46 protein-coding genes, 1 tRNA gene and 1 pseudogene are annotated in these 53,505 nt (G+C 72.5%); 9 read left to right on the top strand and 39 right to left on the bottom strand.

Features of this window, described 5'->3' with window-relative positions; genetic code table 11:
• Positions 1 to 151: 151 nt before the first annotated feature.
• The 30 genes from ACZ38L_RS05965 to ACZ38L_RS05820 form a co-directional block, all read right to left on the bottom strand.
• Positions 152 to 2,545 carry an ATP-binding protein gene (locus ACZ38L_RS05965; RefSeq protein ID WP_465689624.1) on the bottom strand — a complete coding sequence of 798 codons (2,394 nt, stop codon included), beginning with the start codon at positions 2,543 to 2,545 and terminating at the stop codon, positions 152 to 154.
• A gap of 241 nt (positions 2,546 to 2,786) precedes the next feature.
• On the bottom strand, positions 2,787 to 3,173 hold the full coding sequence (locus ACZ38L_RS05960; protein ID WP_465689707.1) for an STAS domain-containing protein: 387 nt from the start codon (positions 3,171 to 3,173) through the stop codon (positions 2,787 to 2,789).
• Between the two features lie 266 nt (positions 3,174 to 3,439).
• On the bottom strand, positions 3,440 to 4,312 hold the full coding sequence (locus ACZ38L_RS05955) for a 3-hydroxyacyl-CoA dehydrogenase family protein (RefSeq protein ID WP_396557564.1): 873 nt from the start codon (positions 4,310 to 4,312) through the stop codon (positions 3,440 to 3,442).
• Between the two features lie 184 nt (positions 4,313 to 4,496).
• Complete coding sequence (locus ACZ38L_RS05950) at positions 4,497 to 5,069, bottom strand: cob(I)yrinic acid a,c-diamide adenosyltransferase (protein ID WP_396557566.1); 573 nt, start codon at positions 5,067 to 5,069, stop codon at positions 4,497 to 4,499.
• 29 nt (positions 5,070 to 5,098) lie between these two features.
• A complete protein-coding gene (locus ACZ38L_RS05945; RefSeq protein ID WP_465689705.1) occupies positions 5,099 to 5,407 on the bottom strand; it encodes a Uma2 family endonuclease in 309 nt (102 codons plus the stop codon).
• A gap of 155 nt (positions 5,408 to 5,562) precedes the next feature.
• Positions 5,563 to 6,063, bottom strand: a complete 501-nt coding sequence (locus tag ACZ38L_RS05940; protein WP_465689621.1) for a DUF2550 domain-containing protein — start codon at positions 6,061 to 6,063, stop codon at positions 5,563 to 5,565.
• Between the two features lie 174 nt (positions 6,064 to 6,237).
• Positions 6,238 to 6,618: a F0F1 ATP synthase subunit epsilon gene (locus tag ACZ38L_RS05935; protein WP_396557569.1), complete on the bottom strand. Its 381-nt coding sequence runs from the start codon at positions 6,616 to 6,618 to the stop codon at positions 6,238 to 6,240.
• A gap of 201 nt (positions 6,619 to 6,819) precedes the next feature.
• Positions 6,820 to 8,265, bottom strand: a complete 1,446-nt coding sequence (atpD, locus tag ACZ38L_RS05930; protein WP_465689619.1) for a F0F1 ATP synthase subunit beta — start codon at positions 8,263 to 8,265, stop codon at positions 6,820 to 6,822.
• A gap of 2 nt (positions 8,266 to 8,267) precedes the next feature.
• Positions 8,268 to 9,182 (bottom strand): F0F1 ATP synthase subunit gamma, encoded by a 915-nt coding sequence (locus ACZ38L_RS05925; RefSeq protein ID WP_465689617.1) that lies wholly within the window; start codon positions 9,180 to 9,182, stop codon positions 8,268 to 8,270.
• Between the two features lie 32 nt (positions 9,183 to 9,214).
• Positions 9,215 to 10,789: a F0F1 ATP synthase subunit alpha gene (gene atpA / locus ACZ38L_RS05920; protein WP_465689615.1), complete on the bottom strand. Its 1,575-nt coding sequence runs from the start codon at positions 10,787 to 10,789 to the stop codon at positions 9,215 to 9,217.
• Positions 10,790 to 11,065: 276 nt separating this feature from the next.
• Positions 11,066 to 11,881, bottom strand: a complete 816-nt coding sequence (locus ACZ38L_RS05915; RefSeq protein ID WP_396557576.1) for a F0F1 ATP synthase subunit delta — start codon at positions 11,879 to 11,881, stop codon at positions 11,066 to 11,068.
• Entirely contained in the window at positions 11,878 to 12,429 is a 552-nt protein-coding gene (locus ACZ38L_RS05910) for a F0F1 ATP synthase subunit B (RefSeq protein WP_396557577.1), read from the bottom strand. Before ACZ38L_RS05910 ends, ACZ38L_RS05915 begins: the two co-directional genes overlap by 4 nt.
• Before the next feature lie 34 nt (positions 12,430 to 12,463).
• Positions 12,464 to 12,694 (bottom strand): ATP synthase F0 subunit C, encoded by a 231-nt coding sequence (atpE, locus tag ACZ38L_RS05905; RefSeq protein WP_396557579.1) that lies wholly within the window; start codon positions 12,692 to 12,694, stop codon positions 12,464 to 12,466.
• A gap of 90 nt (positions 12,695 to 12,784) precedes the next feature.
• Complete coding sequence (atpB, locus tag ACZ38L_RS05900; RefSeq protein WP_396557581.1) at positions 12,785 to 13,600, bottom strand: F0F1 ATP synthase subunit A; 816 nt, start codon at positions 13,598 to 13,600, stop codon at positions 12,785 to 12,787.
• Between the two features lie 300 nt (positions 13,601 to 13,900).
• Entirely contained in the window at positions 13,901 to 14,344 is a 444-nt protein-coding gene (locus ACZ38L_RS05895) for a hypothetical protein (protein ID WP_465689612.1), read from the bottom strand.
• Positions 14,345 to 14,666: 322 nt separating this feature from the next.
• Positions 14,667 to 16,010, bottom strand: coding sequence for an MraY family glycosyltransferase (locus ACZ38L_RS05890; RefSeq protein ID WP_465689610.1), 1,344 nt, complete (start codon positions 16,008 to 16,010; stop codon positions 14,667 to 14,669).
• A gap of 132 nt (positions 16,011 to 16,142) precedes the next feature.
• Positions 16,143 to 17,411 (bottom strand): serine hydroxymethyltransferase, encoded by a 1,269-nt coding sequence (locus tag ACZ38L_RS05885; RefSeq protein WP_465689608.1) that lies wholly within the window; start codon positions 17,409 to 17,411, stop codon positions 16,143 to 16,145.
• A gap of 38 nt (positions 17,412 to 17,449) precedes the next feature.
• A complete protein-coding gene (locus ACZ38L_RS05880; RefSeq protein ID WP_465689703.1) occupies positions 17,450 to 18,118 on the bottom strand; it encodes an arsenate reductase/protein-tyrosine-phosphatase family protein in 669 nt (222 codons plus the stop codon).
• Between the two features lie 47 nt (positions 18,119 to 18,165).
• Positions 18,166 to 18,813, bottom strand: coding sequence for an L-threonylcarbamoyladenylate synthase (locus tag ACZ38L_RS05875; protein ID WP_465689606.1), 648 nt, complete (start codon positions 18,811 to 18,813; stop codon positions 18,166 to 18,168).
• A gap of 31 nt (positions 18,814 to 18,844) precedes the next feature.
• Positions 18,845 to 19,711, bottom strand: a complete 867-nt coding sequence (gene prmC / locus ACZ38L_RS05870; RefSeq protein ID WP_465689603.1) for a peptide chain release factor N(5)-glutamine methyltransferase — start codon at positions 19,709 to 19,711, stop codon at positions 18,845 to 18,847.
• A gap of 22 nt (positions 19,712 to 19,733) precedes the next feature.
• The gene (gene prfA, locus ACZ38L_RS05865) at positions 19,734 to 20,810 is read right to left on the bottom strand and encodes a peptide chain release factor 1 (RefSeq protein ID WP_465689601.1); all 1,077 of its coding nucleotides are present in this window, start codon (positions 20,808 to 20,810) and stop codon (positions 19,734 to 19,736) included.
• Positions 20,811 to 20,921: 111 nt separating this feature from the next.
• A complete protein-coding gene (gene rpmE, locus ACZ38L_RS05860; RefSeq protein WP_145904411.1) occupies positions 20,922 to 21,143 on the bottom strand; it encodes a 50S ribosomal protein L31 in 222 nt (73 codons plus the stop codon).
• Between the two features lie 144 nt (positions 21,144 to 21,287).
• Complete coding sequence (locus ACZ38L_RS05855) at positions 21,288 to 22,436, bottom strand: LCP family protein (RefSeq protein ID WP_465689599.1); 1,149 nt, start codon at positions 22,434 to 22,436, stop codon at positions 21,288 to 21,290.
• A 165-nt stretch (positions 22,437 to 22,601) separates the two neighbouring features.
• Positions 22,602 to 24,644, bottom strand: a complete 2,043-nt coding sequence (gene rho / locus ACZ38L_RS05850; RefSeq protein ID WP_465689597.1) for a transcription termination factor Rho — start codon at positions 24,642 to 24,644, stop codon at positions 22,602 to 22,604.
• 617 nt (positions 24,645 to 25,261) lie between these two features.
• Positions 25,262 to 26,179 (bottom strand): homoserine kinase, encoded by a 918-nt coding sequence (gene thrB, locus ACZ38L_RS05845; protein ID WP_465689595.1) that lies wholly within the window; start codon positions 26,177 to 26,179, stop codon positions 25,262 to 25,264.
• Between the two features lie 328 nt (positions 26,180 to 26,507).
• Complete coding sequence (gene thrC / locus ACZ38L_RS05840; RefSeq protein ID WP_465689593.1) at positions 26,508 to 27,596, bottom strand: threonine synthase; 1,089 nt, start codon at positions 27,594 to 27,596, stop codon at positions 26,508 to 26,510.
• 6 nt (positions 27,597 to 27,602) lie between these two features.
• The gene (locus ACZ38L_RS05835; protein WP_465689590.1) at positions 27,603 to 28,895 is read right to left on the bottom strand and encodes a homoserine dehydrogenase; all 1,293 of its coding nucleotides are present in this window, start codon (positions 28,893 to 28,895) and stop codon (positions 27,603 to 27,605) included.
• A gap of 132 nt (positions 28,896 to 29,027) precedes the next feature.
• Entirely contained in the window at positions 29,028 to 30,419 is a 1,392-nt protein-coding gene (lysA, locus tag ACZ38L_RS05830; protein WP_465689588.1) for a diaminopimelate decarboxylase, read from the bottom strand.
• Between the two features lie 82 nt (positions 30,420 to 30,501).
• The gene (argS, locus tag ACZ38L_RS05825) at positions 30,502 to 32,163 is read right to left on the bottom strand and encodes an arginine--tRNA ligase (protein WP_465689586.1); all 1,662 of its coding nucleotides are present in this window, start codon (positions 32,161 to 32,163) and stop codon (positions 30,502 to 30,504) included.
• Positions 32,164 to 32,274: 111 nt separating this feature from the next.
• Entirely contained in the window at positions 32,275 to 32,703 is a 429-nt protein-coding gene (locus ACZ38L_RS05820) for a response regulator (protein WP_465689701.1), read from the bottom strand.
• A 166-nt stretch (positions 32,704 to 32,869) separates the two neighbouring features.
• Here ACZ38L_RS05820 and ACZ38L_RS05815 point away from each other — a divergent pair.
• Positions 32,870 to 32,941, top strand: a tRNA-Arg gene (locus ACZ38L_RS05815).
• 68 nt (positions 32,942 to 33,009) lie between these two features.
• Entirely contained in the window at positions 33,010 to 33,519 is a 510-nt protein-coding gene (locus ACZ38L_RS05810) for a hypothetical protein (RefSeq protein WP_465689584.1), read from the top strand.
• 123 nt (positions 33,520 to 33,642) lie between these two features.
• Here ACZ38L_RS05810 and ACZ38L_RS05805 read toward each other — a convergent pair whose 3' ends face one another.
• The 3 genes from ACZ38L_RS05805 to ACZ38L_RS05795 all read right to left on the bottom strand — a co-directional run bounded on the left by ACZ38L_RS05805 (position 33,643) and on the right by ACZ38L_RS05795 (position 38,466).
• Positions 33,643 to 34,638 (bottom strand): trypsin-like serine peptidase, encoded by a 996-nt coding sequence (locus ACZ38L_RS05805; protein ID WP_465689582.1) that lies wholly within the window; start codon positions 34,636 to 34,638, stop codon positions 33,643 to 33,645.
• 295 nt (positions 34,639 to 34,933) lie between these two features.
• Positions 34,934 to 36,475, bottom strand: a complete 1,542-nt coding sequence (locus ACZ38L_RS05800) for an MFS transporter (protein WP_465689580.1) — start codon at positions 36,473 to 36,475, stop codon at positions 34,934 to 34,936.
• 245 nt (positions 36,476 to 36,720) lie between these two features.
• Positions 36,721 to 38,466 (bottom strand): DUF885 domain-containing protein, encoded by a 1,746-nt coding sequence (locus ACZ38L_RS05795; protein ID WP_465689578.1) that lies wholly within the window; start codon positions 38,464 to 38,466, stop codon positions 36,721 to 36,723.
• A 174-nt stretch (positions 38,467 to 38,640) separates the two neighbouring features.
• On the opposite strand from ACZ38L_RS05795, the gene ACZ38L_RS05790 reads away from it, so the two are divergent.
• Positions 38,641 to 39,432, top strand: a complete 792-nt coding sequence (locus tag ACZ38L_RS05790) for a TetR/AcrR family transcriptional regulator (protein ID WP_465689576.1) — start codon at positions 38,641 to 38,643, stop codon at positions 39,430 to 39,432.
• A 48-nt stretch (positions 39,433 to 39,480) separates the two neighbouring features.
• On the opposite strand, the gene ACZ38L_RS05785 is transcribed toward ACZ38L_RS05790, so the two are convergent.
• The 3 genes and pseudogenes from ACZ38L_RS05785 to ACZ38L_RS05775 form a co-directional block, all read right to left on the bottom strand.
• Positions 39,481 to 40,347, bottom strand: coding sequence for a fumarylacetoacetate hydrolase family protein (locus tag ACZ38L_RS05785; RefSeq protein ID WP_465689574.1), 867 nt, complete (start codon positions 40,345 to 40,347; stop codon positions 39,481 to 39,483).
• Between the two features lie 155 nt (positions 40,348 to 40,502).
• Positions 40,503 to 41,717, bottom strand: a complete 1,215-nt coding sequence (locus tag ACZ38L_RS05780) for a serine/threonine-protein kinase (RefSeq protein WP_465689572.1) — start codon at positions 41,715 to 41,717, stop codon at positions 40,503 to 40,505.
• Positions 41,718 to 41,950: 233 nt separating this feature from the next.
• Positions 41,951 to 42,181 (bottom strand): annotated as a pseudogene (locus ACZ38L_RS05775) (hypothetical protein); the annotation flags it as partial.
• A gap of 221 nt (positions 42,182 to 42,402) precedes the next feature.
• Between ACZ38L_RS05775 and ACZ38L_RS05770 the strand changes: the two are divergent.
• From ACZ38L_RS05770 to ACZ38L_RS05760, 3 genes are read left to right on the top strand one after another with little or no spacing between them, the layout of a single operon-like run.
• A complete protein-coding gene (locus tag ACZ38L_RS05770) occupies positions 42,403 to 43,881 on the top strand; it encodes an FAD/NAD(P)-binding protein (protein WP_465689570.1) in 1,479 nt (492 codons plus the stop codon).
• The gene (locus ACZ38L_RS05765) at positions 43,782 to 44,195 is read left to right on the top strand and encodes a hypothetical protein (protein WP_465689568.1); all 414 of its coding nucleotides are present in this window, start codon (positions 43,782 to 43,784) and stop codon (positions 44,193 to 44,195) included. Before ACZ38L_RS05770 ends, ACZ38L_RS05765 begins: the two co-directional genes overlap by 100 nt.
• A 20-nt stretch (positions 44,196 to 44,215) precedes the next feature.
• Entirely contained in the window at positions 44,216 to 46,519 is a 2,304-nt protein-coding gene (locus ACZ38L_RS05760) for an FdhF/YdeP family oxidoreductase (protein WP_465689566.1), read from the top strand.
• A 33-nt stretch (positions 46,520 to 46,552) separates the two neighbouring features.
• Here the strand turns inward: ACZ38L_RS05760 and ACZ38L_RS05755 are convergent, their stop codons facing one another.
• Complete coding sequence (locus tag ACZ38L_RS05755) at positions 46,553 to 48,067, bottom strand: C40 family peptidase (RefSeq protein ID WP_465689564.1); 1,515 nt, start codon at positions 48,065 to 48,067, stop codon at positions 46,553 to 46,555.
• A gap of 365 nt (positions 48,068 to 48,432) precedes the next feature.
• Here ACZ38L_RS05755 and ACZ38L_RS05750 point away from each other — a divergent pair, with 365 nt between their 5' ends.
• Together ACZ38L_RS05750 and ACZ38L_RS05745 are read left to right on the top strand one after the other, a co-directional pair.
• On the top strand, positions 48,433 to 49,605 hold the full coding sequence (locus ACZ38L_RS05750) for an inorganic phosphate transporter (protein WP_465689562.1): 1,173 nt from the start codon (positions 48,433 to 48,435) through the stop codon (positions 49,603 to 49,605).
• A 14-nt stretch (positions 49,606 to 49,619) separates the two neighbouring features.
• Positions 49,620 to 49,856, top strand: a complete 237-nt coding sequence (locus ACZ38L_RS05745; RefSeq protein ID WP_465689560.1) for a hypothetical protein — start codon at positions 49,620 to 49,622, stop codon at positions 49,854 to 49,856.
• A 62-nt stretch (positions 49,857 to 49,918) separates the two neighbouring features.
• Here the strand turns inward: ACZ38L_RS05745 and ACZ38L_RS05740 are convergent, their stop codons facing one another.
• Positions 49,919 to 51,472, bottom strand: a complete 1,554-nt coding sequence (locus tag ACZ38L_RS05740; RefSeq protein ID WP_465689699.1) for an MDR family MFS transporter — start codon at positions 51,470 to 51,472, stop codon at positions 49,919 to 49,921.
• A gap of 166 nt (positions 51,473 to 51,638) precedes the next feature.
• Positions 51,639 to 52,223, bottom strand: a complete 585-nt coding sequence (locus ACZ38L_RS05735; protein WP_465689558.1) for a MarR family winged helix-turn-helix transcriptional regulator — start codon at positions 52,221 to 52,223, stop codon at positions 51,639 to 51,641.
• A 222-nt stretch (positions 52,224 to 52,445) separates the two neighbouring features.
• On the opposite strand from ACZ38L_RS05735, the gene ACZ38L_RS05730 reads away from it, so the two are divergent.
• Positions 52,446 to 53,505, top strand: a 1,060-nt coding sequence (locus ACZ38L_RS05730) for an ABC-2 transporter permease (RefSeq protein WP_465689556.1), incomplete at its 3' end; no start/stop codon positions are given.

Genomic DNA, 53,505 nt, shown 5'->3' with positions numbered 1-53,505 from the left:
GGTGGGGGGGGTGGAAAGAGAGAGAACTCCGAGAAGACGAGAAAAGCAGCGGGAGACTTGCAGGAGCTGGGGGGAAACGAGCCCCCCCGGCCCCCCCCCCCCCCCCCCGGGGCCGTCGCGCTGCCGGAGGACGTCACCCCGGCGCCGCCCGCTACTCCAGCTTCGGCGGCGGTCCGCTCGACCCACCGGCCGACGGCGACGACGACAGCGACGGCGACACCTGCGACGGCGAGGGCGTCGGCGGCTTCGTCGGCGGCGGCGGCGAGGCCGGAGGCGGCGAAGGCGGGTTGCTCGATGCCGAGGTGCTCGGCGCCGGCGTCGACGGGCCCGGCGCCGACGGCGTCGCCGGCCCTCCCGTCGCCCCGCCGCTCGCCCCCGGCGTCGCCGACGGGCTGCCCGTCCGCCCTGCGCCCGGCACCCGGGTCGGGGCCGCCGTGGCCCCCGCCGACGCGCCGACCGCCATCGTGGGGTCGGTCACCGGCCCCGCCCCGCCCGCGCCGTCCGTCGCCGTGGCGCTCGCCGAGTCGGTGGGCGTCGCGGAGGCCGTGCTCGGCGCGGTGGCCCCGGCGTCCCCGCCGAGCGTCAGCCCACCCGAGGTCCCGGCACCGCCCGACGGCACGCTCCGGACTCCCCCGCCGGTCCCGCCGGACCCACCGGTCCCCGCCACCGCCGCTATCCCGACCGCCGTGCCGAGCACGCCGATCGCCAGCAGCCCCGCCCCCGCCGCCAGCAGGTGCTGCCGCGACCACCCGCGCAGCACCCGCACCGGCACCTTCGCGGACTGGAGGGAACGTTCCGCCAGCGCCCGGATGACCGGCCGTCGGCTCGCCGGCAGCCCGGCCTCCGGAGCCGCCGGCGGCCGCTCCTCGTCCGCCAGCAGGTTGAGCAGCCGCCGGGTGGCGGCCACCCCGCGCGCCTCGCCCAGCGCCCCGCGCAGCGCGGTGGCCGCCTCCAGCGCGGCCCGCGCCTCCTCGCGCCGCCCCTGCACCACCCGCAGCACGCCCAACTCGTGCTGGAACCAGGCCTCGTCGCGGCTCTGCCCGTCCTCCCGGGCGACCGCCAGCCCCAGCTCCAGGACCTCCTGCCAGGCCCCCCAACGCAGTGCCAGCGCGAACGCCGGAGCGGCCGACCGGGCCAGGCGCAGCATCGCGCCGGTCCGGCCGGCCGCCCGGTCGGCGTGCAGCGCGCCGATCACGACCTCCGCCTCGGCGGCTATCTGCTCGGTGCTGACCGAGCCGTGGCCGACCCACCAGGAGAAGTGCCGGGCCGCCCCGGCCGGCGCGGCGGCGGGCGTCGCGGACGTGCCGTCGGGTGCCTCGCGCTCCGCCCACCCGGCGGTCAGCAGTTCGGTGGCGCCCACGGTGAGCCGGTGGTGCCCGCCGATCGGCTCGGCCAGGCCGCGGTCGGCGAGTTCGCGCAGCGCGCTCTCGCCCTGGTCCACCTCGATCAGCGCGGGCAGGTGCGGTGCGGTCGGGCACTCCCCGCCGAAGGCCAGCGCGAGCCGCAGGACGGCCTGCGCGGGCTCGCCCAGCCCCTGGGCCAGCTGGATCGCCGGCGCGGCGCTCTCGGCCACGGAGGGCAGCGGCAGGGTGGCCCGCAGCTCAGCCTCCCGGACCGCCGGGTCGGCCGGTCCGTCTCCGTCGTCCTCGCCCTCTCCCGCCCCGCCGAAGACGCCCCGCCGGTCCTCCTCCGCCGCGACCAGCGCGTCCACCGCCAGGTCGCGCTGCCGCAGCAGTGCCGCCGCCTGGACGAAGCGCAGTGGCAGGCCCTCCGACTCGAACCAGAGATCGACCGCCCAGGACCGCTCGGCCTCGTCCAGCACCCGTCCGGCCAGCCGGGCGGTGAGCGCCAGGCAGGCGGCCCGGGAGAGCCCGCCGACCAGGTAGTCCTCCAGCCGCGACCCGGTGGGCAGCACCCCGCCGGAGCCCGCCGCGACCGAGACCAGGAAGGCGCACTCCGGCGCGGCGGCCAGCAACTCCTCCAGCTCGGCGCCGTCCGACCCGAGTTCGTCGATCAGCACGATCGCGCCCACCGGCGCCAGCAGGGTGCGCAGCTGGTCGCGGTCCGGGCGGAAGCCGGGCGCCCGGTGGGTCGCCGCGAAGAGGTCCTGGAGCAGGTCGTCGGCGGTCCGCCGGTGCCCGCAGAGCTGGACCACGCCGTCCGGCGCCAGCTCCCCCGCACCTTCGGCGACGGCGGCCAGCAGCGCGCTGCGCCCGGAGCCCTGCTCGCCGACCAGGCGGATCGAGCGGCCCTCGGCGAGCATCCCGAGCAGTTGGGCGACCTCCGCCTCGCGGTCCAGCAGCGGCAGGTCGGCCGCGTCGGCGCCGAGCGCCAGCGGGCCGACGGCGGCCCGGTTGCCGGGGCGCGCGCCGGGACGCTGGGCGTTCGGCTGCCGGCGCTGCGGCGCGGGCCAGTGCTCGGGCGGGCAGAGCTGGACGTCCGAGCCGTCCGGCCCGCCGACGGTCACCAGGTACCGTCCGGAGACCAGTTGACCCGCCCGCACGCGCAGGCTCTCCTGCCCGAAGTCCCCGGATGGCTGTCCCAACGTCGCGCTCTCCGCCCCTGCCGTGCCGGACGGCCGGGCGCCGCCGGCTGGTTCACCGACCGGCCGCCCGGTTCGCGTACCGGCGGCCGACGGACCGCCGGTCATCGCGGGCGGCGCGGCAGCCCCAACGGGCGCTTCTGCCGCCACCCGCGCGGCGCCGGACGGTCCCCTCTGAGCGCAGACTTTCCCACACTCGCGGTGTGCCGCGCAGCACGGACCCCCCGGCCGGCGATCCGGTGACTCAGGGCAACGGAGCGGCCACCGACTGCACGCCGGGCAGCGGCCCGCTCAGGGTGGCGCCGAGCGGCTCGATGACCGTGCCCTCCACCGCCAGGATCCGGTGCAGCCGGGTCGCCACCAGCAGCCGCTGCAGCTGCGGCGGGACGTCCCGCAGGACCAGCCGGCGGCCGAGCCGGCCGGCCCGCCGGTGCGTCCCCATGATCACGCCCAGCCCGGTGGCGTCCCAGGACTCCAGGCCGGAGAGGTCCAGCACCAGGTCACCGGCCCCGGAGTCGACCGCCTGGTGCAGCCGAGCCCGGGCATCGGCGGCGGTCCGGACGTCCAGCCGGCCCTCGACCGCGAGGCCGGCGTGGCCGTCGGCCGGGTCGCCGGCCGTCCGGATCTCCAAGATGCGCACGCTGTCCTCCTCCGCAGGCCGTCAGGACCGGAAACCGTCAGGGCCTTCGGGCCCAGGGGACGACACCCCCACCATCTGACGCCGGACCAGCGGCCCGGGTTGCTGATCCCCGCCGGATCTGAAGCGACTTCACTCGTCCGAGGGAATATACGCAGTGGTCTGCTGGTCACACGCTCGATTACCGCGCAAATCACCCATCTGCGGCAGCGTCGTGAGCAAACTCACCCGGGCCGGCCGGTCCCCGTGGCGCGGTCCGGTCAGCCCTGGTAGCCGTAGAAGCCGCGACCGCTCTTGCGACCCAGGTCGCCGGCGGTAACCATGCGGGCCATGATCTCCGGCGCGGCGAACTTCTCGTCCTGGGTCTCGTCGTAGATGTTCCGCGCGGCGTGCAGCAGGATGTCGACGCCGGTCAGGTCGGCGGTCTGCAGCGGGCCCATCGGGTGGCCGAAGCCCAGCCGGCAGGCGGTGTCGATGTCCTCGGCGCTGGCCACCCCGGTCTCGTACAGCTTGGCGGCCTCCACCACCAGGGCGGTGATCAGCCGGGTGGTGACGAAGCCGGCCACGTCGCGGTTGACCACGACCACCTCCTTGCCCACCCCCTCGGCGAAGGCCCGGGCGGTGGCCAGCGTCTCGTCGCTGGTCTTGTAGCCGCGCACCAGCTCGACCAGGCGCATCAGCGGCACCGGGGAGAAGAAGTGCACACCGACCACGGCCTCCGGCCGCTCGGTGACCGCGGCGATCCGGGTGATCGGGATGGCCGAGGTGTTGCTGCCCAGCACGGCGCCGTCCTTGGCGAGCTTGTCCAGCTCGCGGAAGACGCCCTCCTTGACCTCCAGCTGCTCGAAGACCGCCTCGATCACCAGGTCGGCCTCGGCGACCGCGCCCAGGTCGGTGGTGGTGGTGATCCGGGCCAGCGCCTCGGTGGCCTGGTCGGCCGTCATCCGACCCTTGCTCACGAACTTCTCGTACGAGGCCTTGATGCCGTCCAGACCGCGCTGCAGTGCCTGCTCGGTGACGTCCCGCAGGACCACCGGGTGGCCGGCCTGGGCGGACACCTGGGCGATGCCCGCGCCCATGAGGCCGGCACCGATGACGGCGATCTGCTGGGACTGAGTGGGTACCTTGCTCATGGCTGCTCTCCCGGGCTTCCCGATACCTGCGTCTGGCATCCTGAGGACGGCTCAGGGGGTCTCCCAGGAGCCGCTCCGCTCACCGCTCGGACTGTAGTGCCCCGGCCCCGGCCGTGGGGAGATCGCCGGGTGTGATCTGTGTCGGAACAGGACGCTGAGCGCCCGTCAGCTCCGTGCCTCCCGGCTACCGGTTCTCGCCCGGCACCCAGAGCACGTCACCGCGCTCCTTGTTGGCCGCCCGGGCCAGGATGAACAGCAGGTCGGAGAGCCGGTTGAGATACCTCGCGGTCAGCGGGTTGACGGTGTCCCCGTGCACCTCGATCGCCGCCCAGGTGGACCGCTCGGCCCGGCGCACCACCGTGCAGGCCAGGTGCAGGTAGGCGGCCCCCGGGGTGCCGCCCGGCAGGATGAAGCTGCGCAGCTTCTCCAGGTCGGCCAGGTAGCGGTCGCAGTCGGCCTCCAGCCGGTCGACGTAGCTCTGCTCGACCCGCAGCGGCGGGTACTTCGGGTTCTCCGTCACCGGCGTGGCCAGGTCCGCGCCGACGTCGAACAGGTCGTTCTGGATCCGCGTCAGTACCGCGACCACGTCCTCGGCCAGCCCCCCGGCCGCGATGGCCACCCCCAGCGCGGCGTTGGCCTCGTTGCTGTCGGCGTACGCGATCAGCCGCGGGTCGGTCTTGCTGGTCCGGCTCATGTCACCGAGCGCGGTCGTGCCGTCATCCCCGGTACGGGTGTAGATGCGTGTGAGATTGACCATGCCCGAAGCCTACTCAGGCCTCCCGGGGCTCACCCGTGATCGAGACGTCGATCACAAGGCCCTTGGCGGGACCCTCGGGGATGGTGACCTCCGCTCCGTAGGGGGACCCGGGTCTCGGCCCGGTAGATGGCCCGGGCGGGATCCGGGGCGCTGAGGACGGTGACGTGACCGCCGTCGTCGTGGTCGTCGATGATCACGTAGACGGGGACGCCGGCCGACGCATAGGCGCGACGCTTGCGCGCCCGGTCACGCTTGCGGTCGTCGTACCCCGGCGAGACCACCTCGGCGACCAGTGAGGCCCCGGTGGCATCGGCACCCCAGCCGTCGGGATCCGGGATCTCACCGAGCTCCTCCGGCCCGACGAAGACCTCCGGGATGTAGAGCTTGCCCTCCGGGCGGGGGGACCCCCAACCCGCGGAGTCTCGTCGCTACGCGACGTTGACCCTCCCCCACCCTCCGGGCGGGGGGACCCCCAACCCGCGGAGTCTCGTCGCTACGCGACGTTGACCCGCTGCCCGGGCGGGGCGGCCTCCAGCCAGGCCAGGAAGCCGGTCAGCGCGTCGTCGCTCATCGCCAGCTCCAGCGGGGCGCCGTTGTGCAGGCAGCGCAGCACCACCGAGCCGGAGAGCAGAGCCAGCTCCTCCTGCCCCTCGGGGTAGCGGCGGCCGAGCACCTCGATCTCCCGACGCGGCAGCACCTTGCGCGGCCGCGGGGCGTACGAGAAGACCCGGAACCACTCGATGTGGTCACCGCTGTAGCGCCCGATACCAAAAACCCACCCCTTGCCGTCGGTCGCGGGGACCGGGGCGGAGGTGGGCTGTCCGTTCTCGTCGAGGTCGGGCTCGGTCGAGGCGTCGGCCGGCATTTTGAGCCGGTAGCTGCAGTCGAACGTGCCGCCGACCCGCTGGATCACCCGGCGGCGTACCGCGAACGCCACCAGGCCGACCACCCCCACGGCCACGACCGCCGCGCACACCACAAGGGCGAGGACCATGCTCACCGACCTCCTCGCTGACTCGCCGACGCGCGCCCGCGTCCCCGCTGTCCCCGTTGCCGGTCATCCTGTCGGACAACCGGATCGTCCCTACCAACTGATACAACGGTCCCGGGGTCACGCTAGGCGTCCCCGGGACCGTCGGCCGGCCCGGTACCGGGCCGCAAAGCTCTCTCAGGCGGCCTTGCGGCGGCCTGCCGCGACGAGGCGGACCTCGGCGCGGCGCTCGGCGTGCGCGTCGTCCTCGCTCTTCGCGAGCTCCAGCGCGCGCTCCGCGCGGTTCACATCGATCTCGTCCGCCAGCTCGGCGATCTCCGCGAGCAGAGACAGCTTGTTGTTGGAGAACGAGATGAAGCCACCGTGCACGGCCGCGATGACGGTGCCGCCATCGGTCGTGCGGATGGTGACCGGGCCGGACTCCAGCACGCTCAGCACCGGCGTGTGGCCCGGCATGATGCCGGTGTCACCGGAGGCGGTGCGCGCGACGACGATGGTGGCCGCACCGGACCACACCTTGCGGTCGGCTGCGACCAGCTCGACGTGCAGCTCAGCCAACGTGGGCTCCTAGGCTCTTGCAACCCCCGATTACTCGGGAGTTTCGGTAAGAATAACGGGCCCGCGCCCCTGTCATGAAACGGGGAGCGCGGAGATGACCGGAATCACAGCCGCTGAGCCACGAGGGGTGGCCCCCAGGGTTCGGGGACCACCCCTCATGGTCGGTCAGCCGTCAGCCGGCCCGGGCACCGGAACCGGCGCTTACTTCTTGGCCAGCTCGGCGGCGTTCTTCTCGAGGTCCTCGATGCCACCGCACATGAAGAAGGCCTGCTCCGGAACGGAGTCGTACTTGCCGTCCGCGATGCGGTTGAAGGCCTCGATGGTCTCCGCCAGCGGCACGGTCGAACCCTCGACACCGGTGAACTGCTTCGCCACGTAGGTGTTCTGCGAGAGGAAGCGCTCGATCCGACGGGCGCGGTGGACGGTGATCTTGTCCTCCTCGCTGAGCTCGTCGATACCGAGGATCGCGATGATGTCCTGGAGGTCCTTGTACTTCTGCAGGATCCCCTTGACCCGCATGGCCGTGTCGTAGTGATCCTGCGCGATGTAGCGCGGGTCCAGGATGCGGGACGTGGAGTCCAGCGGGTCGACGGCCGGGTAGATGCCCTTCTCCGAGATCGGGCGCGACAGCACGGTGGTCGCGTCCAGGTGGGCGAAGGTGGTGGCCGGGGCCGGGTCGGTCAGGTCGTCCGCGGGGACGTAGATCGCCTGCATCGAGGTGATCGAGTGACCGCGGGTCGAGGTGATGCGCTCCTGCAGGAGGCCCATCTCGTCGGCCAGGTTCGGCTGGTAACCCACCGCGGAGGGCATCCGGCCGAGCAGGGTCGACACCTCGGAACCGGCCTGGGTGAACCGGAAGATGTTGTCGATGAAGAGCAGCACGTCCTGGCTCTGCACGTCGCGGAAGTACTCCGCCATGGTCAGCGCGGACAGCGCGACCCGCAGACGGGTGCCCGGCGGCTCGTCCATCTGGCCGAAGACCAGCGCGGTCTTGTCCAGGACGTTGGAGTCGATCATCTCCTGGATCAGGTCGTTGCCCTCACGGGTACGCTCCCCGACGCCGGCGAAGACCGAGACACCACCGAAGTTGGCGGCGACGCGGTAGATCATCTCCTGGATGAGGACGGTCTTGCCGACACCGGCGCCACCGAACAGGCCGATCTTCCCACCGCGGACGTACGGGGTGAGCAGGTCGATGACCTTGATGCCGGTCTCGAACATCTCGGTCTTGGACTCGAGCTCGGAGAAGTTCGGGGCCTTGCGGTGGATCGGCCAGCGCTCGGTCACCTGGGCGTTGAACTCCGCCTGGTCGACGTTGAGCACGTCGCCCAGCGCGTTGAACACCTTGCCCTTGGTGATGTCACCGACCGGGACGGAGATCGCCGCGCCGGTGTCGACGACGGTCGCACCGCGGACCAGGCCGTCGGTCGGCTGCATCGAGATGCCGCGGACCAGGCCGTCGCCGAGGTGCTGGGCGACCTCCAGGGTCAGGGTCTTCTTGCCCGAGCCGTCGGGGTTCTCGACCTCGACGTGCAGGGCGTTGAACATGTCCGGAATCGCGTCGACGGGGAACTCCACGTCGACGACCGGGCCGATGACCCGCGCGACGCGGCCCGTCGCCGTGGTCGGCTCAACAGTGGTGGTCATTCTCATTCGCTCCCCGCGCTAGCGTCGGCCAGCGCGTTGGCGCCACCGACGATCTCGCTGATTTCCTGGGTGATCTCGGCCTGACGGGCCGAGTTGGCAAGCCGCGTCAGCGACTTGATGAGCTCGCCGGCATTGTCGGTCGCGCTCTTCATCGCACGCCGGCGGGCGGCGTGCTCGGAGGCGGCCGCCTGCAGCAGCGCGTTGTAGATCCGGCTCTCGACGTACCGCGGCAGCAGCGCGTCCAGGACGCCCTCCGCCGACGGCTCGAAGTCGTACAGCGGGAAGATCTCCGACTTGGCCGGCTTCTCGTCGCTCAGCTGGACCTCGTCCAGCTTGAGCGGCAGCAGCCGGGCGTCCACGGCGGTCTGGGTCAGCATCGAGACGAACTTGGTCGAGACCAGGTACAGCTCGTCCACCCCGCCGGTCTCGGCGGTGAACGCCTCGATCAGCGTGCTGCCCACCGTCTTGGCGTCAGCGTAGGTCGGCTTGTCCGAGAAGCCCGTCCACGAGTCCGCGACCTCGAGGTTGCGGAACCCGTAGTACTGGACACCCTTACGGCCGGTGATGTAGGTGACGACCTCCTTGCCCTCGCCGCGCAGGCGCTCGGTGAGCGCCTGCGCCTGCTTGATGGCGTTGGTGGAGTAGCCACCGGCCAGCCCGCGGTCCGCGGTGACCAGCAGCACCGCGGCGCGCTTGGCGGCCGGGTTCTCCGTGGTCAGCGGGTGCTTGGCGTTCGACCGGGTGGCGACCGCGGTCACCGCCCGGGTCAGCTCGTCGGCGTACGGAGTGGAGGCGGCCACCGCGCGCTGCGCCTTGACGATGCGCGCCGCGGAGATCATCTCCATCGCCTTGGTGATCTTCTTCGTCGCGGTGACAGAGCGGATCCGGCGCTTGTAGACCCGAAGCTGTGCTCCCATGGGTCGTTACGTCCTTTCCCTCGTTACCGGACTCAGGCCTGCTCGCCGAGGAGCTTGCCGTCGGCGGTGGTGAAGCCCAGCTTGAAGGCGTCGATCGCCTCGGTCAGCGCGTCGATCGTGCCGTCCTCCAGCTTGGCGGTCTCGACGATCGCGGCCAGCAGGTCCTTCTTCTCGATGCGCAGGTGGTCCAGGAACTCGCGCTCGAAACGACGGATGTCGGCGACCGGGACGTCGTCCAGCTTGCCGGTGGTGCCGGCCCAGATGGAGACGACCTGCTCCTCGACCGGGAACGGCTGGTACTGGCCCTGCTTCAGCAGCTCGACCATGCGGGCGCCGCGCTCCAGCTGGGCCTTCGAGGCCGAGTCCAGGTCGGAACCGAAGGCGGCGAACGCCTCCAGCTCGCGGTACTGGGCCAGGTCCAGGCGGAGCCGGCCGGCGACCGACTTCATGGCCTTGATCTGGGCCGAGCCACCGACGCGGGAGACCGAGATGCCGACGTTCACGGCCGGGCGGATGCCGGCGTTGAACAGGTCGGACTCCAGGAAGCACTGGCCGTCGGTGATCGAGATGACGTTGGTCGGGATGTACGCCGAGACGTCGTTGGCCTTGGTCTCGATGATCGGCAGACCGGTCATCGAGCCGGCACCCAGCTCGTCGGAGAGCTTGGCGCAGCGCTCCAGCAGGCGGGAGTGCAGGTAGAAAACGTCACCCGGGTAGGCCTCGCGGCCCGGCGGGCGGCGCAGCAGCAGGGAGACGGAACGGTAGGCCTCGGCCTGCTTCGACAGGTCGTCGAAGACGATCAGGACGTGCTTGCCGTCGTACATCCACTCCTGGCCGATGGCCGAACCGGTGTACGGGGCGAGGTACTTGAAGCCGGCCGGGTCGGAGGCGGGAGCGGCCACGATGGTGGTGTACTCCAGCGCGCCGGCCTCCTCCAGGGCGCCACGGACGGACGCGATGGTCGAGCCCTTCTGGCCGACGGCGACGTAGATGCAGCGGACCTGCTTCTTCGGGTCGCCGGAGCGCCAGTTGTCGCGCTGGTTGATGATCGTGTCGATCGCCACCGCGGTCTTGCCGGTCTGGCGGTCGCCGATGATCAGCTGGCGCTGACCGCGGCCGATCGGGGTCATCGCGTCGATGGCCTTGATGCCGGTCTGCATCGGCTCGTGGACCGACTTGCGGACCATGACGCCGGGGGCCTGCAGCTCCAGGGCGCGACGGCCGGTGGAGGCGATGTCGCCCAGGCCGTCGATCGGGTTGCCCAGCGGGTCCACCACGCGGCCGAGGTAACCGTCACCCACCGGCACGGAGAGGACCTCGCCGGTGCGACGCACCGTCTGACCCTCCTCGACGCCGCCGAACTCACCGAGGACGACGACACCGATCTCGCGGGTGTCGAGGTTCAGCGCGAGGCCGAGCGTGCCGTCCTCGAACTTCAGCAGCTCGTTGGCCATGACCGAGGGCAGGCCCTCGACATGGGCGATACCGTCCGCCGCGTCAGTGACCGTGCCGACCTCTTCACGCGAGGCGGCGTCCGGCTGGTACGACTGGACGAAGTCGGCCAGCGCGTCCCGGATCTCCTCCGGCCGGATCGTAAGCTCCGCCATCAGGCTTCCCTGCTCTCCTAGGTTGCGATCCTCGGCCCGCCCGTGGAGGGCCGCAAGTTTCGTGGCTTACGCTCGCCGGTGGAATCACCGGGCCCGTCCGCACCCCGGGGGTGCGGCCGGTTCCCGGGGGTTTCCCCCGAGGGAACGCTGCCGATCCTCGGCCGGTGCTGTTGGACCGGCCGTTCGTATGTGCCGGCTGCCCCGTGGGTGGGACCGGCGCCCGACCGAGGGTCGGATGTACTGCGTCGGTACTGCGTCTGGTTGTGCCGCGGGGGCTCAGCCTTCGAGGGCCTGCCGAGCGCCTTCGAGGCGGCTCGACACCGTGCCGTCGATGATCTCGTCACCGATCTGCACCCGGACACCGCCGACGACCGTGGGGTCGACGTCGATGTTCAGGAGCACCGCCCGGCCGTACAGCCGGCCGAGCGCGCCCGCGAGGCGCTCCCGCTGGCCGTCGCTGAGCGGAACCGCGGTGGTGACCAGGGCCACCACACGGTCACGGCGGTCGGCGGCGAGCTTGGAGTAGGACTCCAGGCCCTGCTCCAGGCTACGGCCACGCGGGTGCACGACCAGAGCGGTGACCAGCCGGACGGTGCCGGGCAGGGCCCGGCCGCCGAGCAGCTTGGCGACCAGCGCGGTCTTCGCGGCGGCGGTGGCCTTGGGCTCGGTCAGCGCGGCGCGCAGCTCGTGGGAGCCGCTCACCACCCGGCCGAACCGGAAGAGCTCGTCCTCCAGGTCGTCCAGTCGACCGACCTTGTCGGCCGCGATGACCTCGGCGTACGCGGCCAGCCGCTCGGTCGCGTCGACCAGGTCGCGCGAGCCCGACCAGCGGGAGCGGACCAGACCGGACACCAGGTCCACGGTCTCACCGGAGACCTGGCCACCCAGCAGCGACGAGACCAGGCCGGCCTTGTCCGCGCCGGAACGGGACGGGTCGGTGAGCACCCGGCGCAGCGAGACCTCGCGGTCCAGCAGCGCGGTGACGGCGCTGAGCTCCTCGGCGACCTTGGCCGAGTCCACCGCGGTGTTGTCGGTCAGGCTGTCGAGGTTCTCCCGGCCGGCGGCCAGGGCCTCACGGCTGGCGCCGATCACTTGGCGACCGCCGCGCTCGCGGAGGCCTTGGCCTCGAGGTCGTCCAGGAAGCGGTCGATGACGCCGCTCTGCCGGGCGTGGTCCTCCAGGGACTCACCCACGATGCGGGAGGCCAGCTGCGAGGCGAGTGAACCCACGTCCTGGCGCAGGGCGGCGGTCGCCTGCTTCTTGTCGGCCTCGATCTGGGCGTGGCCGGCCGCGATGATGGCCTCGCGCTGGCGCTGGCCCTCCTCGCGCATCTCGCTGATCAGGGCAGCGCCCTGCTCGCGGGCGTGCTCGGTGATCCGAGCGGCCTCGTGACGCGCCTCGGCGAGCTCGGCACGGTACTTCTCCAGCAGGGACTGCGCCTCGGCCTGGGCGGCCTCGGCGCGCTCCATGCCGCCCTCGATCTGGTCCCGGCGCTCCGCCAGCACCTTCTCGATGCTGGGAAGAAGCTTCTTGCCGAGCAGACCGAAGACGATGAAGAAGCAGACCAGGCCGATGATCAGCTCGGGCGTCTTGGGCAGGAGGGGGTTCATCGGCCCCTCCGCCACAAACTGCGTGAGCATATCTGGACCTTCCGTCCGGTGGTACTACGGCGGATTACTTGGTGCCGAACACGAACGGCATGACGATGCCGATGAGCGCGAGCGCCTCGGTCAGCGCGAAGCCGATGAACATGTTGGAGCGGATCAGGCCGGCGGCCTCGGGCTGACGGGCCATGGCCTGAACGCCGTTGCCGAAGATGAGACCGACGCCGATGCCGGGGCCGATCGCGGCGAGGCCGTAACCGACGGAGGCGATGGAGCCACTGACCGCAGCGAGGTTCGACATCTCAGATTGTCCTTTGCAGGGTGGTGAACCGGTGGTGGTTGGCCACCGGACGTACGGGAGGGAGGAGAGTGGCTGAGGGCTACAGCGGACTCAGTGCGCTTCCTCAAGCGCACCGGCGATGTAGCTGCTGGCCAGCATCACGAAGATGTAGGCCTGCAGGAACTGGACCAGCAGCTCGAACGCGGTCAGACCCAGGGTCACCACGAAGGAGGTGCCGGCGTACAGCGCACCGATGCTCGGGGTCAGCAGGTACCAGGACGCGATGGAGAACATCACGATCAGCAGGTGGCCGGCGAACATGTTGGCGAAGGCTCGGACCGCGAGGGTGAACGGGCGCACGAAGATGTTCGAGAAGAACTCGATCGGGACCAGGATGAACATGACCCAGCCGGGGATGCCCGACGGCCAGCAGAGGTTCTTCAGACCGCCGACGAAGCCGTGCTTCTTGAAGGTCAGCGTCATGTAGGTGATCCAGACCACGGCCGCCAGGCCCGCCGGGAAGGCGATCACCGAGGTCACCGGGAACTGGGCCAGCGGGATCACCGACATGATGTTCATGATCCACACGAAGAAGAACATCGAGACCAGCATCGGGACGTACTTCTCGCCCTTTTTGCCGATCGTGTCGAGGACGATCGCCCGCTTGACGAAGTCGTAGCCGATCTCACCGACGAGCTGCAGCTTGCCGGGCAGCACCTTCGGCTTGGCGAACGCGACCCAGAAGAACCCGATCACCAGCACGGCGGCGATGATCGACAGCAGCATCGGCTTGTTGAAGTCGAAGCTCCCGATCGAGAAGATCGGCTTGAACTGGAACTCGTCGAGACCCGGCGCCGGGAAGCCGCAGCCAGAGAACAGATGGCAGCCCCCGGAGGCAAGCTGCACAGTGAGCTGGTCAGCACTCACCACGGACTCCTTCGTCGTGACGCATGGTTACGGCAACCTCGGTGTGTCGGCGCGGCCTGCGGCCACGGTGCGGCACTGGAACATGTTGGGTTTCTCGGTGACCCGGCGCGGCGGCGGGTGGCGCCGCCGCGGGATCTTCGAAGACTGCGCGAGTGCGGGGGGCGATCTTTCCGTGCGGCATCCGCGCGCCGCTCGGCGGGACCTGGCCGCTTCCCGTACTCCGTTGTTGCGACGGACGATAGCAGCCTGTCAGGACCGCATAAACACCGCCCCCCTCGCGAGAGGGACAGCAGGCGTCGGTCACTGTTGACGCTCCGAGTGCGACGTCCGGTCGGCGGCCCTGTCCTCGGAGTTCGTCTGTACGTAGAACGTCTTGGCCTTGAGCGCGCCCCGCACCTGACCAGCGGTCCAGATCAACGCGCAGCCGAGCAGGGTGAAGCCGAAGGCCTTGGTGTCGAAGAGCGTGGTGTTCTTGAAGATCGCCAGCACGATGGCCACCAGCAGGATCTGGGTCGTGTACACCAGCAGCCCTGCGGCCATCATCATCTGCGGGTTGTTCCTGGTCAGCCGGTCGAGGGCGAGCTGCCCGAAGCTGAAGAACGCCATCACCAGCAGGGTCGCGACCAGCGCGCCGATCAACCCCTTGCTCCCCACCACCACGGTCGAGATCGCAAGGGCAACGACTCCGGCGACCGCAGTGGGGATTGCGGCGCCGCGGATGATCCGGGCGTCGTGGGACGGCATGTCGGCAACTCCGGCGGCATGTCGAGGACGGGGGAAAGCTCTGCGGGAACGGGTGGCGCACGGTGCGGGAACACCGGACCGAGCGGGCGCCGGGAGATCGGCCGGCTGACGGCCGCGGCTCCTCGGAGACGACCCTCGGGGACGGAGGTCTTTCACCACTGGGTCTTTCGGCGCGTTCTCGGTACTCGTGAACGGTATCACAAACTATTTGATGAGAGCTTTACCATGAACGTGTGGCTCCTGTCACACTGACGGCCGAGCAGTGCCGCCGCACGGGTGAAGCCAATCGGAGTAAGTGAGCTGACGCCCCGACGGCTCGCGGTCACCCCGTCCGCTGGTCCCCCGCGGCGGAGGCGCCGGTGCCCAGCCGACCGAGCAGCTCCTGGTCCTTGGCGGACAGCTCGGCCATCGCCGGCGGCTCCTCGGTGACCACCTCGGCGACCGTCTTCGCGGCGACCGTCCCGGCCTCGGCCGGGGTCGCCTCGGCGACCTTGCCACCCCGTCGGTACCGCGGCGGCACGAAGGCCTGCACGGCGTTCGGCGCCTTCGGCCGGAACCGCGGGGTCAGCAGCACCACGATGCCGACCAGGCAGAGGCCGGCGCAGGCCAGCACCACCGTGCGACCGGTGTTGGTGAACGAGAAGGCCACCGTGCCGAAGGCGATCAGCGCGGCCCAGAAGTACATCACCAGCACGGCCCGGCTGTGCGAGTGGCCGACCTCCAGCAGCCGGTGGTGCAGGTGCTGCTTGTCGGCGGCGAACGGCGAACGGCCGGCCCAGGTGCGTCGGACCACGGCCAGCAGCAGGTCGGCCAGCGGCAGCGCGATCACGGTCAGCGGGAGCAGCAGCGGGATGTAGATCGGCACCAAGGCGTGCACCGCGGCGGTCTGCGAACCGGCCTGCGCGGTGATCAGGTCGGGGTCCACCCGGCCGGTGACCGAGATCGCGGCCACCGCGAGCATCAGGCCGAGCATCATCGAGCCGGAGTCGCCCATGAAGATCCGGGCCGGGTGCAGGTTGTGCGGCAGGAAGCCCAGGCACATGCCGATCAGAAGCGCGCTGAACAGCACGGCGGGCGCCGCCTCGCTGATCCCGTAGCCGTACCAGAGCCGGTAGGAGTACACGAAGAAGGCGATCCCGGCGATGCAGACCATGCCGCCCGCCAGGCCGTCCAGGCCGTCGATGAAGTTGACCGCGTTGACCATGACGACCACCAGCGCGACCGAGATGATCATGCCCTGGGTGGGAGTCAACGCGACCGGGCCGACGCCGGGGACCGGGATCGAGATGACCGTGATGCCCTGGTAGACCATCACACCGGCGGCGATCATCTGGCCGCCGAGCTTGACCAGCGCGTCAACGCCCCACTTGTCGTCCAGCACGCCGAGCACCCACATGATGCCGACGCCGGAGAGCAGGGCCTTGATGTCCGAGGAGTCGTCGCTGAAGACCTTGCCCAGGTTGGTCAGGTGCGCGGCCACCAGCAGGCCGGCGCAGAGCCCGCCGAACATGGCGATGCCGCCGAGCCGCGGGGTCGGCTCGGCGTGCACGTCACGGGCGCGGACCGGCGGCATGGCACCGGCGATGATGGCGAACTTCCGCACCGGAGCGGTCAGCAGGTAGGTGACCGCGGCCGTGCAGAAGAGCACGAGCAGGTACTCACGCACCGCTGACCTCCTTCCACTCGCGCCGACGGTTGAGTACGGAAGTTACTCCCGCACTGGTCCGGGGTTCGGGGTGCGTCGCCACGGCACACACCTTATTGAGTCGGACGCCCGCCGCGCGCACCGCGGTTCGCCCTAACGCCCGTCGCCGGCCCCGAACCTCCGGGCGAGTTCACGCACCCGGGGGACCACCCGGTCCACCGGTGTCCCGCCGAGCAGCTCCGCGATCAGCCCGCCCACCTCGGCCAGCTCCCGCGCGCCCATCCCCAGCGCGGCGGCCGCGCCGGTGCCCAGCCGGATCCCGGAGGTTTCCGCGGCCGACGCTGAATCGTACGGCAGTGCGCACTTTCCGAGCAGCAGTCCGGCCGCGGCGCAGCGCCGCTCGGCCTCCGCGCCGGTCACCCCCAGCGGGCCGACCTCGGCGGTCACCAGGTGGGTGTCGGTGCCGCCGGTGACCGGCCGGGCACCGGCCTCGGCGAGCGCCGCCGCGAGGGCGCGCGCGCCGTCGACCGCGCGCCGGGTGTACGCGCCGAACTCCGGCGTGCCCGCCTGCGCGAACGCGACCGCCTTGGCCGCCACCTCGTTCATCGCCGCACCGCCCTGGATGAACGGGAACACCGCGCGGTCCACCCGCTCGGCCAGCTCCCCGGTGCAGAGCAGCAGCCCGCCGCGCGGCCCGCGCAGCAGCTTGTGGGTCGCGGCCACCACCACGTCCGCGTGCGGCACCGGCGAAGGCGCCACCCCGCCGGCCACCAGGCCGATGGTCTGCGCCGCCGAGGCGATCAGATAGGCGTCCACCTCGTCGGCGATCTCCCGGAACGCGGCCCAGTCCTGGTGCCGCGGGTAGGAGATCGAGCCGGCCACGATGGCCTTCGGGCGGTGCACGTGGGCCAGTTCGCGGACCTGGTCCAGGTCGACCAGACCGTCCTCCTCGCGCACCCCGTAGCCCACGAACTGGAACCACCGGCCGGAGAAGTTCGCCCGCGAGCCGCAGGACAGGTGCCCGCCGTGCTCCAGCGAGAGCGCGAGCACCACGTCGCCCGGCCGCAGCAGCGCCGCGTAGGCCGCCAGCATCGCCGAAGTGCCGGAGCGGGGTTGGACGTTGGCGTGTTCCGCGGCGAACAGCCGGCGGGCCCGCTCGACCGCCAGCAGCTCGGTGGCGTCGGCCAGGGCGCAGCCGGTGTGGTGCCGGTGGCCGGGGTAACCCTCGGCGTACTTGTCCACCAGCGGGCCGCTCAGCGCGGCCAGCACGGCCTCGGTGGCCAGGTTCTCGCCGGCCAGCAGCTGCAGGCTGGTCGCGCGCCGCTCGGCCTCCGCCGAGAGCAGGTCGGCCAGCTCGGGATCGGCCGCCCGGAGCGCCTGCGAGGGCTCCCAGCGGACCTGCACGGCATCGGTGACGGTCATGGCGACGCTCCCGGGCGGTCAGGGCGGTGGGAACCAGCCTAGGACCGCGCGCCGCAGCCGTCCTGGCGGCGCTCGGCCGGTACGCCCGTCAGGGCGGTCAGCACCGGATCGAGCGCGTGGAATATCTCCTCGCCGCAGTCGCGGAACATCCCGATCGGCGCGCCGTACGGGTCGTCCACCTCGTCGGCCTCCGGGGTCGCCGCGAGCAGCCAACCGCGCAGCGAGGCGGCCGCCCTGACCAGCACCCGGGCCCGCTCGGTCAGCTCGGCGCCGTCCCGCGGGTCGGGCAGGGTGGCCGGGTCTATCGAGCGCACCAGGCGGGTGAACTCCTTGAGCGTGAAGGTGCGCAGTCCCGCCGCGTGGCCCATCGAGATCACCTGGGCCCGGTGGTCCAGGGTCGCGGTGAGCACCAGGTCGGCCTCGACCACGTGCTCGTCCAGCAGCTCGCGGCCCGCGAAGTTGCCGCTGTCCACGCCGTACTCGCCGAGCACGGTGGCCGCGTGCGCCTCCATCGGCGCGCCCTCGTGACCCCAGGTGCCGGCGCTCTCCACCACGATCCGGGCGGCCGAGCCGCCGTTCAGCCGGGCGTCCAGCTCATGCCGGGTCAGCCGCTCGGCGATCGGCGATCGGCACACGTTGCCGGTACAGACGAAGAGGATCCGGAAGACGTCGGCCGGGCGCGGCGCCACCGTGAGGTAGGGGGCCAGCCCGCCGAGCACCCGGTCGTCCGGGAGTCCGGGATGGAGTCCGGCCGTCAACTGCCGACCTCCAGGTCGGGGACGACCTCCCTCAGCTGCTCGACGCCGACCGCGCCGGCCCGCAGCAGGACCGGCACCTTGCCGGTGACGTCGACGATGCTGGAGGACTGGCCGTGCTCGGCCCGGCCGCCGTTCAGGTAGACCGCCACCGCGTCGCCCAGCTGGTACTCGGCGTCCTCGCAGGTCGCCGGGGACGGGCCACCGGTCTTGTTGGCGCTGGAGACGGCCAGCGGGCCGGTGGTGTTCAGCAGTTCGATGGCGACCGGGTGCAGCGGCATCCGGACCGCGACGGTGCCCCGGGTCTCGCCCAGGTCCCAGCGCAGCGAGGGCTGGTGGCGCGCCACCAGGGTCAGGCCGCCCGGCCAGAACGCGTCGACCAGTTCCCAGGCCTGCTCGGAGAAGTCGGTCACCAGGCCGTGCAGGGTGGTCGGCGAACCGACCAGCACCGGGGAGGGCATGTTGCGGCCACGGCCCTTGGCGGCCAGCAGGGCGGCCACCGCCTCGGCGTTGAAGGCGTCCGCGCCGACCCCGTAGACGGTGTCGGTCGGCAGCACGACCAGCTCGCCGCGGCGGATCGCCGAGGCGGCCTCGCGCAGCCCGGTCACGCGGTCGCCGGCGTCGGCGCAGTCGTAGCGGCGGCTCATCGGTGCGGTCCCCTTCCGGAACGGTTCATGTCTAGAGCTGGATCTTGCGGGCGGTGGTGAAGCGCGGACGTCCGTTCAGGTCGCGGTGGTCGGCGGTGTCCGTCCAGCCGCCCTCCTCGTTGAAGATCCACGGCACCTGGCCGCCCTGGGTGTCCGCGTGCTCGACCACCACCGCGCCGCCGGGCCGCAGCAGCCGGGCGGCGACCCGCTCGATGCCGCGGATCGTCTCCAGCCCGTCCTCGCCGGAGAAGAGCGACATCTGCGGGTCGTGGTCGCGCGCCTCGGGCGCCACGTACTCCCACTCGGTGAGCGGGATGTACGGCGGGTTGCTGATCACCAGGTCGAAGCGGCCGTCCCAGGAACGGTCGTCCACGAACGCCCGGGTGGCGTCGCCGGCGTGCAGGGTGACCCGGTCCCGGTCCCCGCTCGCCTCGATGTTGCGCCGGGTGTACTTCAGCGCGCCCTCGTCCAGCTCGAAGGCGTGCACGATGCTGCGCGGCAGCTCCTGGGCGAGGGCCAGCGCGATGGCGCCGGAGCCGGAGCAGAGGTCGACCACCAGCGGCTCGGCGACGTCCATCTCGCGCACCGCCTCTATCGCCCACTCGACCACGGTCTCGGTCTCCGGCCGGGGCACGAAGACGCCCGGGCCGACCTCCAGCTCCAGGTAACGGAAGAAGGCCCGCCCGGTGATGTGCTGCAGCGGCTCGCGCGCCTCCCGGCGCGACACGGCCTCCCAGTACCGGGCGTCGAAGTCGGCGTCCTTCACGGTGTGCAGCTGGCTGCGCTTGACGTGGTGGATGTGTGCGGCGAGCTCCTCCGCGTCGAAGCGCGGCGACGGCACGCCGGCCGCGGCCAACCGCTGGGTGGCCTGAGCCACCTCGGCGAGCAGCAGGTTCATCCGTACGTACCCCTCTGCAGAGTTACTGCTCTTGTGCGGCGGCGAGCTTCGCCGCGGCGTCGGCGTCCACCGCCGACTGGATCAGCGCGGTCAGGTCGCCGTCCAGCACCTGGTCCAGGTTGTACGCCTTGAAGCCCGTGCGGTGGTCCGAGATGCGGTTCTCGGGGAAGTTGTACGTCCGGATCCGCTCCGAGCGGTCGACCGTACGGACCTGGCTGCGCCGGGCGTCCGAGGCCTCCCGCTCGGCCTCCTCCTGCGCGGCGGCCAGCAGCCGCGAACGCAGGATGCGCATCGCCTGCTCCTTGTTCTGCAGCTGGCTCTTCTCGTTCTGGCAGGAGGCCACGATACCGGTCGGCAGGTGGGTGATCCGGACCGCGGAGTCGGTGGTGTTGACCGACTGGCCGCCCGGGCCGGACGAGCGGTACACGTCGATCCGCAGGTCGTTGGAGTGGACCTCGACCTCGACCTCCTCGGCCTCCGGGGTGACCAGCACGCCGGCGGCGGAGGTGTGGATCCGGCCCTGCGACTCGGTGGCGGGGACCCGCTGCACCCGGTGCACGCCGCCCTCGTACTTCAACCGGGCCCAGACGCCCTGGCCGGGCTCGGTGAGGCCCCTGGTCTTCACGGCCACCGAGACGTCCTTGTAGCCGCCCAGATCCGACTCGTTGGAGTCGATGATCTCGGTCTTCCAGCCGGCCCGCTCCGCGTAACGCAGGTACATCCGCAGCAGGTCGCCGGCGAACAGCGCGGACTCCTCGCCGCCCTCGCCCGCCTTGACCTCCAGGATGACGTCCTTGTCGTCGTTGGGGTCGCGCGGGACCAGCAGCAGCCGCAGCTCCTCGGTCAGCTCCGCCTGGCGGGTCTCGGAGGCCTTCACCTCGGCCAGGAACTCGGAGTCCTCGGCGGCCAGCTCGCGGGCCGTCTCGATGTCCTCACCGGCCTGCCGCCAGGCCCGGTAGGTGGCGGTGATCGGAGTCAGCTCGGCGTACCGCTTGGCCAGCTTGCGCGCGTTCGCCTGGTCCGCGTGCACGGACGGGTCGGCCAGCCGCTCCTCGAGGGCGGCGTGCTCGACGAGGAGCTCTTCGACTGCCTCGAACATGGCGGGGCCTACTTCCGGTGAGATCGGTTTCCAGGTGGTGAGACGCGAACGGCGCCGGCCCAGGTGCCCCCGCGATGTGCGGGGGCACCGGAGACCGGCGCCGCGGGAGCGCTAGGCCTTCGCGCTGTGCTGCTTGCCGAAGCGAGCCTCGAAGCGGGCCACGCGGCCACCGGTGTCGAGGATCTTCTGCTTGCCGGTGTAGAAGGGGTGGCACTGCGAGCACACCTCGGCGCGGATCACGCCGGAGGGCTCGGTGGAGCGAGTGGTGAACTCGTTGCCACAGGTGCAGGTCACACTGGTGACCACGTACGTGGGGTGGACGTCGCGCTTCAAGGGATTCTCCTAGGTATCGGGAGGGCACCGGGTCGGCGGAGGGAATCCGCACGTGAACCGGGACCGACGGACCAGTGTGCCAGCACGGTCCGCTTCTTCCCAAACCGGGGCCCGGGTGGATTTGTTCCGCACGCCCACGACGCGCTAGGGCGCGACCCCGGCGGGCGCCCCGGGCGGGGTCACGGGCGGAGTCACGGGCCGCGGCGCGGTGGACGCCCCGGACGGCGTCGCGTCGGCCGGGTTGCTCGGCTGGTCGCCGACGATCGCCGGCGGCACCGGCCGGTCGGCCCGCAGCGCGGCCCAGAGCCGGTCGGCCGACGGCAGCTGCGGCACCAGCCGGTCGGGGTCGTCGGGGGCCGTCACGACCGGCATGGTGACCATGGTGAGCCGGTCGGTGCCGATCCCCTTCAGCTCGTCACCCAGCCCGGTCAGCGCGCTCACCGAGGCCAGCCGGGAGTCGGTGGTGATGCTCCTGGTCAACGTGGTCCCCACGGTCCAGAGCCGGGCCGGGTTGGCGAACAGCCCGACCGACTCGACCTGCGTGATGACCGAGCGGACCAGCTCCTTCTGCAGCTCTATCCGGCCCAGGTCGCCACCGTCCCCGACGCCGTGCCGGGTGCGCGCGAAGGCCAGCGCCTGGGTGCCGTCGAGGTGGGTGGTGCCGGCCTTGAGGTCGAGCCCGCTGTCCTGGTCGTGGATGTCCGCCGTGGTCGTGACGGTCACCCCGCCGATCGCGTTGATGAAGTTCGCGAACCCGCTGAAGTCGATCTCCAGGTAGTGGTCCATCCGCAGCCCGGTCAGCTGCTCGGCGGTCTTCACCGCGCAGGCCGCGCCGCCGACCTCGTACGCGCTGTTGAACATCGCCCCGCGCAGCGGCGGCACCGGCGTGCCGTCCGGCGCGGTGCAGGCCGGCCGGGCGACCAGGGTGTCGCGGGGTATCGAGACCACCGTGCCGAGCGTGTGGTCCTGGTTGACGTGCAGCACCATCGCGGTGTCCGAACGGGCGGTGCCGTCGGTGGCGCCGCCGGCCAGCGCGCCGTTCGGGCCGCTGCGCGAGTCCGAGCCGAGGACCAGGACGTTGAAGGAGCCGTTGTTCGGCGCGGCCGGCCGGGAACCGCCCAACGCGCCGTCGATGTCGACGCCGCGGATGTCGTGGTCCAGCCGCCAGTACGCGTAACCGCCCACGCCGGCCCCGGCCAGCACCAGTGCGGCCAGCATCAGCGCGGCGGCCCGGAGCACCCGGCTGCGGCGGCCGCGGACCTCGCGGGACTTCTCCTGCTGCTGATCGGCCATGGCGTGGGTTCCTCGCGCTCGGAGCCACTCCTTTCGAGGATAAGCGCCCGAATTATTCGCGCATGTCCGGTTTGCGCAGTCGCGCAAGCGTCACGGAACGCCGGGAAACGCCGAGGAGCCCCGGGCGGCGGTGGCCGCCCGGGGCTCCTCGGGTTGGACGATGCGTCAGTCGCCGGATCCCGGCGTGGTCTTGGCGATCTGCATCAGGAACTCGCCGTTGCTCTTGGTCTGCTTCATCTTGTCCAGCAGCAGCTCGATCGCCTGCTGCGAGTCGAGCGCGTGCAGGACCCGACGGAGCTTCCAGGTGATCGCCAGCTCCTCGCTGCCGAGCAGGATCTCCTCCTTGCGGGTGCTGGACGCGTCCACGTCCACCGCGGGGAAGATCCGCTTGTCGGCCAGCTTGCGGTCGAGCCGCAGCTCCATGTTGCCGGTGCCCTTGAACTCCTCGAAGACCACCTCGTCGGCCCGCGAGCCGGTCTCCACCAGCGCGGTGGCCAGGATGGTCAGCGAGCCGCCGTTCTCGATGTTGCGCGCGGCACCGAAGAACTTCTTCGGCGGGTAGAGCGCGGTCGAGTCGACACCACCGGACAGGATGCGGCCGGAGGCCGGCGCCGCCAGGTTGTAGGCGCGGCCCAGACGGGTGATCGAGTCGAGCAGGATCACCACGTCGTGGCCCAGCTCCACCAGGCGCTTGGCGCGCTCGATGGCCAGCTCGGCGACCGTGGTGTGGTCCTCGGCCGGACGGTCGAAGGTCGAGGAGATGACCTCGCCCTTGACCGACCGCTGCATGTCGGTGACCTCTTCCGGACGCTCGTCGACCAGGACGACCATCAGGTGGCACTCGGGGTTGTTGCGGGTGATCGCGTTGGCGATCGCCTGCATGATCATCGTCTTGCCGGTCTTCGGCGGGGCGACGATCAGACCGCGCTGGCCCTTGCCGATCGGCGACACCAGGTCGATGATCCGGGTGGTCAGCACGCCCGGGTCGGTCTCCAGGCGCAGCCGCTCCTGCGGGTAGAGCGGGGTCAGCTTGCCGAACTCGGGACGGCCGCGGCCGCTCTCCGGGTCCATCCCGTTGACCGAGTCCAGCCGCACCATGGCGTTGAACTTCTCGCGACGCTCGCCGTCCCGCGGCTGGCGCACCGCGCCGGTGATCGCGTCACCCTTGCGCAGCCCGTTCTTGCGGACCTGGGCGAGCGAGACGTAGACGTCGTTCTGGCCGGGCAGGTAGCCGGAGGTCCGGACGAACGCGTAGTTGTCCAGGATGTCGAGGATGCCCGCGACCGGGATCAGCACGTCGTCGTCGCCGACCTGCGGCTCCGCCTGGCCGACCTCGAAGCCGTCGCGACGGCCCCGGCGGTTTCGGTCGCGGTAGCGACCGCGCCGGCCGCGCCGGCCGTCGCCGAACTCGTCCTCGTCGTAGCCGCCCTGCTGGGCCGGCTGGGTGGCCTGCTGGGTCTGCTGGGCGGCCTGGCCGCCCTGCTGCTGGCCCTGGCGCTCGGCGCGGTCCCGCCGGCTGCGGCGGTCCCGACGCGACTCGCGGCCCTCGGCGCCCTCGCCCTCGCCGCCCTCGGTCCGCTCGCGGCGGTCCCGACGCTCCCGGCGGCCCTCGCGCTGCTCCTCGCGGCCCTCGACGCCACGGCCCTCGCCCTGGCCGCGGGTCTCGGCCGGCTTGGTCTCGGTGACGGCCTCGGCCACGGTCTCCACCGCGGTGGCGGCGGGCGCCTCGGCGGTGGCGGTGCCGGTCGGCGCGCCGGCCGCGGAGGTGGCCCGGCGACGGCCGCGCTCGGCCCGCGCCGGGGCAGCGGCCTCGGGGGCTGCCTGACCCGGGATCTCGATCTGGGCGGGGGCCTCGGCCGGCTTCTCGGCGCTCTGGCTGGCGCGGCTGCGGCGGGCCGGCTTCTCACCGGCCGGGGCGGCCTCCTTGGCCGCGGCACGGGCCGGCGCGGCCGGGGCCGCGGAGCCGGAGGCGAGCAGCGGGTCGCCGCCGCTCTTCTCCTTGATGGCCTCGATGAGCTGCTGCTTGCGCATCCGGCCGGTGCCGCTGATGCCGAGCGTCGAGGCGAGCTTCTGGAGCTCCGCCAGGACCAGACCGTCAAGGCCTGCGGCGGCGGTACGGCGGCGCTTGGCCGGCGCGGCGGGCGCCGCGGGCGCATCCGTCGCGTCGGCGTCCGGGCGCACGCCCATCAGATCGGTGGTGTCGCTCACTAAGGGTCCTTCCCTGGAGCGGACGTCGGCCTGTCTGGCTCGGCGACCGGTTGTGCTGTCTGACCTGCGCTCTGATCGGCGGAGGTCCGAGGCGGTGGTCCCGCCACCGCGGCGGTGCTGGGCGGCGGGAGAGTGCGAAGTGCGGTGCACGAGGCACGGTGGAGCGGATGGCACGGCGGACGGATCTCATGCCGACCGCGCAGCCTGCGAAACCCGGGCCCCCGTCGCGTGACGGTCTCCCGCGCTCCCGCCCGTCAGGACCTCGTCGGAAGGTCCGGTTGCGGCGGGTGGGGGTCAGGTTCCGTCACGGCTTCGGGATGCGGCCACAGTCGCGCAGGCAGGCTGCGTACGCGCCGTGGTGGGCTCCCGGAGAATCGTGGTCCCCGACATCGCCTGGATCCCGTGGAGACGGGATGCCGGGATGGGGACGCGGTGCACCGGGCCCCGCAGGGCACCTGATGCAGACATGAGGTTAACACTACCGACCCCCTCACACATTCCCCAGCCTTGGGCTTGCCAATCGTGTCCCCGCCGTCCGCCCATCCCGGGCCGTGCGGTGGCGGCACGATCGTGCGGACAGTGACCGCGCGGGCCGCGTGGTCACTGTGCGTGGACGGTCACCCGTCCAACGGCAGGACGCGTGCTCCGTCACGGTCCAGCTGCAGCCGGTGCGCCGCGAACGACGGACCGGCGAAGTGCAGCAGCTTGTCGGCGCCCGCCTCGTCGGTCAGCGCGAGCACGGTCGGACCGGCACCGGAGATCACCGCCGGCACCCCCTCGGCCCGCAGCGCGCCGACCAGCGCGGCGCTGTCCGGCATCGCGGAGGCGCGGTAGTCCTGGTGCAGACGGTCCTCGGTGGCGGGCAGCAGCAGCTCGGGGCGCCTGGTCAACGCCTCGACGAGCAGTGCGGAACGGCCCGCGTTGGCGGCCGCGTCGGCCAGCGGGACGGTCTTCGGGAGCAGGCCGCGGGCGGTCTCGGTGAGCACCTCGGTGGACGGGATGAAGACCATCGGCACGATCTCGGCGGCCGGGTCCAGCCGGACCGCGCGGGCCGCGTCCTCGTCCGTCCAGGCGATGGTGAACCCGCCGGCCAGGCAGGCGGCGACGTTGTCCGGGTGGCCCTCCAGCTCGGAGGCGAGGGCCAGCAGCGCGGCGTCGTCGAGGGCGGCCGGGCCGCCGATGGTCACCGCACGGGCGGCGACGACGCCCGCGCAGATCGCGGCCGAGGAGGAGCCCAGGCCGCGGCCGTGCGGTATGCGATTGGCGCAGACCACTTCGAGCCCGCGTGGCTGCCCGCCGAGCCGGTCGAAGGCGGCCCGCATCGAACGGACCACCAGGTGGCGCTCGTCCCGGGCCAGGGTCTCGGCGCCCTCGCCCGCGATGTCGACCGAGAGGCCGGAGTCGGCGACCCGGACCACGATGTCGTCGTACAGGCCCAGGGCGAGTCCGAAGGCGTCGAAGCCGGGGCCCAGGTTGGCGCTGGTCGCGGGGACCCGCACCCGGACGGCGGCGGCACGGAACGCGGGACCGGCCATGCGGTGGACTCTCCTGGGGATCTAGAGGCCGCGCGGAGCGCGTCGAAGGGGGGATGGGCGGGTGTCGGGTGGGAGCCGATGAGGTCAGGGCCTGCCCGGCCGTTGGCATGCGCCACACCGCCGGGAGCCAGCGTATCGAAGAGAGGTTCCACAGCGGTACACCCCGCTCCCTCTCGATCTGCCGTGTTGCAGGTTCTGGCCGGAATCCGTGCCGAAATGGCATCGGATCAGCCTCGCAAACACCAACGAAATCGACACCGGTTGCGTTACCCGGACACGCCGGTGGGCCGGTCCCGAACGGACCGGCCCACCGGTGGTCGACGCCACGTCAGTCCAGCAGGCCCAGCCGCCGCGCGGCCGCCTCGGCGCTGATCGGGACGACGTGCGGCTGCGGCGCGCCGGCCACCGCCCAGTCCGGATCCTTCAGGCCGTTGCCGGTGACCGTGCAGACGATCCGCTGGCCCGGGTCGACCAGGCCGCGCTCGGCCGCCTGCAGCAGCCCGGCCACACCGGCGGCCGAGGCGGGCTCCACGAAGACGCCCTCACGCGCCGCCAGCAGGCGGTAGGCGGAGAGGATCTGACGATCGGTCACCTTGTCGATCAGGCCGCCCGACTCGTCCCGGGCGGCCTCGGCGAAGGCCCAGGAGGCGGGGTTGCCGATCCGGATCGCGGTGGCGATGGTCTGCGGCTTGAGCACCGGCGCGCCGTCCACGATCGGGGCCGAGCCGGCCGCCTGGAAACCCCACATCCGTGGCTTGCGGGAGGCCAGGCCGTCGTCCGCGTACTCCCGGTAGCCCTTCCAGTAGGCGGTGATGTTGCCCGCGTTGCCGACCGGCAGCACGTGGATGTCGGGCGCGTCGCCGAGCATGTCGACGATCTCGAAGGCCGCCGTCTTCTGGCCCTCGATCCGGACCGGGTTGACCGAGTTGACCAGCGCGACCGGGTAGTTCTCGGACAGTTCACGCGCCAGGGTGAGGCAGTCGTCGAAGTTCCCGTCCACTTGGAGGATCTTCGAGCCGTGCACCAGCGCCTGGCCCATCTTGCCGAGCGCGATCTTGCCCTGCGGGACCAGCACCGCGCAGACCATCCCGGCCCGGACCGCGTAGGCGGCCGCCGAGGCCGAGGTGTTGCCGGTGGACGCGCAGATCACCGCCTGCGCGCCGGCCTCCTTGGCCTTGGAGATCGCCATCGTCATGCCGCGGTCCTTGAACGAACCGGTCGGGTTGGCGCCCTCGACCTTCAGGTAGACGTCACAGCCGGTCCGCTCGGACAGCAACTGGGCCGGGACCAGCGGCGTGCCGCCCTCCAGCAGGGTGACCACCGGCGTCGTCGCGCTCACCGGCAGCCGGTCGCGGTACTCCTCGATCAGGCCACGCCACTGGTGGGTGTGGGCGGCTCGGGCGGTGACGGCGTTCATGGTGCTCTACTCCCCTTCGACCCGCATGATGCTGGCCACGTCGCGCACGCTGTCCAGCGCGCGCAGCTTGTCAACGGTCGCCGACAGCGCGGCGTCGGTGGCGCGGTGGGTGACCACGACGAGCGAGGCGTCGCCGTCGCGGCCCTGCTGGCGCACGGTGTCGATGGAGACGCCGTGCTCGGCGAAGACCGAGGCCACCTGGGCGAGCACGCCCGCCCGGTCGTCCACGTCCAGGCTGACGTGGTAGCGGGTGACCACCTCGTCCATCGGCTTGGCGGGCAGCTGGGTGTAGACCGAGTCACCCGGGCCGGTGGCGCCGCCCAGCTTGTTGCGGCAGACCGCGACCAGGTCGCCGAGGACCGCGCTGGCGGTCGGCGCGCCGCCCGCGCCCGGGCCGTAGAACATCAGCCGGCCGGCCGCCTCGGCCTCGACGAAGACCGCGTTGTAGGCCTCGCGGACCGAGGCCAGCGGGTGCGAGAGCGGGATCATCGCGGGGTGCACCCGGGCGGTGACCGAGGCGCCGTCCCTGGCCCGCTCGCAGATCGCCAGCAGCTTGACCACGCAGCCCATCTGCTTGGCGCTGGCGATGTCGGCGGCGGTGACCTCGGTGAGGCCCTCGCGGTAGACGTCGGCGGCGGTGACCTTGGTGTGGAAGGCGATGCCGGCCAGGATCGCGGCCTTGGCGGCGGCGTCGAAGCCCTCGACGTCGGCGGTCGGGTCGGCCTCGGCGTAGCCCAGCGCGGTGGCCTCCTCCAGCGCCTCCGAGTAGCCGGCGCCGGTGGTGTCCATCTTGTCCAGGATGAAGTTGGTGGTGCCGTTGACGATGCCCAGCACCCGGTTCACCCGGTCGCCGGCCAGCGACTCGCGCAGCGGCCGGATCAGCGGGATCGCGCCCGCCACCGCCGCCTCGTAGTACAGGTCCACGCCGGCCGCGGCGGCGGCCGCGTGCAGCTCGGCGCCGTCCTTGGCGAGCAGCGCCTTGTTGGCGCTGACCACCGAGGCGCCGTGCTCGAAGGCCGAGAGGATCAGGTGTTTGGACGGCTCGATCCCGCCCACCACCTCGATCACCACGTCGACGTCGCCGCGCTTGACCAGCGCCTCGGCGTCGGTGGTGAGCAGGTGCTCGGGGACGCCCGGGCGGGGGCGCCCGGCTCGGCGCACCGCGATGCCGGCGAGCTCGACCGGCGCGCCGATCCGCGCGGCGAGGTCGGCGGCGTCCGTCGTCATGATGCGCGCCACCTCGGAGCCCACCACACCACAGCCCAGCAACGCCACCTTCAGCGGGCGCGTACGCATCATCCGACTCCGCTCATCCATCCTGGTCGCCGGCGGTCGCTCGTTCGGGGGTACCACCGGTCATCGGTCCGTCCCAGTCTCCGGGACTTTCCGTGCGAATCTACGGGCATTCCAGGATTTGAGACGAAATTTCCGCTATCCGACATCGAGCCGGAGGAGATCCTCCTCCGTCTCGCGCCGCACGATCACCCGCGCCGCGCCGTCCTTGACCGCGACCACCGGGGGGCGCAGCGCGTGGTTGTAGTTGCTCGCCATCGAACGGCAGTACGCACCGGTGGCGGGCACCGCGATCAGGTCACCGGGCGTCAGGTCGGCGGGCAGGAAGGCGTCCCGGACCACGATGTCGCCCGACTCGCAGTGCTTGCCGACCACCCGGACCAGCATCGGCGCCGCCTCGCTGGTACGCGACACCAGGGCCACCGAGTAGTCGGCGTCGTAGAGCGCGGTGCGGATGTTGTCGGACATCCCGCCGTCCACGCTGACGTAGGTGCGCAGGCCCTCCAGCGGCTTCACCGTGCCGACCTCGTAGAGCGTGCAGGCGGTCGGGCCGACGATCGCCCGGCCCGGCTCGACGCTGAGGCGCGGCGCGGTGAGGCCGGCGGCGGCGCACTCCCGGCGGACGATGGCGGCCAGCGCGGCGGCGATCTCGGCCGGCTCGCGCGGGTCGTCCTCGCTGGTGTAGGCGATGCCGAGGCCACCGCCGAGGTCGATCTCCGGCAGCTCGACGCCGTGCTCGTCGCGAATGTCCGCCAGCAGCCCGACCACCCGGCGGGCGGCCACCTCGAAGCCGGCGGTGTCGAAGATCTGCGAGCCGATGTGCGAGTGGATGCCGCGCAGCTCCAGGCCCGGCCGGCCGAGCACTCGGCGGACCGCCTCGGCGGCGGCGCCACCGGAGAGCGAGAGGCCGAACTTCTGGTCCTCGTGCGCGGTGGCGATGAACTCGTGGGTGTGCGCCTCGACGCCCACCGTGACCCGGACCAGCACCGGCTGGCGGACCCCCTGGCCCTCGGCGATCGCGGCCAGCCGCTCGATCTCCTGGTAGGAGTCGAGCACGATGTGACCCACCCCCGCCTTGACCGCCTGCTCCAGCTCCTGCTCCGACTTGTTGTTGCCGTGCAGCGCGATCCGTTCGGCGGGCATCCCGGCGGCCAGCGCCACGGCCAGCTCGCCCGGGCTGCAGACGTCCAGGTTGAGGCCCTCCTCGTGCAGCCAGCGGACCACGGCCTTGGAGAGGAACGCCTTGCCCGCGTAGTAGACGTCGGCGTCGCCGCCGAAGGCGTCCCGCCAGGCACGGGCCCGGGCGCGGAAGTCGTCCTCGTCCATCAGGTACGCCGGGGTGCCGAACTCGGCGGCCAGTGCGCCGACGCCGACCCCGCCGACGGTGACCGCGCCGTCCGCGCCGCGGGCGACGGTACGGGACCAGACCTTCGGGTCGAGCGCGTTCAGGTCGCTCGGCGGGGCCTGGTAGTGGCCCTCGGGCAGCACGTCGCCGTGGCGGGGGCCCGCGGGGTGCGCGGAGCGGCTCATGGTGGTCTCTTCCTCGGTTAGTGCAAGGGGCAGTGACGGCTCTGGCGAGCCGTCACCGCCCCTGAACGCGGGCGGGGCGGTGTCACATCCGCTCGGGCGCCGAGACGCCCAGCAGGTTCAGGCCATTGGCCAGCACGGTCCTGGTGGCCTCCACCAGCCAGAGCCGGGCCCGGTGGGTGTCGTTCAGCTCCTCGTCCCCCTTGGGCAGGAACGGGCAGTTGTCGTAGAAGCGGTGGAAGGCGCCGGCGACGTCCTCCAGGTAGCGGGCCACCCGGTGCGGCTCGCGCAGCTCACCGGCGGTGGCGATGATCCGCGGGAACTCGCCGAGCGCGCCGAGCATGTCGCTCTCCCACTGGGTGGCCAGCAGCTCGGGCCTGAAGTCCGCGGCGGAGCCCTTGTCGACGCCCAGCTCGGCGGCCTTGCGCGCCACTCCGCACATCCGGGTGTGCGCGTACTGCACGTAGAAGACCGGGTTCTCGTTCGACTGGCTGGTGAGCACGTCGATGTCGAGGGTGATGGTGGAGTCGGTGGAGGACCGCGCCAGGGTGTAACGGGCGGCGTCCACGCCGACCCAGTCAACCACGTCGTCGATGGTGATGATGTTGCCGGCCCGCTTGGACATCCGGACCTCCTCACCATCGCGCAGCATCTTGACGAACTGGCCGATCTTGACCTCGATGTTGCGGTCCATGTCGTCGCCGGCGCAGGCCGCGATGGCCTTGAGGCGGTTGACGTAGCCGTGGTGGTCGGCGCCCAGCATGTAGACGGAGACCTCGCTGCCGCGGTCCCGCTTGCTCAGGTAGTAGGCGGCGTCGGCGGCGAAGTAGGTCGTCTCGCCGTCGGCCTTGATCAGGACCCGGTCCTTGTCGTCGCCGAAGTCGGTGGTGCGCAGCCAGATCGCGCCGTCCCGGTCGAAGACGTGGCCCTGCTCGCGCAGCCGGTCGATGGCCTTCTCCACGGCGCCGGAGTCGTGCAGCGACTTCTCCGAGAACCAGGTGTCGAAGTGCACGCCGAACTCGTCCATCGAGCGCTGGATCTCGGCGACCATCAGCTTCAGGCCCTCGGTGCGGAACACCTGCAGCTGCTCGTCCTCGGGCAGCCGGAGCACGCCCGGGATGCCGTCGGTGATCGCCTTGGCGATGTCACCGATGTACTCGCCGACGTAACCGTCGGCCGGGACCTCCCGGCCGTTGGCGGCGGCCCGCAGCGAGGCGGCGAACTTGGAGATCTGCACACCGGCGTCGTTCAGGTAGTACTCGGTGGCCACCTCGGCGCCGGTCGCGCGGAGGATCCGGGCCAGCGAGTCGCCGACGGCCGCCCAGCGGACCCCACCGATGTGGATCGGGCCGGTCGGGTTGGCGGAGACGAACTCCAGGTTGATCCGCAGACCCTTGAGCGCCTCGTTGCGGCCGTACGCCGCGCCGGCCTCGACGATGGTGCGGGCCAGCTCGCCCTGGGTGGCGGCGTCCAGGGTGATGTTCAGGAAGCCCGGGCCGGCGATGTCGACCTTGGCGACGCCGGGCAGCTCTCGCAGGCGGGCCGCCAGTGCCTCGGCGACGGCTCGCGGCGGCTTGCCGGCCGGCTTCGCGAGCTGGAGGGCCACGTTGGTGGCGTAGTCGCCGTGGTCCCGGTTCTTGGGTCGCTCGACCGTGACCGTCTCGGGAACGGGGACGGACAGCTCGCCCGCCTCGACGGCGGTGCGCACGGCGACCTGGACTGCCTGGGAAAGCTCTGCGGGTGTCACGACGCCAAGCGTAGGCGAGAGGCGGCACGGCCCGGCCACTCGGCCACCCGTTGAGACGGTTCGATCCACGGTGGCGTTCGCTGAGGGCGAAACACCGGCCCCTGCCCCCGGCTACCCCCGGAGCCCTCCGGCCCCTTCGCCGAAGCCGTACGCGAACCCGTCCCCGTCCCGCATCCGCAGGGTCAGCAGCCGGCGGACCAGCTCCACCAGGTCACCCGGGTCGAACGGCTTGGCCAGATAGCCGTCCACCCCCACCGACTCGCCGCGGGCCAGGTCCGCCGGCGTACAGGCACTGACGATCGCGATCGGCAACCGCGCGGTCTCCGGCCGGGCGCGCAGCCGGGCCGCCGTCCGCAGCCCGTCCAGCCTGGGCATCATCACGTCGAGCGTCACGACGTCCGGGGCTATTCGGTGGACCACCTCCAGGCACTCGGCACCGTCGGCCGCGGTCACCACCTCGAAGCCCTCCAGCTCCAGGTTGACCCTGATCAGCCGGCGGATCACCTCGCTGTCGTCCACCACGAGGACCCGCCCGGACACACCCGACACCCCACCGAGACTACGGCCGCCCGCCCCCGCCCGTCCGGCCTTTGCGCACTTCCGCCGCCCCCGCCGCACCCCACCCGGGAAACCCCTGCACGGACCACCCCACCGAGCTGGTAATGTTCTCCACGTCGCCGAGAACGCGGCAAGCACCACCAAGCAGGCCCCCGTAGCTCAGGGGATAGAGCACCGCCCTCCGGAGGCGGGTGCGTAGGTTCGAATCCTACCGGGGGCACTTCGCAAGAAGTGCAACTAAGGCCCAGGTCAGCTGACCTGGGCCTTTTTCATGACTTCGGGGGGCGCATGAGCCGAGACGGCGAACCGCCGGCGCACCACTCCCAGAGCCGCCGGTTCCGAACGGACTGGCAGAACCGGGCCAAGGCCGTCGCCGCGGGCGGATTCGTCCTCGCCCTCGCCATCGGCCCGCCGCTCAGTGCCCTCGGCCAACTGTGGACCAGCCGCTCGCCCTTCGTCCTCGGCGAGCTGCTGGGCATCGCCCCGTTCGTCCTGCTCGGCGCGCATCTGGCCCGCGGCGCGCTGCAGAGCACCACCGTCGACGCGCACGGCATCAGCTTCGGGCAGCCGCTCGGCCGTCGGCGGTCCTGGCGTTGGACAGAGCTCACGGCGGTCGGCGTCCGGGAAGTCGTCCGGGCCGACGGCGGGTTCCGGTACATCGCCCTCCGGACCGCCGACGGCAGGACCGTCGACCTCCCGGCCCCCGTCAGCCTCGGCCGCTCCCCCGCCCCGGACTTCCCCCGGAACGCGGCGACCATCGAGGCCCTCTGGTTCGCCGGCGGCGGCAGCACCTCCTGACAGTCCGCCCGTGGCCGGTCAGGCCGCTCCGGGCGGATCGCCGGCTTCCGCGTTCGACGCGTGAGCATGGGCGAGCCCTCCCGCCGGGGGGATGGGAGGGCTCGTCGGTCTGGGGGGTGACGGTCAGGAGGAGGACTGGGACTCGGCGGTCTGGTAGAGGCCGGCGATCGTCTGGTCGAAGTACGCGCTGTACGAGACGTCCGGGGTGTCGCCGCCCTGCTGGTAGCCGCCGATGACGCCGATGACCGCGCCGGTGGAGGTGTCGATCCAGGGGCCGCCGCTGGTTCCGCCGGCGTAGGCCGGGCAGGCGATCTGCCGCTGGTAGGTGCTGAACTGGCTGGTGGCGTTGGTGCACAGGGACGGGTCGTCGCCGTTGTTGTTGTAGCCGTAGAGGCGGACGCTGTCCGTGAAGGCGGCGTTCAGGCCGATCGGGTTGGCGCCGACCACGTCCTGGACCTGCTGGCCGCTGCTGTTGGGGCCCAGCTCCAGGAAGGCGAAGTCCTCGTCGGTGTCGCCGTTCTGGCTCCAGCCGCTGGTGGTGAAGATCTTGGTGACCGGCCAGCTGCCGAACGGCGCGTTGCCCTCGCGGTAACCGGGCACGAAGCTGACGCCCTGGGTGGAGGACAGGCAGTGGGCCGCGGTGAGGATCAGGTTGTGGCCCGGGCTGGGCACCACGCTGGCGGTGCAGAAGTGGTTGCCGGGGCCGACGCTGCCGCTGAAGAGCGCGCCCACCCGGTTGGACTCGGGGCCGGCCGGGGCGATCACCGTGGTGTCGGGCGTCAGGTTCGGCGCGGCGGCAGGCGTGGGCGAGGAGGAGGGGGACGGCGAGGAGGAAGGGGACGGCGAGGGGGAGGCCGAAGAGCTGGGGGTGGCGGAAGGCGAGGGGGACGGCGAGCCGGCGGCGGCCAACGGGGAGGCCGAGGACGCGGACGGCGACGCGTGCGTGGCCGTCGCGTGGCTGGCGGTGACCGTCGGGCGGGCGAAGGCCAGCGCCTCCGGGGCGACCAGGCTGACCCCGGCGGCCGTGGCGACCAGGGCGGCGGCCATGCTGACCCCCAGCAGGATGGGACCGGGCTTGGAACGGCGCCCACGGTGCTGCCGCCGCTGCTGACTGCTCATCAGGTCAGTGCCTCCTGCCCACGATCGGTGGCCCCGGCGTCCGCCCCGGCGGTGAAGCACTGCCGGGGCGTCTGGGTATGTTCCGACTATGTCCCGGCCGAGTGGTAACGGGATGATCCTCCGCTGAGAGCCGAGTGAGAATCCACCGGCCGGACGATCACTGCCTTGATCGATTGCGAACTGCCATCATCATGCCGGAGCGAGGCGCTCCGGTGAAGGGGGGCAGGAACGGTTTTTCCCAGGTTGAGGCGGGTTCATGCCCCCGCTGGCCTGCGGGTGCGACTTCGGACGGCGGTCAGGGGTGCGCCACGGCGCGCACCGAGGAGGCCTCGCCGGTATCCTCCGCCTCACCCGGCTCGGGCCGGTGGTCGATCATCAGGAAGCCCAGCAGCGCGGCGAGCAGCAGGATGCCCAGGGCGACCGTGGTGGCCACCGTGTAGCCGTGCACCGCGGCGGCGGACTGCACCAGCGGGTCAGCTCCGTTCCGGCCGACCAGGTACGCCGTGGTGGCGCTGGCCGCGACGGTGTTGAGCAGCGCGGTGCCGATCGAACCGCCGACCTGCTGGGCGCTGTTGATGGTGGCCGAGGCCGCGCCCGTCTCGTACCGCGCGACGCCCAGGGTGGCCAGGCTCATCGACGGCATGAAGACCAGGCCCATGCCGAGGCCGAGCAGGATCTCGGCGGGCAGCACCGAGGTCAGGTACGGACTGTCCACCTGCAACCGGGTCAGCCAGGCCATCCCGGACGCGCCCAGTAGCAGGCCGGGCACGGTCAGGCGCCGGGTCGGCACCCGGGTCATCAGCCGGGACGCCACGCCGGTCGCGCTGAGCACGATCGAGACGGTCATCGGCAGGAAGGCGAGCCCGGTCAGCACCGGCGAGTACCCCTTGATCACCTGCAGGTAGTAGCTGAGGAAGAGGAACAGCCCGAACAGCCCGATCACCGCCAGACCCACCCCCAGCGCCGCGCCGCCGCGGTTGCGGTCGCGCACGACGTGCAGCGGCAGCAGCGGGTGGCCGCTGCGCCGCTCGGCGAGCACGAAGGCCACCAGCAGCAGCACGCCCAGGGCCAGGCAGAGCAGCACCAGCCAGTCGCTCCAGCCGCGCGACTCGGCCTCCGAGGTGCCGTAGACGATGGCCAGCAGCCCGCCACAGCCCAGGAACGCGCCGGGCAGGTCGAGCCGGATCCGGGCGTCCCTGGCCACCAGGTCGGTGCGCAGCAGGTAGCCGGCGGCGCAGGCGGCGGCCAGCGCGATCGGCACGTTGACGAAGAGGCACCAGCGCCAGTCCAGGTACTCGGTCAGCAGCCCGCCAGCGATCAGGCCGATCGCGCTGCCGCCGCCCGCGATCGCGCCGAAGACGCCGAACGCGGTGGCCCGCTCGCGCGGCCGGGTGAAGGTGGTGGAGAGCAGGCCCAGCGCGGACGGCGCCAGCAGCGCGCCGAAGCCGCCCTGCAGCGCACGGGAGGCGAAGAGCATCGCGGGGGAGACCGCGAAGCCGCCGAGCGCCGAGGCACTGGCGAAACCCAGCAGGCCGGTCAGGAAGGTGCGCTTGCGCCCGTAGAGGTCGCCGATCCGGCCGCCGAGCAGCAGCAGACCGCCGAAGGCCAGGGTGTAGGCGGTGATCACCCACTGCCGGTCGCCGTTGGAGATGCCCAGGTCGTGCTGGGCGGACGGGAGCGCGATGTTCACGATGGTGATGTCGAGCACGATCATCAGCTGGGCGACGGCGATCACGGCGAGCGCCCGCCAGCGGCGGGGATCGGGCCCCGGGTCGGCTGCGACCGGGGCTGCGGCTGAGGCTGAGGCTGAGGCGTCTGACGCGGGCACGGAGGACACGGGTGCACCTTCCGCCGGGGGGGTGCTGACAGTGTGCGCGAACGGCACTGCGGTCCAGCGAAGCCCTCCGGCCCGGTCAGGGGCAAATGAAAGTCTGCTTAATCGTCCGACGAATCCGAATATTTGGTACGTACTTCGACTTTCCGTGGGGTGGGGAACCGGCTCCCGGCCCCCACCACGCGCCGGGACGCGCGCGCCGGGGCTCGTCGGCGCGCCGGGGTCGGCCGACGCGCCGACGGCTTCCGTCAGAGCGCCGACAGTTCCGCGACCAGGTCGTCCAGCCCCAGCGAACCCTGCGAGAGCGCCGCCATGTGCCAGGCCTTGAGGTCGAACTCCTCGCCGCGTGCCTCGCGCGCCGCCCGGGCCGCCGCCCGGCCGCGCAGCCAGGCCCGCTCGCCGAGCTTGTAGCCGATCGCCTGGCCGGGCATGCCGAGGTAGCGGACCAGCTCGCTGTCGAGGAAGGCCGGGGCCAGGCCGCAGTAGCGGCCGAAGAACTCGCGGGCGGCGACGGGTGTCATCGCCTCGCCCGGCCGGTACGGCGAGTCGGCCGGGAAGTCCAGGCCGACGTGCATGCCGATGTCCACGATCACCCGCAGCGCGCGCATCATCTGGGCGTTCAGGTAGCCCAGCCGGTGGCCCGGGTCGGTGAGGTAGCCCAGCTCGTCCATCAGCCGTTCGGCGTAGAGCGCCCAGCCCTCCAGGTTGGCGCTCACCCCGCCCAGGCTGACCTGGTAGGTGGAGAGCCGGTCGGCGACGTAGTTCCACTGCGCCAGCTGGAGGTGGTGGCCGGGGACGCCCTCGTGGTACCAGGTGCTGACCAGGTCCCAGACCGGGAAGCTGGCCCGGCCCAGGGTGGGCAGCCAGGTCCGGCCGGGCCGGCTGAAGTCCAGCGAGGGCGCGGTGTAGTACGGCGCGGCCGCGCTGCCGGGCGGAGCGAGCCGGGACTCCACCCGGGTGACCGGCTCGGCCAGGTCGAAGTGGACGCCCTGGAGGTCGTTGACCGCCTGGTCCATCAAGCCCTGCAGGAACTCCTGGACCGGCCCCTCGCCGACGATCGCCGGACCGTCGGTGTCCAGCCAGCGCATCGCCTCCATCGGGGTGCTGCCGGGCAGCACCTTCTCGGCCTCCACCCGCATCTGCGCGTCCAGGTCGCGGAACTCCGCCCAGGCCCACCGGTACGCCTCGTCCAGGTCCAGGTCGGCGCCCGTCCAGTAGCGGACGAACCGGGCGTAGCGCTCGCGGCCGATGGTGTCGGGGGTGTCGGCGGCGGCGGGCTGGTAGACCTCGGCCATCCAGTCGCGCAGCTCGGCCAACTTGCCGGCGACCGCGACCGCGACGTCGGTCAGCCCGCCACGCAGCCCCTCCGGTGCCGGGGCCACCAGGACGCCGAACCAGCCGGCCGCCCGGCCCGCCTCGCCGGCCGCCGGGTCGGCCGCCAGCCACTCGGCGAGCTGGCCGATCACCGTCTCGACCTGGCGCGGGCCGGAGAGCAGGCCGCGCTCGATGCCCTCGGCCAGGGTGGCACGGTACTGGTCGAGGGCCAGCGGGATCCGGGCCAGCCGGCGGCCGAGCCGCGCCCAGTCCTCGGCGGTGTCGGTCGGCAGCAGCGTGAAGACCTCCCGCAGGTTGTGCAGCGGGGAGCCGAGGTTGCGGACCGCGCGCAGCTCCTCGCCGGCGTCGTGCACGGCGAGCTCGGCGGTGAGCCGCTCGCGCAGCAGCCGGGCGCAGCGCCGCTCGGCCTGCGGGTCGGCGGCCGACGCGATCCGACCGGCCGCCTCCGCCTCCTCCAGCTCCGCCAGCGTGCGGCGGGCGAGGTCGGCCAGTGCGGCGAGGCCGGCCGGGGAGAGGTCGGGCAGCCTGTCGTCCTCCGGGTTCAGCCCGAGGTAGACGGCCGTGAGCGGGTCGAGGTCGGCGAGCGCGTGGACGTACGCGTCGGCGATCCGCCGCGGGGTGGCGCCGTCGGCGCCCAGCGAGTTCGGTTCGTCAGCCATCCGGACATCCTTTCGCAGCACGGTCCGTTTGCAAGAGCCTTTTGGTGGTGTCCGAGGCGAACTACCAGCCGGAACCCCCAAGTCGGCAGGTGGCTGGAGGTCGGTCGGCCGCCGGTCGGCCGCCGCCGGTCGGCGGGGGTCCCAGGGCGGCCCGGCGGCACTACGCTGACCGGCATGGATGCCACCGAGACCGGCCTGGAAGCCACCGGACGGGCGGCGGAGGCGGCCGCGCCGGCCGCCGGGGACCCGCCACGGCCGCGCCGCGCCGGGTACCGGCGGTTGCCGGTGCAGCAGCGCCGCGAGCAGCTGATCGCGGTGGCGCTGGAGCTGTTCAGCGCCCGGCCGCCGGAGGAGGTCAGCCTGGACGACGTCGCCGAGGCCTCCGGCGCCTCCCGTCCGCTGGTCTACCGGTACTTCGCCGGCGGCAAGCAACAGCTCTACGAGGCCGCGCTGCGGTCCGCGGCGCAGGAGCTGACCAGCCGGTTCACCGTGCCGGCACGCGGCACCCCGAGCGAGCAGCTGGCCGCCGTACTGGACCGGTACTTCTCCTTCGTCGCCGAGCACGACGCCGGCTACGGCGCGCTGCTGCGCGGCGGCTCGGTGGTGGAGACGGCTCGGACCACCGCGATCGTGGACGAGGTGCGCCGAGCCGCGCTCCGGCGCACACTGCGCTACATGGGCGTGCGGGAGGCCGGACCGCGCCTGACCCTGCTGGTCCGGTCGTGGATCTCGGTGGTCGAGGCGTCCTCGCTGACCTGGCTGGACGAGGGGCAGCAGATACCCCGGCAGGAGCTGCGGGACTGGCTGGTGGACGAGTTCCTGGCGATGACCGCGGCCACCGCGCGGCACGACCCGCAGACCGCCGAGGTGCTGGCGGGGCTGCTCGCGCTGGAGACGACGGACGGGCCGGCGGACCGGCTGCTGGCCGGGTTCCGCGGGCGGTCGGTGGGGCCGGCCGGCGGCTAGCCCGACCCCCGTGCCCGGGGTCGGGTGACGGTCGGTGCCGGCGGGCCGTCAGGCCTTGCCGAGCACCTGGCGCTGCCGGCCGAGCCCCTCGATCTCCAGCTCCAGCACGTCACCGGGGACCAGGAACGGGGTGTCGGGGTGGCCCATCGCCACCCCGGCCGGGGTGCCGGTGCTCACCACGTCGCCGGGCTCCAGCACCATGAACTGGCTGATGTAGCGGAGCACTTCGAGCACCGGGAAGATCTGCGCGGCGGTGTTGCCGTCCTGCCGCAGTTCACCGTTGACCCAGAGCTTCAGCGGCAGGGCCTGCGGGTCCGCGACCTCGTCCGGGGTGACCAGCCAGGGGCCGAGCGGGTTGAAGGTCTCGCAACACTTGCCCTTGTCCCACTGGCCGCCGCGCTCCAGCTGGAAGGCACGTTCGGTGACGTCGTTGGAGATCGCGTAGCCCGCGATGCAGGCGGCCGCCTGCTCGTCGGTCTCCAGGTAGCGGGCCCGGCGACCGATCACCACGGCGAGCTCGATCTCGTGATCGGTCTTGGTGGCGCCGCGCGGCACCAGCACCTCGTCGTCCGGGCCGATCACGGTGTCGGTGCCCTTGAGGAAGAGCACCGGCTCGGCGGGGATCGCCGCGCCGGCCTCCTCGGCGTGGTCGCGGTAGTTGAGGCCGACGCAGACCAGCTTGCCGGGCCGGGCCACCGGCGCGCCGAACCGCAGGCCGGTGAGGTCGGCGGTGGGCAGCTCGCCCCGGGCCACGGCGGCCGCGAGTTCGGACGGGTCGAACCGGTCCGGGCCGAGCCTGGAGAGGAACGCCCCGTCGATGTCCGGGGTCAGCCCGGAGAGGTCGTACGCGGTGCCGTCCGGGCCGAGCGCGAACGGGCGCTCGGCGCCCGGCGGGCCCACTCGGAGGAGCTTCATCTGCCCATCACCACCTGTGTCGTCGCATCGTGCGGGGAAGGCCGCACACCTCCCCTGCCTATGCATCCGAGGTATATCAACGACCTCGCACCATGAACCAGAGGTGGGCCATCGGCCAGTTCCTATCAATTCATCCAAGCGGGTGAGGGGTGGAATCAGCTGCCCGTACGGTTGACAGCCCCGGGGGGCGGAGCGGGCCGGCCCAGCAGGGGAGCGAGCAGGTCGGCCGGGCAGCCGGCCGCGGGGCGGGGCAGGCGGTCGAGGCGGTGCCGGATGTCCCGGACGTCCGGGTGCTCCTCGCCGAGCGCGGCCACGCCGGCCGGGAGCAGCTCGGCCAGCAGGCAGTACGCCTGCCCGAGGTCGCCGGCCCGCTCCAGGCTCACCGCCAGGTCGTGACAGGTGCGCAGGGTCCGGCCGTCGGCCGGGCCGAAGGCGAGCGCGAACTCCGGGATCAGCGCGCGCAGCCGGACCGCCGCCTGGGCGGCCCGGCCGTCCCCCGCGGCCTGCCAGGCGTCGTCCGCTCGGCGGCGCAGTGCCCGGATCCCGTCCGCCGCCGCGGCCAGCCGGCGGCGCACCTCCTCCGCGTCCGTGGGGCGGTCCGCCGGGTCCTTGGCCAGCAGCTCCAGCACCAGGTCGGCGAGGCCGGCCGGCAGTCCGGCGGGGCGCGGCGGCGGCTCGTCCAGGTGCTGGGTCATCAGGCCGACCTGGCTGGTGGAGGTGAACGGGCGACCGCCGGTGAACAGCTCGTACAGCACGCAGCCGACCGCGTAGAGGTCGGAACGGACCGTGCCCGGCTCGCCGCGCCAGCGCTCGGGGGCCAGGTAGCGGGCGCTGCCGATCACCGAACCCTCGGTGGTGAGGCCGTCCCGGTTGTCGTCGATCTGCGCGATGCCGAAGTCGAGCACCTTGACGACGGCGTGGTCCGGGCCGACCAGCATGATGTTCTCGGGCTTGACGTCCCGGTGGATCACCCGGCCGGCGTGCGCCGCGCCGAGCGCCCGGCAGAGCTGCTGCCCCCAGTCCAGGGCGCGCGGCAGGTCGGGCCTCCCGGCGGCGATCACGGCGGCCAGGGTCGCGCCGTTCAGCAGCTCCATCACCAGGTAGCTGAACCGCTCGCCGTCGGCGTCGGCCTCGCCGACGTCGAGGACCACCACGATGTTGGGGTGGCTGAGCGGGGCCAGCACCTCCACCTCGCGGCGCAGGCGGATGACGTCGGTGCCGCCGCCGGCCACGCCGTGGTGGCGGAGGGTCTTGACGGCGACCTGGCGGCCGACGCGGTGGTCGTAGGCCTCCCAGACCACGCCGAACCCACCTCGGCCGAGCTCGCCGATCAGCAGGTAGCGGCCGCCCAGTACTGTTCCGGCTCTCATCCGTCCCCTTCGCTCCCCCGGCCCACGGCTCCGCGGCCGGCGCCGGCCGCGGGGACGGCGAGGTGCCGGCGGCCCGGCGGCCGGCGCCGAGCGCGGGCCACCAGTGTCGCGGACGCGCCGGGCGGGGTCCCGGGAAACGGTCAACTTCCCTGGGACGTGGGCGAATCGTCAGCTACCGTACGCCGGGCGGCAAGGGCGCGGCCACGTGCGCGGCGGCCGGCGGCGGGAGACGCTCAGGCCTGGAACGCGATCAGTTGGTGCCGGTCCCGCTCCGCGCGCTCGGCCCTCGCCGCCTTCTCCGCGTCGCGGCGGGCCACCTCCGCCCGCATCAGCGGGATCACCTGGCGGCCGAAGTCGATGGTGTCGTCCAGCAGGTGGTAACCCCGGGCGGAGAGGATGTCCACACCGAGGTCGTAGTAGTCGAGCAGCGCCTCGGCGACCGTCTCCGGGGTGCCGACCAGGGCGTACAGCTGATCAGCCGGAGAACCAGGTCAGCCGCGACACGCCGCCGACCACACCCGACCGAAGTCGGTGTGGTCGCGGGTGGCCAGGGGCTGACCGGCATTCATGCCCCAAGTTGAGCAGTGCTCGCGGCAGTTCGTCAACCACTCGTCAGCGGCGCGGGCCGGGCGTAGCGTCCAGGCCGGCACTGGAGCACTCCCGCCGCGTTGAGGGACGCGGCCGCGTGACGGCGTACGGCATCGGACACCGCGGTGTCCTTCCCTGCCCGCATCGCCACCCGTCGCATCCAGCCCTGGAGCCCCGCGGATGGCCACGCCCACCCACCCTCCCTCCCACCCTGGCGATCACCGGCGCCGGCCCGCGCGGCACCGGTCTGCTCCTGCGGATCGCCGCCAACGCCGACGAACTCCTGTCCGCCTACCAGGAGTTGCGCATCATGGACTGGGTGTTCCGCCGCGCGACGGCCGAACTGCCAGAACGGATCACGCTCACCGTGCACCGCGCGGCGGCGGTGGCACTGACCGGCCCGCCGGACGGACCGCAGACCGTGACACTGTTCCCCGGCACCCAACTGTTCGCGGACCAGGTGGTGTTGGCACTCGGCCAGCTGAACCACGAGCCCGAGCCGGATCAACTCCACGCCGAAATAGCGGAGTTCGCCGCCCGGCACGGCCGCCTCCACCTCCCGCCCGGCATCGCGACAGAGACCGAGCTGGACCGGATCGCCCCGGGCGAGCACCTCGTGCCGCGCGGCTTCGGGTTGGCCTTCGTCGACCTGGTGGTGCTGCTGACCGAGGGCCGTGGCGGTCGGTTCGAGGACCACCCTGACGGCTCCAAGACCTACCACCCGTCCGGGCGCGAGCCGGTGATCCACGTCGGCTCGCGGCGCGGCGTGCCGTACCACGCCAAGACCGGCTACCGGCCGCAGGGCCCGCCCGCCCCGCTCCCCCGCTACTTCGGCCCGGACACCACCGAGCGCCTCTCCGCCCGCCCGGGACCACTCGAACTGCGACGCGACCTCTGGCCGTTGATGGCCAAGGAGATCGGCTTCGGCTACTACCACGAGCTGTTCCACGCCCACCCCGAGCGGACCGCGCTGCCCTGGGCCGAGTTCCTGGCCGGCTACGACCGCGCCGACTGGTACGGGCCGCGGCTCGCCGCGCTGATCGCCACCGCCGTCCCCGACCCGGCCGACCGGCTGGACTTCGAGCGCCTCGACCACCCCCTCGACGGCCTGCGCTTCGCCGACCCGGAGGAGTTCCAGGCCCGGCTGCGCGGCTACCTGCGCGCGGACGCCGACCGCCGGGCCGACCCGGCGCACAGCGCCGACCTCGGCGCGTTCCTGGCCCTGCTCTCGGTCCACGGCCGGCTTCCGACGCTGGCCGGCCGGCTCACCGCCCGGTCCGCCGCCGAGGAGCTGGACGGCTGGTGGCAGGGGTTCTTCAGCTTCCTCGCCTCCGGGCCGCCCGACTTCCGGCTGCGTGAGCTGCTGGCGCTCTCCGAGGCGGGGTGGTCCGGTTCCTCGGTGCCCGACTGCGGATCGAGCCGGACGAGGCCACCGGCACCTTTCGAGCCTCGAGCCCGAGCGTGCCGGGGCACGGCGTGGCCGCCACCGCCCTGGTCGAGGCCTCCCTGCCGCGCCCGGCGCCGGCCCGATCAGGCGATCCGCTGCTGCGCGAGCTGCGCCGGGCCGGCGCGCTGACCGAGGAGGTGCTGACCGACCCGGCCCCCGACCCCTGGCGCGCGCCCGGCCACCCGCACCGTTCCGGCCTGCTCGCGGTGGACGCGGCCGGCCGGCTGCTCGACCCGCGCCTCGGCGGCGCCCCGCACCCACGCCGCACCGCACTCGGTCCGCACACCACCGCGCGCGACGCCGCCGCCTTCGCCCGCCCGGGCACCGACGCCCCCGCGTTCCGGCAGAACGACGCCGTCGCCCGGGCGCTGCTGACCGCGCTCTCCGAAACGGCCCGCCGGAATGGAAGGATGGAGGCCGGGCTGACGACGACGCCGCCCTGATCGAGCTGGAGGTGGGAGTCATGGCCAAGCAGGCCCCGCAGAGCGACCCGGCGCAGGACGCGCCCGTGGTGAGCGCTCCACACCACGCGGCCGCCGGGCTGCCCGCCGTCGGGCACAGCCTGCGGATGGCCGGCGAGCAGATGAGCGCCCGCCGGACGCTCGCCACCCTGCTCAAGGTCAACCAGCCCGACGGCTTCGACTGCCCCGGCTGCGCCTGGCCGGAGCCCGACAAGCCGCACACCGCCGAGTTCTGCGAGAACGGCGCCAAGGCGGTGGCCGAGGAGGCCACCGAGCGGCGGATCACCGCGGAGTTCTTCGCCACCCACTCGGTGGCCGAGCTGGCCGAGCGCTCCGGCTACTGGCTGGGCCAGCAGGGCCGGCTCACCGAGCCGATGCTGCTGGCCGAGGGCGCGACCCACTACACCCCGGTGAGCTGGGACAAGGCCTTCACGATCATCGCCGAGGAGCTCGCCGGGCTGGACTCCCCCGACGGCGCCGCCTTCTACACCTCGGGCCGGACCAGCAACGAGGCCGCCTTCGCCTACCAGCTGTTCGCCCGCCGACTGGGCACCAACAACCTGCCGGACTGCTCCAACATGTGCCACGAGTCCTCCGGCTCGGCGCTGGTGGAGACGCTCGGGGTGGGCAAGGGCAGCGTCCACCTGAAGGACCTCCACCAGGCCGACCTGATCATCGTGGCCGGCCAGAACCCGGGCACCAACCACCCCCGGATGCTCTCCGCGCTGGAGCGGGCCAAGCGGGCCGGCGCGACCGTCGTCAGCGTCAACCCGTTGCCGGAGGCGGGCCTGGAACGCTTCAAGAACCCGCAGCACGCACGCGGCCTGGCCGGTAACGGCACCAAGCTGACCGACCTCTTCCTGCAGATCCGGCTCGGCGGCGACCTGGCGCTCTTCCGCGCCCTCAACCAGCTACTGCTGGCCGCCGAGGACGCCCGGGGCGGCGTACTGGACCGGGAGTTCATCGCCGAGCACTGCCTGGGCTTCGAGGAGTGGGCCGCCGAGGCGAAGCGGACGGACCGTCAGGAGGTGCTGGCCGCCACGGGTCTGCCGTTCGAGCAGATCGAGGAGCTGGCCCGGCTGGTGCTCCGCTCGAAGAAGGTCATCGTCTGCTGGGCGATGGGCCTGACCCAGCACAAGCACGCCGTGCCGACCATCCGCGAGGTGGTCAACTTCCTTCTGCTGCGCGGCAATGTCGGCCGCCCGGGGGCGGGGGTGTGTCCGGTTCGCGGCCACAGCAACGTGCAGGGTGACCGCACGATGGGCATCTTCGAGCGTCCGGCGCCGGCCTTCCTGGACGCGCTGGAACGGGAGTTCGACTTCGCGCCGCCCCGGCACCACGGCTACGACGTGGTGGAGACGATCCGCGCGATGCGGGACGGCCGGGTCAGGGTGTTCTTCGCGATGGGTGGCAACTTCGTCGCGGCCAGCCCGGACACCCTGGTCACCGAGGCCGCACTGCGGCGCTGCCGGCTGACCGTGCACGTCTCCACCAAGCTCAACCGCTCGCACGTGGTGACCGGCGCCCGGGCGCTGATCCTGCCCACCCTGGGCCGCACCGACCGGGACCGCACCGACGCAGGCGACCAGTTCGTCACGGTCGAGGACTCGATGGGCATGGTGCACTCCTCACGGGGACGGCTGCGCCCGCCGGCCCCCGGGCTGCTCTCCGAGGTGGCCATCGTCTGCCGGCTGGCCAGGGCCGCGCTCGGGGCCGACGACCCGACGCCGTGGGAGGAGTTCGCGCAGTCGTACGACCTGATCCGGGACCGGATCGCCCGGGTGGTGCCGGGCTTCACGGACTTCAACACCAGGGTCCGCGCCCCCGGTGGCTTCGCGCTGCCGCACGGCCCGCGTGACAGCCGGACCTTCCCGACCAGCACCGGCAAGGCCAACTTCACGGTCAACCCGCTGACCGCGCCCGAGGTCCCGGCCGGGCGGCTGCTGCTCCAGACGCTGCGCTCGCACGACCAGTACAACACCACGATCTACGGCCTGGACGACCGCTACCGGGGCATCACCGGCGGCCGTCGGGTGGTGTTGGTCAACCCGGCCGACGCCGCCGAGCTGGGCCTGGTCGAGGGCGGCTACACCGACCTGGTGGGCGAGTGGCACGACGGCGTCGAGCGCCGGGCACCGCACTTCAAGGTGGTGCACTACCCGGTCGCCCGCGGCGGGGCGGCGGCGTACTACCCGGAGACCAACGTGCTGGTGCCGCTGGACTCCACGGCCGACATCAGCAACACACCGACCTCGAAGGCCGTCCTGATCCGCTTCGAACCGGACTCGGGCCTGCCCGTCGGCTGACACCGCGACGGGCCCGCCCAGCACCCGGCCCGCTCAGCGGCCCTCGGGCGCGGGTGAACCCGAGGCGCTCGGCGAGCTGGAACCGGACGGCGAGGCCGAGGCCGGCCCGCTCGGCGTCGGACCGCCCGAGGCGCCGGCGCTCGGCGACGCCGTCGGCGTGGCGGACGGGCCGGGCGAGGCCGGCGCGGGTCCGCTAGGCGCGGGCGAGGCACCGGACGGTGCCGGCCCCGCCGGCCCGCCCGGCTGCGGCTTCGGCTGCTGCGCGGCCGGCGGTGCCGCCGGCGGCGGCGTGACCGTCGGCAGCCCCGGGGTGTTGCCCGGTGCGATCGGGGTCGGTGCGTCGGCGGCCTGGGCCAGCCCGGCGGGCACCGTCCAGGCGCCGCCACGGTCGTCCGCCCCGTCCTGCGGGTCCGGCCGGACCGCGCCCAGGATCGGCGCCATGCCGATCGGCGAGACCCGCACCACCGCACCGGTGTGCGGCGCCTGCACCACCAGCCCACCGCCGATGTACATCGCCACGTGGTCGGCGTCCGCGTAGTAGATCACCAGGTCGCCGGGGCGCAGCTGGTTGAGCGGCACGTGGGTCAGCTCGGCCCACTGGTCCTGGCTGGTGCGCGGGATCGTGACACCCGCGTGCAGCCAGGCCTGCGAGGTCAGCCCGGAACAGTCGAAGGAGTCCGGCCCGATCGCCCCCCAGACGTACGGCTTGCCGAGCTGGGCGAGCGCGTAGGCGACCGCCTGCCGCCCGGCCGCCGAGGGGGTGCGCTCGCCCCGGCCGAGCGCACCGGAGGCGAGGAAGGCCAGCTGGGCCTGGTCCACCTGCTGCTGCTCCAGCTGTTCCAGCTCGGACTGCTGGGCACCGGTGAGCGAGGAGACCACCTGTTCGACACCGGCCAGCTGCTGCGCGATCGCGGTCTTGTTCTGGTTCTGCTGGTCGAGCAGCGCCTGCGAGTCGGCGAGTGCCGCCTGGGACTCCTTCTGCAGCTGCTGCAGGCTGGCCTGGGCCGCCTTGAGCTGGCCGATGAAGGCCGCCTGCGAGCGCCCGGCGGCGCTGAGCAGCGCGCCGAGCTGGACCGCCTGGTACGGGTCCTTGGTGAGCAGCAGTTCACCGAAGGCCGAGAGGCCGTCGTTCTGGTACTGGTCGGCGGCGAGTTCGGCGGCCACGTCCATCCCGGTGTCCACCACCTGCTGCTGGGCGGCGAGCTTGCCGTTCAGCGTCGCCAGGTCGCTCTGCTGGCTCGCCAGCTTGGCCGCGGTGGCGTTGTACTGCTCGGTGGCGGCCTCGGCGTTCTGGTAGAGCGTGTGGATGGTGGTCAGCAACGGTCCCAGGGTGGCCTCGGCGCCGGCCAGCGGGTTGTCCCCCGGCGAGAGCGAGACCGCGAGCGCGCCGCCCGGTGCCGCGTCACCCACCGCGTACGCCGCCTGGCTGCCCAGCGGCACTGCCAGCGCGGCCACCGCGAGCAGTGCCCCGCAGCGCACCGCCGCCCGCAGCCACGGCTTGCGGCCCGCACCAGCCCCGACCACGCGATTCCGCAGCTCGGCCCGCATCGGCCCGCCTCCCCCGCTCCGCCGGCCGGTCCGGCCGGGCCCTCCCCTGTCCCGCCGGTGACGGGTCCCCGCTGATCCTGCCACGGAGACCCGTGGGTCCGGCAGGGGACCCACCCGCCCTCTGACGAATTCTCAGCTTCGGCGACCACCGTGACACATATCTCAGAATTCCGTCATCAATTGGGGCACTCTGCACGAAAGCGCTGGTCACCCCGGGTCTGGACATCTTGTGGAAGCTCTGTGGAAAGATGTCCGACATCAACGGAACCGGGCAGACCCGGTCAGTTCACCTTCCGTTAACCCGCTCTCCCTACCGTCGCGCCTGAGCGACGGAACAGACCGTCAACTACGACGATTGTTTGGGTATGGAACACATCACGTTCCTGGTGGCAGTTGTGATCATCACAGCGCTCGCCTTCGACTTCACGAACGGCTTCCACGACACCGCCAATGCGATGGCCACCTCCATCGCCACCGGCGCGCTGCGGCCCAGAGTCGCCGTCGCCATCTCCGCAGTCCTCAACTTCGCCGGGGCCTTCCTCTCGGTGAAGGTCGCGAGCACGATCTCCGGGGGCATCGTCAACGAGAAGGCCGGCGTCCACCCCGCGGTGATCTTCGCCGCGCTGGTCGGCGCCATCCTCTGGAACCTGCTCACCTGGCTGCGCGGCCTGCCGTCCAGCTCCTCGCACGCGCTGTACGGCGGCCTGATCGGCGCCACCCTCGTCGGGGCCGGCCTGCACGCGGTGAACTTCACCACCGTGGTCACCAAGATCCTGCTCCCGGCCGTCGCCTCCCCGATCGTCGCCGGGCTGGCCGCCTGGGGCGCCACCAAGGCCGCCTACCTGATCACCCGGCGGGCCGGCGAGCGGACCGCCACCAAGGGCTTCCGGACCGGCCAGATCTTCTCCTCCTCGCTGGTCTCGCTGGCCCACGGCACCAACGACGCCCAGAAGACCATGGGCGTCATCACCCTCACCCTGGTCTCGGTCGGCGCGCTGCCCAAGCACTCGCTGCCCCCGGTCTGGGTGATCGCCACCGCCGGTCTGGCCATCGCGCTCGGCACCTTCTCGGGCGGCTGGCGGATCATCCGCAGCATGGGCAAGGGCCTGACCGACGTCCAGGCGCCGCAGGGCTTCTCCGCCGAGGCGGCCACCACGGCGGTGATCCTGACCTCCTCGCACATGGGCTACGGCCTGTCCACCACCCAGGTGGTCTCCGGCGGCATCATGGGCGCCGGCCTCGGCGGCCCGAAGGGCGAGGTGCACTGGAGCATGGCCCGCCGGATGGTCTACACCTGGGGTCTGACCCTGCCCGCCGCCGCCGCGGTGGCCGGTGGTGCCGCGTTCGTCGCCGACCAGGGCACCTGGGGTGTCGTGCTGATCGGCGCCGCGCTGGTGGCCGGCTCGGCGGCGATGTGGCGGCTGTCCCGGCGCGCGCCGGTGACCGCGCACAACGTCAACGACGTCACGCCGGTCCCCGCGCCGACCACCGCGGTCGCCCCGACCCCGACCCCTGCCTCGACCACCGTCGCCGCCTGAGGAGGACGCCCGTCATGAACATCAACTGGAGCGCTCTCGCCGACACCGCCGGCGTCAGCTTCCTGGTCACCGTCGCGGCGGTCGCGGTCTTCTCGCTGGGCATCCTGGCGCTGTCCCGCCGCGAGGAGGCCGTGGCCGCCCGTGCGGCGGGCACCGGCGGCGGCGGCACGCTGGCCCTGGTCGGCGCCGGGGTCTGCTTCGCCGCCTGCGTCGCGGCGGTCAGCTACGGGCTCACCCTGATCGCCTCCTGACCCCGTGACGGAAGGGCCACCCCCGGGAAGCCGGGGGTGGCCCTTCCGTGTCGCCGGGACCGTCAGGCCTCGGCCGGCTGCTCGACGGCCGGCTGCTCGACGGCCGGCTGTGCCCTGACGGCCTGCCCCGTGCGCAGCGGCACCTCCCGGATGAACAGCACCGCCACGAACGCCAGCAGCGCGCACGGCGAGGCGAACAGGAACACCGTGGCCACCCCGTGCCCGAAGGCGTCGGTGACCAGCGGCAGCAGCGGCGCCGGCAGCTTGCTCAGGTCCGGGATGTCACCGCCGGAGAGCGCCTGGGCGCCGGCCGCCGGCAGGTGCGCGGCGGCCAGGTTCTGCGTCAGGTAGCCGCCCACCTTGTTGTTGAGCAGCGCACCGAGCGCCGAGACGCCCATCGCACCGCCCATGGTGCGGAAGAAGGTGACCGCCGAGCTGGCGGTGGCCATCTCCTGGGCGGTGACCGTGTTCTGCACCGACAGCACCAGGTTCTGCGAGGTCAGGCCGAGGCCGATGCCGGTGGCGGCCATGTAGAGCGAGAGCAGCCCGTAGCCGGTCCCCACCCGGACGCTGCCGAGCAGCGCGAAGCCCAGCGCGAGCAGGAACGTGCCGGCCACCAGGAAACCCTTCCACCGGCCGTACCGGGTGATCAGCCGGCCGGCCACCGCGGAGGCGACCGCCAGTCCGAGGATCATCGGCAGCGTCATGATGCCGGCCATGGTCGGCGTCTTGTCCTTGGCCAGCTGGAAGTACTGGCTGAGGAAGGTGGTCGCGCCGTACATCCCGACGCCGACCAGCACGCTGGCGACCGCGGCCAGGCTGACCGTCCGGTGGCGGAACAGGCTGAGCGGGATGATCGGCTCGGCGGCCCGGTTCTCGGCCAGCACGGCCAGCGCGCCGAGCGCGATCCCGCCCGTCACCATCGCCGCGGTCTGCCAGGAGAGCCAGGGGTAGTCGGTACCGGCCAGGGTGACCCAGACCATCAGCAGCGAGACCGCGCCGGCGATCAGCAGCGCGCCCAGGTAGTCGATCTTCGCCTGGCGCCTCACCACCGGCAGGTGCAGGGTCCGCTGCAGCACGATGATGGCGATCACCGAGAACGGGATCCCGACGTAGAAGCACCAGCGCCAGCCGAGCCAGCCGGTGTCCACGATGACGCCGCCGATCAGCGGGCCACCGATGGTGGCCAGCGCGAACACCGCGCCGAAGTAGCCGCTGTAGCGGCCGCGCTCGCGCGGCGGGACCATCGCCGCCAGGCAGATCTGGCCGAGCGCGACCACGCCGCCGGCGCCGACGCCCTGCAGCACCCGGCAGCCGATCAGCTCCCCGGTGTTCTGCGACAGGCCCGCCAGGGTGGACGAGACGATGTAGATCACCAGCGCGATCTGCACCAGCAGCTTCTTGCTGACCAGGTCGGAGAGCTTGCCCCAGATCGGGGTGGTGGCGGTGAGCGAGAGCAGCGCGGCGGTGATCACCCAGGTGTAGGCGGACTCGCCACCGTGCAGGTCGGTGAGGATCCGGGGCAGCGCGTTGGAGACGATGGTCGAGGAGAGCACCGCGACGAACAGGCCGAGCAGCAGCCCGGAGAGGGCTTCGAGGATCTCCCGGTGCGTCATCGGTCGGTCGTCGTGATGGTGGTGGTGGCGACCGGCTCGGTGCGCCGCTGACGAGGAGGTCATGGGAGTCCTTAGATCGTTGCCTTAGGCAACCATATAATTAATAGTTGACCTAGGCAACCTTCTGCCGGCCGCACGCCACCGCGCTCGTCCCGCCGCCGCGAATTCAGTCCTCCGGACAGGGCTCCGGCGCGGGCGCCCGTTCGGCCACCGCCGCCACCGTCTCGTTGAACCGGGCCAGCAGCACGGCGAACCGGGCGAGATCGTCCGGATCCCAGCTGCCGAGCATCTCCCGGAACACCTCCAGCCGGAGGTCGTAGGCCCGCCGGTAGCGGGCCGCCCCCTCCTCGGTGAGCGAGACCAGCGACACCCGGCCGTCCAACGGGTCGGACTCCCGGGTCACCAGGCCCAGCTCCTCCAGGGTCTTGATCTGCCGGCTGATGGTGGCCTTGCCCACCCCGAAGTACGCGCCGACGTCCGTCACCCGGACCTGGCCGACCTCCTCCAGGTGGCCGAGCATGCTGTAGGCCACGCCCTCCAGCTTGGGGTGCACCAGGCGCGACATCTCGGCGGCCCGGGCCCGACCGCGCCGGAACATCAGCGCCACCTCGCGCTCCACCGCCCGGAAGGCCTCCTCGGCCGCCCCGCCATCAACCGGGCCCGCGCCCTCGCCGTTCCGTTCGTCCACGCCCAACCGCCACTCGCCAGCCACCAGCCCGGCGCTGCTCGCCGACGCGCGATCAGTATCCACCAGCTCTCCCTTCCGGCCACGCCCCGTCGCCCAGCATGCGAACACCGGCGTGCGCCGACTGTGCGAACGACCCGAGCGGGCAACTGTTTCATGATATGAAGTATTCAGTTCGTTTACTTTTCGCCCACGCAGCCGACGCCGCTCCCGGAGCCCCCGGGGAGCACGCCCGGACCGGGCCCGGAGTGGACCCCGGAGTGGACCCCCGAGTAAAGGAGAACGCCGATGCCAGGCCGAGGTTTCACCGCGGAACTCAAGGAAGCCGTCACCCCACGCGCCGCGCTCCTGGTGCTCGGCGTGCTGTTGCTCCAGCTGGGCTTCATCACCTCGTACATCGGTGCGCTGCACCACCCGGCCCCGCACCGGCTGGCGATCGGCGTGGTCGCGCCGCCGCAGGTCAGCGACCGGATGGTGGCCGGGCTGGGGCAGCTGCCCGGCCAGGCGGTGGACGCCCGGCCGGTCGCCGACCAGGCCACCGCGGTCTCCCAGCTCAAGGACCAGCGGCTGTACGCCGCCCTGGTGGTGAACCCGTCCGGCAGCCAGGACACCCTGCTGGTCGCCGGCGCCCGTGGCGCGGCCGCCGCCGCGGCGGCCGAGCAGATCGCCACCGGGGTCGAGCAGGCCCAGGGCCGCACCGTGCGGGTCCAGGACGTGGTCCCGCTGGCACCCGGCGACGCCAAGGGCCTCTCCTCCTTCTACCTGGTGGTCGGCTGGTGCGTCGGCGGCTACCTGGTGGCCTCGATCCTGGGCATCAGCGCGGGGGCCCGGCCGGCGAACCACCCGCGCGCGCTGATCCGACTGGGGGCGCTGGCGCTCTACTCGATCGCGGCGGGTCTCGGCGGCACGCTGATCGCCGGGCCCGCGCTGGACGCCCTGCCGGGCGGGATCGCCGCCCTCTGGGGGCTGGGGAGCCTGGTGGTCTTCGCGGTCGGCGCGATCACCATGACCCTGCAGTGCCTGTTCGACCTGATCGGGATCGGGCTGGCGGTGCTGCTCTTCGTGGTGCTCGGCAACCCGAGCGCGGGCGGGGTCTATCCGCCGGCGCTGCTGCCGCCGTTCTGGCGGGCGATCGGCCGCTGGCTGCCGAACGGCGCGGGCACCGACGCGGCCCGCTCGATCAGCTACTTCGACGGCAGCGGGCTCACCGTCCCGCTGCTGGTGCTGGGGGGCCGGGGGGGGGGGGGGGGGGGGGGGGGGGGGGGGGGGGGGGGGGGGGGGGGGGGGGGGGGGGGGGGGTTCGTCCCGTTCACCTCCTCGTCCTTTTTCTTGTTTTGGCGGGCGGCTA

This window comes from Kitasatospora sp. NPDC024654 (assembly GCF_055559155.1).
This window is presented reverse-complemented; position numbering and strand designations above follow the sequence as displayed.

What these genes read in the sequence shown, in the direction of transcription:
- atpE (WP_396557579.1), bottom strand. Translation starts at nt 12,694, where the DNA reads ATGTCGAACCTCGCTGCGGTCAGTGGCTCCATCGCCTCCGTCGGTTAC.
- atpD (WP_465689619.1), bottom strand. Translation starts at nt 8,265, where the DNA reads ATGACCACCACTGTTGAGCCGACCACGGCGACGGGCCGCGTCGCGCGG.
- prmC (WP_465689603.1), bottom strand. Translation starts at nt 19,711, where the DNA reads ATGAACCTGCTGCTCGCCGAGGTGGCTCAGGCCACCCAGCGGTTGGCC.
- ACZ38L_RS05925 (WP_465689617.1), bottom strand. Translation starts at nt 9,182, where the DNA reads ATGGGAGCACAGCTTCGGGTCTACAAGCGCCGGATCCGCTCTGTCACC.
- ACZ38L_RS05940 (WP_465689621.1), bottom strand. Translation starts at nt 6,063, where the DNA reads ATGGTCCTCGCCCTTGTGGTGTGCGCGGCGGTCGTGGCCGTGGGGGTG.
- ACZ38L_RS05855 (WP_465689599.1), bottom strand. Translation starts at nt 22,436, where the DNA reads ATGGCCGATCAGCAGCAGGAGAAGTCCCGCGAGGTCCGCGGCCGCCGC.
- atpA (WP_465689615.1), bottom strand. Translation starts at nt 10,789, where the DNA reads ATGGCGGAGCTTACGATCCGGCCGGAGGAGATCCGGGACGCGCTGGCC.
- thrC (WP_465689593.1), bottom strand. Translation starts at nt 27,596, where the DNA reads ATGAACGCCGTCACCGCCCGAGCCGCCCACACCCACCAGTGGCGTGGC.
- ACZ38L_RS05810 (WP_465689584.1), top strand. Translation starts at nt 33,010, where the DNA reads ATGAGCCGAGACGGCGAACCGCCGGCGCACCACTCCCAGAGCCGCCGG.
- ACZ38L_RS05755 (WP_465689564.1), bottom strand. Translation starts at nt 48,067, where the DNA reads ATGCGGGCCGAGCTGCGGAATCGCGTGGTCGGGGCTGGTGCGGGCCGC.
- ACZ38L_RS05760 (WP_465689566.1), top strand. Translation starts at nt 44,216, where the DNA reads ATGGCCAAGCAGGCCCCGCAGAGCGACCCGGCGCAGGACGCGCCCGTG.
- ACZ38L_RS05795 (WP_465689578.1), bottom strand. Translation starts at nt 38,466, where the DNA reads ATGGCTGACGAACCGAACTCGCTGGGCGCCGACGGCGCCACCCCGCGG.
- ACZ38L_RS05745 (WP_465689560.1), top strand. Translation starts at nt 49,620, where the DNA reads ATGAACATCAACTGGAGCGCTCTCGCCGACACCGCCGGCGTCAGCTTC.
- ACZ38L_RS05910 (WP_396557577.1), bottom strand. Translation starts at nt 12,429, where the DNA reads ATGCTCACGCAGTTTGTGGCGGAGGGGCCGATGAACCCCCTCCTGCCC.
- ACZ38L_RS05805 (WP_465689582.1), bottom strand. Translation starts at nt 34,638, where the DNA reads ATGAGCAGTCAGCAGCGGCGGCAGCACCGTGGGCGCCGTTCCAAGCCC.
- prfA (WP_465689601.1), bottom strand. Translation starts at nt 20,810, where the DNA reads ATGTTCGAGGCAGTCGAAGAGCTCCTCGTCGAGCACGCCGCCCTCGAG.
- ACZ38L_RS05750 (WP_465689562.1), top strand. Translation starts at nt 48,433, where the DNA reads ATGGAACACATCACGTTCCTGGTGGCAGTTGTGATCATCACAGCGCTC.
- ACZ38L_RS05780 (WP_465689572.1), bottom strand. Translation starts at nt 41,717, where the DNA reads ATGAGAGCCGGAACAGTACTGGGCGGCCGCTACCTGCTGATCGGCGAG.
- thrB (WP_465689595.1), bottom strand. Translation starts at nt 26,179, where the DNA reads ATGGCCGGTCCCGCGTTCCGTGCCGCCGCCGTCCGGGTGCGGGTCCCC.
- ACZ38L_RS05835 (WP_465689590.1), bottom strand. Translation starts at nt 28,895, where the DNA reads ATGATGCGTACGCGCCCGCTGAAGGTGGCGTTGCTGGGCTGTGGTGTG.
- ACZ38L_RS05740 (WP_465689699.1), bottom strand. Translation starts at nt 51,472, where the DNA reads ATGACGCACCGGGAGATCCTCGAAGCCCTCTCCGGGCTGCTGCTCGGC.
- ACZ38L_RS05885 (WP_465689608.1), bottom strand. Translation starts at nt 17,411, where the DNA reads ATGACCGTCACCGATGCCGTGCAGGTCCGCTGGGAGCCCTCGCAGGCG.
- ACZ38L_RS05785 (WP_465689574.1), bottom strand. Translation starts at nt 40,347, where the DNA reads ATGAAGCTCCTCCGAGTGGGCCCGCCGGGCGCCGAGCGCCCGTTCGCG.
- ACZ38L_RS05950 (WP_396557566.1), bottom strand. Translation starts at nt 5,069, where the DNA reads ATGGTCAATCTCACACGCATCTACACCCGTACCGGGGATGACGGCACG.
- ACZ38L_RS05790 (WP_465689576.1), top strand. Translation starts at nt 38,641, where the DNA reads ATGGATGCCACCGAGACCGGCCTGGAAGCCACCGGACGGGCGGCGGAG.
- ACZ38L_RS05895 (WP_465689612.1), bottom strand. Translation starts at nt 14,344, where the DNA reads ATGCCGTCCCACGACGCCCGGATCATCCGCGGCGCCGCAATCCCCACT.
- ACZ38L_RS05955 (WP_396557564.1), bottom strand. Translation starts at nt 4,312, where the DNA reads ATGAGCAAGGTACCCACTCAGTCCCAGCAGATCGCCGTCATCGGTGCC.
- ACZ38L_RS05875 (WP_465689606.1), bottom strand. Translation starts at nt 18,813, where the DNA reads ATGAGCCGCCGCTACGACTGCGCCGACGCCGGCGACCGCGTGACCGGG.
- lysA (WP_465689588.1), bottom strand. Translation starts at nt 30,419, where the DNA reads ATGAGCCGCTCCGCGCACCCCGCGGGCCCCCGCCACGGCGACGTGCTG.